65 protein-coding genes, 1 pseudogene and 1 riboswitch (2 of these 67 only partly in view) are annotated in these 56,432 nt (G+C 42.5%); of the genes and pseudogenes, 46 read left to right on the top strand and 20 right to left on the bottom strand.

All coding sequences use genetic code 11. The features are described 5' to 3' along the window. Window positions 1-166: the 3' end of a YdcF family protein gene (locus tag MHZ95_RS10390; protein ID WP_239390554.1), read on the top strand. 416 nt of this gene lie to the left of the window's left edge; the window shows 166 of its 582 coding nt (coding positions 417-582); the start codon falls outside the window, past its left edge; its stop codon occupies window positions 164-166. A 112-nt stretch (window positions 167-278) separates the two neighbouring features. Here the strand turns inward: MHZ95_RS10390 and MHZ95_RS10385 are convergent, their stop codons facing one another. Then, window positions 279-1,082, bottom strand: a complete 804-nt coding sequence (locus MHZ95_RS10385; RefSeq protein WP_239390553.1) for an EcsC family protein — start codon at window positions 1,080-1,082, stop codon at window positions 279-281. A 109-nt stretch (window positions 1,083-1,191) separates the two neighbouring features. Beyond that, entirely contained in the window at window positions 1,192-1,989 is a 798-nt protein-coding gene (locus MHZ95_RS10380) for a histidinol-phosphatase HisJ family protein (RefSeq protein WP_239390552.1), read from the bottom strand. A gap of 93 nt (window positions 1,990-2,082) precedes the next feature. On the opposite strand from MHZ95_RS10380, the gene hisZ reads away from it, so the two are divergent. From hisZ to rlmN, 11 genes are all read left to right on the top strand, one after another. Then, a complete protein-coding gene (hisZ, locus tag MHZ95_RS10375; RefSeq protein ID WP_239390551.1) occupies window positions 2,083-3,324 on the top strand; it encodes an ATP phosphoribosyltransferase regulatory subunit in 1,242 nt (413 codons plus the stop codon). Beyond that, window positions 3,325-3,951 (top strand): ATP phosphoribosyltransferase, encoded by a 627-nt coding sequence (gene hisG / locus MHZ95_RS10370; protein ID WP_239390550.1) that lies wholly within the window; start codon window positions 3,325-3,327, stop codon window positions 3,949-3,951. Between the two features lie 6 nt (window positions 3,952-3,957). Then, window positions 3,958-5,235, top strand: coding sequence for a histidinol dehydrogenase (hisD, locus tag MHZ95_RS10365; RefSeq protein WP_239390549.1), 1,278 nt, complete (start codon window positions 3,958-3,960; stop codon window positions 5,233-5,235). Window position 5,236: 1 nt separating this feature from the next. Continuing rightward, complete coding sequence (gene hisB, locus MHZ95_RS10360; RefSeq protein ID WP_239390548.1) at window positions 5,237-5,821, top strand: imidazoleglycerol-phosphate dehydratase HisB; 585 nt, start codon at window positions 5,237-5,239, stop codon at window positions 5,819-5,821. Window positions 5,822-5,937: 116 nt separating this feature from the next. Next, complete coding sequence (gene hisA, locus MHZ95_RS10355) at window positions 5,938-6,660, top strand: 1-(5-phosphoribosyl)-5-[(5-phosphoribosylamino)methylideneamino]imidazole-4-carboxamide isomerase (RefSeq protein ID WP_239390547.1); 723 nt, start codon at window positions 5,938-5,940, stop codon at window positions 6,658-6,660. Further along, the gene (gene hisF / locus MHZ95_RS10350) at window positions 6,650-7,399 is read left to right on the top strand and encodes an imidazole glycerol phosphate synthase subunit HisF (protein ID WP_239390546.1); all 750 of its coding nucleotides are present in this window, start codon (window positions 6,650-6,652) and stop codon (window positions 7,397-7,399) included. The genes hisA and hisF overlap by 11 nt, the downstream gene beginning before the upstream one ends. Window positions 7,400-7,411: 12 nt before the next feature. Then, window positions 7,412-8,053 carry a bifunctional phosphoribosyl-AMP cyclohydrolase/phosphoribosyl-ATP diphosphatase HisIE gene (hisIE, locus tag MHZ95_RS10345; protein ID WP_239390545.1) on the top strand — a complete coding sequence of 214 codons (642 nt, stop codon included), beginning with the start codon at window positions 7,412-7,414 and terminating at the stop codon, window positions 8,051-8,053. After that, entirely contained in the window at window positions 8,046-9,107 is a 1,062-nt protein-coding gene (gene hisC, locus MHZ95_RS10340) for a histidinol-phosphate transaminase (RefSeq protein WP_239390544.1), read from the top strand. Before hisIE ends, hisC begins: the two co-directional genes overlap by 8 nt. 251 nt (window positions 9,108-9,358) lie before the next feature. Next, entirely contained in the window at window positions 9,359-9,547 is a 189-nt protein-coding gene (locus MHZ95_RS10335; RefSeq protein WP_239390543.1) for a hypothetical protein, read from the top strand. Window positions 9,548-9,633: 86 nt separating this feature from the next. Beyond that, window positions 9,634-10,062, top strand: a complete 429-nt coding sequence (locus MHZ95_RS10330) for a DUF2871 family protein (protein WP_370642994.1) — start codon at window positions 9,634-9,636, stop codon at window positions 10,060-10,062. A 289-nt stretch (window positions 10,063-10,351) separates the two neighbouring features. Beyond that, entirely contained in the window at window positions 10,352-11,416 is a 1,065-nt protein-coding gene (gene rlmN, locus MHZ95_RS10325; protein ID WP_239390542.1) for a dual-specificity RNA methyltransferase RlmN, read from the top strand. A gap of 121 nt (window positions 11,417-11,537) precedes the next feature. On the opposite strand, the gene MHZ95_RS10320 is transcribed toward rlmN, so the two are convergent. From MHZ95_RS10320 to MHZ95_RS10310, 3 genes are all read right to left on the bottom strand, one after another. Continuing rightward, a complete protein-coding gene (locus tag MHZ95_RS10320) occupies window positions 11,538-11,858 on the bottom strand; it encodes a YflT domain-containing protein (protein WP_239390541.1) in 321 nt (106 codons plus the stop codon). A gap of 86 nt (window positions 11,859-11,944) precedes the next feature. Beyond that, a complete protein-coding gene (locus MHZ95_RS10315) occupies window positions 11,945-12,241 on the bottom strand; it encodes a hypothetical protein (protein ID WP_239390540.1) in 297 nt (98 codons plus the stop codon). Window positions 12,242-12,365: 124 nt separating this feature from the next. Next, the gene (locus tag MHZ95_RS10310) at window positions 12,366-13,190 is read right to left on the bottom strand and encodes an aldo/keto reductase (protein ID WP_239390539.1); all 825 of its coding nucleotides are present in this window, start codon (window positions 13,188-13,190) and stop codon (window positions 12,366-12,368) included. Window positions 13,191-13,385: 195 nt separating this feature from the next. Between MHZ95_RS10310 and MHZ95_RS10305 the strand changes: the two genes are divergently transcribed. The 5 genes from MHZ95_RS10305 to MHZ95_RS10285 are packed head-to-tail and all read left to right on the top strand — an operon-like array spanning window position 13,386 to window position 16,384. Continuing rightward, window positions 13,386-13,799 carry a BlaI/MecI/CopY family transcriptional regulator gene (locus MHZ95_RS10305; protein ID WP_239390538.1) on the top strand — a complete coding sequence of 138 codons (414 nt, stop codon included), beginning with the start codon at window positions 13,386-13,388 and terminating at the stop codon, window positions 13,797-13,799. A 3-nt stretch (window positions 13,800-13,802) separates the two neighbouring features. Continuing rightward, entirely contained in the window at window positions 13,803-14,651 is an 849-nt protein-coding gene (locus tag MHZ95_RS10300) for a M56 family metallopeptidase (RefSeq protein ID WP_239390537.1), read from the top strand. Window positions 14,652-14,704: 53 nt separating this feature from the next. Continuing rightward, window positions 14,705-15,349, top strand: coding sequence for a DsbA family protein (locus tag MHZ95_RS10295; protein WP_239390536.1), 645 nt, complete (start codon window positions 14,705-14,707; stop codon window positions 15,347-15,349). Beyond that, on the top strand, window positions 15,339-15,755 hold the full coding sequence (locus MHZ95_RS10290) for a disulfide oxidoreductase (protein WP_239390535.1): 417 nt from the start codon (window positions 15,339-15,341) through the stop codon (window positions 15,753-15,755). Before MHZ95_RS10295 ends, MHZ95_RS10290 begins: the two co-directional genes overlap by 11 nt. Window positions 15,756-15,808: 53 nt before the next feature. Next, window positions 15,809-16,384, top strand: coding sequence for a YusW family protein (locus MHZ95_RS10285; RefSeq protein WP_239390534.1), 576 nt, complete (start codon window positions 15,809-15,811; stop codon window positions 16,382-16,384). A 73-nt stretch (window positions 16,385-16,457) separates the two neighbouring features. Here MHZ95_RS10285 and MHZ95_RS10280 read toward each other — a convergent pair whose 3' ends face one another. Genes MHZ95_RS10280 through MHZ95_RS10270 form a run of 3 tightly spaced genes read right to left on the bottom strand, consistent with a single transcriptional unit; the run spans window position 16,458 to window position 19,132 of the window. Next, on the bottom strand, window positions 16,458-17,039 hold the full coding sequence (locus tag MHZ95_RS10280; RefSeq protein WP_239390533.1) for an SCO family protein: 582 nt from the start codon (window positions 17,037-17,039) through the stop codon (window positions 16,458-16,460). Window positions 17,040-17,041: 2 nt separating this feature from the next. Then, on the bottom strand, window positions 17,042-18,454 hold the full coding sequence (locus MHZ95_RS10275; RefSeq protein ID WP_239390532.1) for a sensor histidine kinase: 1,413 nt from the start codon (window positions 18,452-18,454) through the stop codon (window positions 17,042-17,044). Between the two features lie 3 nt (window positions 18,455-18,457). Beyond that, entirely contained in the window at window positions 18,458-19,132 is a 675-nt protein-coding gene (locus tag MHZ95_RS10270) for a response regulator transcription factor (RefSeq protein WP_239390531.1), read from the bottom strand. 166 nt (window positions 19,133-19,298) lie between these two features. Here MHZ95_RS10270 and MHZ95_RS10265 point away from each other — a divergent pair, with 166 nt between their 5' ends. The 3 genes from MHZ95_RS10265 (at window position 19,299) to MHZ95_RS10255 (ending at window position 21,804) form a co-directional block, all read left to right on the top strand. After that, window positions 19,299-20,054, top strand: coding sequence for a FixH family protein (locus tag MHZ95_RS10265; RefSeq protein ID WP_239390530.1), 756 nt, complete (start codon window positions 19,299-19,301; stop codon window positions 20,052-20,054). Window positions 20,055-20,150: 96 nt separating this feature from the next. Then, complete coding sequence (locus tag MHZ95_RS10260; RefSeq protein ID WP_239390529.1) at window positions 20,151-20,594, top strand: OsmC family protein; 444 nt, start codon at window positions 20,151-20,153, stop codon at window positions 20,592-20,594. A gap of 118 nt (window positions 20,595-20,712) precedes the next feature. Continuing rightward, window positions 20,713-21,804, top strand: a complete 1,092-nt coding sequence (locus MHZ95_RS10255; protein ID WP_239390528.1) for a DUF2087 domain-containing protein — start codon at window positions 20,713-20,715, stop codon at window positions 21,802-21,804. A 48-nt stretch (window positions 21,805-21,852) separates the two neighbouring features. Here MHZ95_RS10255 and MHZ95_RS10250 read toward each other — a convergent pair whose 3' ends face one another. Then, window positions 21,853-22,401, bottom strand: a complete 549-nt coding sequence (locus tag MHZ95_RS10250; protein ID WP_239390527.1) for a GbsR/MarR family transcriptional regulator — start codon at window positions 22,399-22,401, stop codon at window positions 21,853-21,855. A 326-nt stretch (window positions 22,402-22,727) separates the two neighbouring features. On the opposite strand from MHZ95_RS10250, the pseudogene MHZ95_RS10245 reads away from it, so the two are divergent. From MHZ95_RS10245 to MHZ95_RS10200, 10 genes and pseudogenes are all read left to right on the top strand, one after another. Next, window positions 22,728-23,939 (top strand): annotated as a pseudogene (locus MHZ95_RS10245) (quaternary amine ABC transporter ATP-binding protein); the annotation flags it as partial. 100 nt (window positions 23,940-24,039) lie between these two features. Next, window positions 24,040-24,891 (top strand): ABC transporter permease, encoded by an 852-nt coding sequence (locus MHZ95_RS10240; RefSeq protein WP_239390525.1) that lies wholly within the window; start codon window positions 24,040-24,042, stop codon window positions 24,889-24,891. Then, entirely contained in the window at window positions 24,888-25,802 is a 915-nt protein-coding gene (locus MHZ95_RS10235; RefSeq protein WP_239390524.1) for a glycine betaine ABC transporter substrate-binding protein, read from the top strand. The genes MHZ95_RS10240 and MHZ95_RS10235 overlap by 4 nt, the downstream gene beginning before the upstream one ends. A 166-nt stretch (window positions 25,803-25,968) precedes the next feature. After that, window positions 25,969-26,868 carry a glycine betaine ABC transporter substrate-binding protein gene (locus tag MHZ95_RS10230; RefSeq protein ID WP_239390523.1) on the top strand — a complete coding sequence of 300 codons (900 nt, stop codon included), beginning with the start codon at window positions 25,969-25,971 and terminating at the stop codon, window positions 26,866-26,868. Between the two features lie 198 nt (window positions 26,869-27,066). After that, a riboswitch (FMN riboswitch) is annotated at window positions 27,067-27,214 on the top strand. Window positions 27,215-27,777: 563 nt separating this feature from the next. Further along, window positions 27,778-28,431, top strand: a complete 654-nt coding sequence (gene ribE, locus MHZ95_RS10225; RefSeq protein WP_239390522.1) for a riboflavin synthase — start codon at window positions 27,778-27,780, stop codon at window positions 28,429-28,431. Window positions 28,432-28,446: 15 nt separating this feature from the next. Beyond that, window positions 28,447-29,079, top strand: a complete 633-nt coding sequence (gene ribB / locus MHZ95_RS10220; RefSeq protein ID WP_370642993.1) for a 3,4-dihydroxy-2-butanone-4-phosphate synthase — start codon at window positions 28,447-28,449, stop codon at window positions 29,077-29,079. A gap of 37 nt (window positions 29,080-29,116) precedes the next feature. Then, the gene (gene ribH / locus MHZ95_RS10215; protein ID WP_239390521.1) at window positions 29,117-29,581 is read left to right on the top strand and encodes a 6,7-dimethyl-8-ribityllumazine synthase; all 465 of its coding nucleotides are present in this window, start codon (window positions 29,117-29,119) and stop codon (window positions 29,579-29,581) included. A 136-nt stretch (window positions 29,582-29,717) separates the two neighbouring features. Continuing rightward, a complete protein-coding gene (locus tag MHZ95_RS10210) occupies window positions 29,718-30,899 on the top strand; it encodes an amidohydrolase (protein ID WP_239390520.1) in 1,182 nt (393 codons plus the stop codon). Window positions 30,900-31,036: 137 nt separating this feature from the next. Continuing rightward, the gene (locus MHZ95_RS10205; protein WP_239390519.1) at window positions 31,037-31,375 is read left to right on the top strand and encodes an ASCH domain-containing protein; all 339 of its coding nucleotides are present in this window, start codon (window positions 31,037-31,039) and stop codon (window positions 31,373-31,375) included. A gap of 8 nt (window positions 31,376-31,383) precedes the next feature. Further along, window positions 31,384-31,827 (top strand): DUF2269 family protein, encoded by a 444-nt coding sequence (locus tag MHZ95_RS10200; protein WP_239390518.1) that lies wholly within the window; start codon window positions 31,384-31,386, stop codon window positions 31,825-31,827. Between the two features lie 84 nt (window positions 31,828-31,911). Here the strand turns inward: MHZ95_RS10200 and MHZ95_RS10195 are convergent, their stop codons facing one another. From MHZ95_RS10195 to MHZ95_RS10185, 3 genes are read right to left on the bottom strand one after another with little or no spacing between them, the layout of a single operon-like run. Beyond that, entirely contained in the window at window positions 31,912-32,382 is a 471-nt protein-coding gene (locus MHZ95_RS10195) for a (2Fe-2S)-binding protein (protein ID WP_239390517.1), read from the bottom strand. Then, window positions 32,363-33,214 (bottom strand): FAD binding domain-containing protein, encoded by an 852-nt coding sequence (locus MHZ95_RS10190; RefSeq protein ID WP_239390516.1) that lies wholly within the window; start codon window positions 33,212-33,214, stop codon window positions 32,363-32,365. Before MHZ95_RS10190 ends, MHZ95_RS10195 begins: the two co-directional genes overlap by 20 nt. Further along, window positions 33,201-35,540, bottom strand: coding sequence for a xanthine dehydrogenase family protein molybdopterin-binding subunit (locus MHZ95_RS10185; RefSeq protein WP_239390515.1), 2,340 nt, complete (start codon window positions 35,538-35,540; stop codon window positions 33,201-33,203). Before MHZ95_RS10185 ends, MHZ95_RS10190 begins: the two co-directional genes overlap by 14 nt. 197 nt (window positions 35,541-35,737) lie before the next feature. On the opposite strand from MHZ95_RS10185, the gene MHZ95_RS10180 reads away from it, so the two are divergent. From MHZ95_RS10180 to MHZ95_RS10170, 3 genes are read left to right on the top strand one after another with little or no spacing between them, the layout of a single operon-like run. After that, entirely contained in the window at window positions 35,738-36,571 is an 834-nt protein-coding gene (locus MHZ95_RS10180; protein WP_239390514.1) for an amino acid ABC transporter substrate-binding protein, read from the top strand. Continuing rightward, a complete protein-coding gene (locus tag MHZ95_RS10175; RefSeq protein ID WP_239390513.1) occupies window positions 36,558-37,259 on the top strand; it encodes an amino acid ABC transporter permease in 702 nt (233 codons plus the stop codon). Before MHZ95_RS10180 ends, MHZ95_RS10175 begins: the two co-directional genes overlap by 14 nt. 36 nt (window positions 37,260-37,295) lie before the next feature. Next, entirely contained in the window at window positions 37,296-38,030 is a 735-nt protein-coding gene (locus tag MHZ95_RS10170; protein ID WP_239390512.1) for an amino acid ABC transporter ATP-binding protein, read from the top strand. Between the two features lie 57 nt (window positions 38,031-38,087). Here MHZ95_RS10170 and MHZ95_RS10165 read toward each other — a convergent pair whose 3' ends face one another. From MHZ95_RS10165 to MHZ95_RS10150, 4 genes are all read right to left on the bottom strand, one after another. Continuing rightward, window positions 38,088-39,026: a ring-cleaving dioxygenase gene (locus MHZ95_RS10165; RefSeq protein WP_239390511.1), complete on the bottom strand. Its 939-nt coding sequence runs from the start codon at window positions 39,024-39,026 to the stop codon at window positions 38,088-38,090. A 16-nt stretch (window positions 39,027-39,042) separates the two neighbouring features. Next, on the bottom strand, window positions 39,043-39,663 hold the full coding sequence (locus tag MHZ95_RS10160) for a nitroreductase family protein (protein ID WP_239390510.1): 621 nt from the start codon (window positions 39,661-39,663) through the stop codon (window positions 39,043-39,045). 15 nt (window positions 39,664-39,678) lie between these two features. Continuing rightward, window positions 39,679-40,620 (bottom strand): ring-cleaving dioxygenase, encoded by a 942-nt coding sequence (locus tag MHZ95_RS10155; RefSeq protein WP_239390509.1) that lies wholly within the window; start codon window positions 40,618-40,620, stop codon window positions 39,679-39,681. 112 nt (window positions 40,621-40,732) lie between these two features. Beyond that, window positions 40,733-41,326 carry an NADPH-dependent FMN reductase gene (locus MHZ95_RS10150; protein WP_239390508.1) on the bottom strand — a complete coding sequence of 198 codons (594 nt, stop codon included), beginning with the start codon at window positions 41,324-41,326 and terminating at the stop codon, window positions 40,733-40,735. Between the two features lie 237 nt (window positions 41,327-41,563). On the opposite strand from MHZ95_RS10150, the gene MHZ95_RS10145 reads away from it, so the two are divergent. From MHZ95_RS10145 to MHZ95_RS10120, 6 genes are all read left to right on the top strand, one after another. Then, window positions 41,564-42,826 carry a diguanylate cyclase domain-containing protein gene (locus MHZ95_RS10145; RefSeq protein WP_239390507.1) on the top strand — a complete coding sequence of 421 codons (1,263 nt, stop codon included), beginning with the start codon at window positions 41,564-41,566 and terminating at the stop codon, window positions 42,824-42,826. After that, a complete protein-coding gene (locus MHZ95_RS10140; RefSeq protein WP_370642992.1) occupies window positions 42,762-43,028 on the top strand; it encodes a diadenylate cyclase in 267 nt (88 codons plus the stop codon). Before MHZ95_RS10145 ends, MHZ95_RS10140 begins: the two co-directional genes overlap by 65 nt. Before the next feature lie 75 nt (window positions 43,029-43,103). After that, the gene (locus MHZ95_RS10135) at window positions 43,104-43,556 is read left to right on the top strand and encodes a MarR family winged helix-turn-helix transcriptional regulator (protein WP_239390505.1); all 453 of its coding nucleotides are present in this window, start codon (window positions 43,104-43,106) and stop codon (window positions 43,554-43,556) included. Between the two features lie 261 nt (window positions 43,557-43,817). Continuing rightward, complete coding sequence (locus MHZ95_RS10130) at window positions 43,818-44,429, top strand: nitroreductase family protein (RefSeq protein WP_239390504.1); 612 nt, start codon at window positions 43,818-43,820, stop codon at window positions 44,427-44,429. Between the two features lie 171 nt (window positions 44,430-44,600). Then, entirely contained in the window at window positions 44,601-45,002 is a 402-nt protein-coding gene (locus MHZ95_RS10125; protein WP_239390503.1) for a DoxX family protein, read from the top strand. A gap of 238 nt (window positions 45,003-45,240) precedes the next feature. Then, on the top strand, window positions 45,241-46,185 hold the full coding sequence (locus MHZ95_RS10120; RefSeq protein ID WP_239390502.1) for a ring-cleaving dioxygenase: 945 nt from the start codon (window positions 45,241-45,243) through the stop codon (window positions 46,183-46,185). A 138-nt stretch (window positions 46,186-46,323) separates the two neighbouring features. On the opposite strand, the gene MHZ95_RS10115 is transcribed toward MHZ95_RS10120, so the two are convergent. After that, the gene (locus MHZ95_RS10115) at window positions 46,324-46,659 is read right to left on the bottom strand and encodes a 2Fe-2S iron-sulfur cluster-binding protein (protein WP_239390501.1); all 336 of its coding nucleotides are present in this window, start codon (window positions 46,657-46,659) and stop codon (window positions 46,324-46,326) included. A 157-nt stretch (window positions 46,660-46,816) separates the two neighbouring features. Between MHZ95_RS10115 and cdaS the strand changes: the two genes are divergently transcribed. Then, complete coding sequence (gene cdaS / locus MHZ95_RS10110; protein ID WP_239390500.1) at window positions 46,817-47,431, top strand: sporulation-specific diadenylate cyclase CdaS; 615 nt, start codon at window positions 46,817-46,819, stop codon at window positions 47,429-47,431. 138 nt (window positions 47,432-47,569) lie between these two features. Here cdaS and MHZ95_RS10105 read toward each other — a convergent pair whose 3' ends face one another. After that, a complete protein-coding gene (locus MHZ95_RS10105) occupies window positions 47,570-47,887 on the bottom strand; it encodes a winged helix-turn-helix transcriptional regulator (RefSeq protein ID WP_239390499.1) in 318 nt (105 codons plus the stop codon). A 526-nt stretch (window positions 47,888-48,413) separates the two neighbouring features. On the opposite strand from MHZ95_RS10105, the gene allW reads away from it, so the two are divergent. The 5 genes from allW (at window position 48,414) to allD (ending at window position 54,950) form a co-directional block, all read left to right on the top strand. Continuing rightward, window positions 48,414-49,853 (top strand): allantoin permease, encoded by a 1,440-nt coding sequence (gene allW, locus MHZ95_RS10100; RefSeq protein WP_239390498.1) that lies wholly within the window; start codon window positions 48,414-48,416, stop codon window positions 49,851-49,853. Between the two features lie 50 nt (window positions 49,854-49,903). Next, window positions 49,904-51,235, top strand: a complete 1,332-nt coding sequence (locus MHZ95_RS10095; RefSeq protein ID WP_239390497.1) for an allantoinase — start codon at window positions 49,904-49,906, stop codon at window positions 51,233-51,235. A 71-nt stretch (window positions 51,236-51,306) separates the two neighbouring features. Beyond that, window positions 51,307-52,578 (top strand): MFS transporter, encoded by a 1,272-nt coding sequence (locus tag MHZ95_RS10090; RefSeq protein WP_239390496.1) that lies wholly within the window; start codon window positions 51,307-51,309, stop codon window positions 52,576-52,578. Between the two features lie 61 nt (window positions 52,579-52,639). After that, window positions 52,640-53,872: an allantoate deiminase gene (allC, locus tag MHZ95_RS10085; protein ID WP_239390495.1), complete on the top strand. Its 1,233-nt coding sequence runs from the start codon at window positions 52,640-52,642 to the stop codon at window positions 53,870-53,872. A gap of 28 nt (window positions 53,873-53,900) precedes the next feature. Beyond that, window positions 53,901-54,950 (top strand): ureidoglycolate dehydrogenase, encoded by a 1,050-nt coding sequence (allD, locus tag MHZ95_RS10080; RefSeq protein ID WP_239390494.1) that lies wholly within the window; start codon window positions 53,901-53,903, stop codon window positions 54,948-54,950. A gap of 203 nt (window positions 54,951-55,153) precedes the next feature. Here allD and MHZ95_RS10075 read toward each other — a convergent pair whose 3' ends face one another. Next, window positions 55,154-55,732, bottom strand: coding sequence for a uracil-DNA glycosylase (locus MHZ95_RS10075; RefSeq protein ID WP_239390493.1), 579 nt, complete (start codon window positions 55,730-55,732; stop codon window positions 55,154-55,156). Window positions 55,733-55,906: 174 nt separating this feature from the next. Here MHZ95_RS10075 and MHZ95_RS10070 point away from each other — a divergent pair, with 174 nt between their 5' ends. After that, window positions 55,907-56,236, top strand: a complete 330-nt coding sequence (locus MHZ95_RS10070) for an RIPOR family protein (protein ID WP_239390492.1) — start codon at window positions 55,907-55,909, stop codon at window positions 56,234-56,236. 99 nt (window positions 56,237-56,335) lie between these two features. Here the strand turns inward: MHZ95_RS10070 and MHZ95_RS10065 are convergent, their stop codons facing one another. Further along, window positions 56,336-56,432: the end of a pyridoxal phosphate-dependent aminotransferase gene (locus MHZ95_RS10065; protein WP_239390491.1), read on the bottom strand. The gene runs 1,070 nt beyond the window's last position; 97 of the gene's 1,167 nt are visible here — the last part of the coding sequence; its start codon lies off the right edge, out of view — the gene reads right to left on this strand; it ends in the stop codon at window positions 56,336-56,338.

Genomic DNA, 56,432 nt, shown 5'->3' with positions numbered 1-56,432 from the left:
CACGATCATTTCGAGTGATTTCCATCTGGCAAGAGCGAAAAAAATTGCGGAAAGCTTGCATCTCACACCCGATGTAGTGGCAGCCAAAACACCGAAAGTAGTAGAAGCAAAATCAAACGCCCGGGAGCGCATTGCCCTTGTGAAAACGTTGATTATGGGGAAATAAGAGCGCGGAATCATGAGATATAATACCAAAAGAGTACCCTTTAACTGCTGAAGGGTACTCTTTTTTAGAATGAATGCATGGCCAGTGGCTATTTTGTATGGAAAGACAAGCATTAGGCAAGTTCCTCGTATTGGATCCGCTCGATAATCCTTCTTTTCCGGTATAGCATTTTGCCGGCTTCTGCGATATCGTTCACCGCAGATCGGTTGATAAATGCACCGAATAACAGCCCTGCGATAGGTATCATTTGAAAAAGTTTTTTCCAGCCGAATTGATCCCGGAAGTTGAACACGACTTCACGCCAACCTTGAAGTTCCGATAGGACTTCCCGCTTCACGGATTCATCGTGTTGATCGAATTGAGACAATTGTGCTAGGATCGCTTGTTTTCCTACGATATCAGCGGAGACAAATTGCATGCATTTAACGATAAACAGCCGTTCTTCTTTTACACTCGGATCATAGCCATAACAAATGGCGATATCCTGCAATGTTTTTAGCTGCAGTCCGAGGAGAACAGGGATGTCGATCGTTAAAGTGAAAATGCCACCGACACCTGTACTGGCACCTTGGATCATTGCGATGTTTTTTCGATTGACGGTAATCTTTTCCGCGGCTTCGTCCATTGCTGAAATCGAAAGTTTTTTCACATCCTCTACTGTTGTCACAGCTAAATCAGAATAATAGGACGGGATTTTAGCGGTCGAGCTTAAATAATTCCCGCCCGTTTGAATGTATTGACCGAGTTCATCCAGCAGCTCGCCAATTTTCCTTTGGATAAATGCAGGGGTCCATCTATCGATGATTTTAAACGGTAAACGTCCGATTTTTTCCCAAAACCATAGATCATTTTGGTCTTTTTCCCAAGCTTCAATCGTTTTTAATTCTTCTAGTAACCATTCCTGTGATTCTGCCAATGATCCTCTCACCTCGTTCTTTGGATATAGTTCTATACGAAAGCCCCTAGTATAAAGTTTCATTTCCAATTTTCCACGAATCGGCCATTCGTATACAACCGATCAAGGGTTAGAATAGGCTGGAAATTGGATGGAATGTCGGTTTTTGATTTTCGAACGTTGCTATGTAGCGGAAACCGATCGACTGGAACAATTCAAGGGATTCGCGGAATTGGAATGCGATATCTTCGGGATTATGGGCATCCGATCCAAGTGTTATGATTTCTCCCCCACATTGTTTGTACAGTTTCAAAATATCATCGCTTGGCATGCCATTCGACAATCCGTAACGGACACCTGACGTATTCAATTCGATGCCCTTCCCTTCCGGAATGATAATGTTGAAAATGTCCGTCAGTACTGCGTGAAAATCATTGTCAACCCGTTCTTTTGCATAGCGTTTAATCAAATCGACGTGCCCCAGTATATTGTATTGCTTAAAGTTTTTTACACAATAAAGCAACTCGTCGTAATAAGCCGAAAATGCCTCTTCCGTTGTCTTGCCGATGAAAATATCGCCGTAATGCAGGCCTTTCTTTTCGACTGTGTGCATGGAGCAGATGATGAAATCGAATGTTTCCTTGTCCAACAACGCCTCATATTGACCGAGTAGATGAGGCTGTACTCCGATTTCCACTCCTTTTTTAATGCGCAAACGCCCCTCATACTTCGCTTGCAATTCTTTCACTTTACGATCGTAATCTTTTTTATCAAAATCGAAGACGATAGTATCATCAGGGTAGTCATAATCGATATGTTCCGTGAAACAAATCTCAGTGAGCCCCTTTCGAATCGCGCCTTCGATCATTTCTTCCATGGATGCGGTGCAGTCCGCAGAAAACGAACTATGCATGTGATAATCAAACAAAAAATTCATCTCCCTTGTTGACATTTGTTGTCTATACCTTTATAGTACTAAATAACTTTAGTCTAGTAAAGTGATAAAGCGAGGGTGGCAGAAATGGTCAAAAACGAAGTATATCCTGAAATGCTGTTAAGTGAAAATGAAAAGTTCGAACGCATTATTAAAACGATCCATAAGCGTTTTACAACATACGGCTATAAGCGCATTAAAACATCCGCTTTCGAACAATACGATTTATACTCCAAAGTAAATAGCTCGATCAATCAAAATGAAATGGTGAAAGTGATCGATCGAACCGGGGAAGTGCTCGTCATGCGTCCGGATGTCACGATTCCGATAACGCGGGAGCTAGCACAAAATTTCCCAATTTTAACAAGTGAACTTCGCTATTTTTACGTACAAGAAGTGTTCAGGCAGCAAATCGAACGCAATGAAAGTATCGAAAGCACACAGGCTGGGATTGAATATTTCTGTCAAAGTTCACCAGAAGCGGATGCGGAAGTCATTGCTCTTGCCTGTCATACGATGAAAGATCTTGGATTTTTAGATATCAAAATCGAATTGGGGCATGCGGCATTTTTCCAGGAAATCATCCGAAAATTATTGCTGACGGAGCAACAGATCGATCAATTGAAAGCTTTGATTCAAGCGAAGAATGTCGTTGAACTCGGCCCCTATCTAGCAAGTCTTGACGTTGATCGTGAAATGCGGGACATCATTGAACAGATTCCTTTTCTATATGGCAATCCAAAAGAGGTCTATGAACGGACAAAAGGGGTCGTCCTGTCACAGGAAATGCAAGAGACACTGAATTATTTGATGGCCGTTTACGACGTCTTGAAAATGTATGGCTTGGATCAATATATCATCATCGATTTAGGGCTGATCAATCATATGGACTACTACTCTGGTGTGATTTTCCAAGGGTTTGTGGAAAGGTTTGGCAAACCGGTTTTAATGGGCGGCCGTTATGATCGATTAGGGGATGAATTTGGGGCAACGCTGCCGGCAATCGGATTTGCATGTGAAATCGAGTCGCTCGTCAAAGCAACGGAAAGCAGGGACATCTCTTCCCGCTCGTTGATTGATGTGAAAATCATCTATGACCCAACACAATTAGCGGAAGCCATTGCCATCGCGAATGAGTTGCGGGAGCGGAATTATAGTGTCGTGTCATTGCCCGCACGAAAAGAGCAGGAGATCAGGCAAGAGAGTGTTTGCACAATCCGCTTGGAAGCGGAAAAGAACGCGCTTTTCTATAAAGAAAAAACGATCTATTTCAAAGATTTGAATGAGCTCGTCGATTTACTTGTTGGAGTGAAGGGAGCAACGATTTAAATGACACAATTGACCATTGCCATGGGAAAAGGAAGGACAGCGGATCGGGCGATGAAGCTGTTTGAACAAGTCGGCATCCGCTTTTCCGATTACCATGATAAAAGTAGAAAACTCGTGATTTATGATGATGACAACAAAGTGAAACTGATCTTCGTTAAGGCGGTTGACGTCCCGACATACGTCGAAAACGGTGCCGCGGATATCGGAATCGTCGGCAAGGATACGATTATGGAAGATCCGGTCGATGTCTATGAATTGATGGATCTTGGCATCGGCAAATGCATCGTGGCCGTAGCGGGCTTTCCTGAGAAGGAATTTACAAATGGTGCCCCGTTAACGGTCGCTTCCAAATATCCGACGATCGCCAAAGACTATTTCACCGGGCAAGGTATCCGGGTCGAGACGATCAAATTGAACGGATCGATTGAACTGGCGCCTCTTATTGGATTGGCAGATGTTATTGTAGACATCGTTGAGACGGGAACGACGTTAAAAGAGAATGGCTTAGTCGTCCTTGAAAAGATTGCGGACGTCAGTGCCCGAGTCATTGTCAACAAAGCGAGCTATGCGACGAAAACGAGTCAAATCCAGCAATTCATTGGGGATTTGAAAGCAGCATTGGAGTGAAGGCGTATGAGAATCGTAATGATGGAGCAATACAGTGTAGAACAGAAGCAAGGAACCGGGTTTCAGCAACATGATTTTGAGCTGGATAAAACTGTACTTGGAATTATCGAAACAGTACGTGAACAGGGCGATAAAGCTCTAAAAGAATATACGGAAAAATTTGATGGTGTCCGTTTGAAAGACTTGATAGTATCGCCAGAAGAATTTGAGCAAGCGCAGGAACAGGTGACGGAAGAGTTCCGCATCGGATTACAGAAAGCGAAGGAAAGGATTACCGCTTTCCATGAAGAGCAGAAAGAAAAATCTTGGTTTATCCAGCAAAAACAAGGTATTTTACTCGGTCAGCAAGTGACCCCTTTAGATAGCGTAGGGATCTACGTACCGGGTGGAAAAGCGGCTTATCCATCGACTGTTCTGATGAATGCCATCCCAGCGAAAATTGCTGGTGTTGGGCGCATTGCGATGGTGACGCCGCCTCAGAAGGACGGAACGGTGAACCCGCATGTCCTTGTCGCCGCACAAGAAGCGGGAGTGGACGTGGTGTATAAGATCGGCGGAGCTCAAGCGATTGCAGCACTTGCCTATGGGACGGAAACCGTGCAAAAGGTGATGAAAATCACAGGACCAGGTAATGCATTTGTCGCCCGTGCGAAAAAATGGGTATTCGGAGACGTTGCCATCGATATGATCGCGGGGCCAAGTGAAATTTGCGTCGTGGCGGATGACAGTGCAGTACCGGAATTTGTTGCGGCGGATCTCTTGTCGCAAGCGGAGCATGATGAGCGTGCGACGGCGATTTGTGTGACGACGAGTAAAGCTTTTGCGGAAGCGCTCCAACAAGAGGTAGTAGCACAAATTGAACAAGCGGATCGTAAGGCGATCATTGAACAATCGATTACGGATAACGGAAGAATCATTTTGGTTAATTCTTTAGAGGAAGCATTCCAGTTTGTCAACGAGCTGGCTCCGGAACATTTACAGCTGATGGTGGACAATCCGATGGAACAGTTGTCGTTCATTCGCAATGCGGGAGCCATTTTCCTCGGCAACTATTCCCCTGAAGCATTGGGCGATTATATGGCAGGACCGAATCATACGCTGCCAACAAGTGGGACTGCGGCATTTTCTTCGCCACTTGGCGTCTATGACTTTATGAAAAAATCAAGTATTATTCATTACAATGAACGAGCGCTGCAAGAAGTGGCAAATGATATTATTACCATTGCGAATGCGGAAGGCTTAACGGCTCACGCTCATTCGATTCAAGTGAGAAAGGCGGATTAACATGCGGAGTAAATCGATTTCAAGACAGACGGCGGAGACGAAGATCAACTTGGACTTCGCCATTGATGGTAGTGGAGAAACAAATATCTCAACAGGTGTTGGCTTTTTCGATCATATGCTGACGTTGTTCACGAAACACGGTAGATTTGATTTGACGGTTGATTGTGATGGGGATATCGAAGTGGATCAACACCATTCCGTCGAAGATATCGGCATCGTGCTCGGTCAAGCATTTTATGACAGCATCGGGACGAAAGAAGGGATCGAGCGCTATGCGACGGTCTCCACGCCGATGGATGAAGCCTTATCGACGGTATCGATCGATATTAGCGGCCGCCCGTTTTTCGTCTATAACGTGGAAGGCTTGAAAGATAAAGTCGGGGAGTTCGACACAGAACTGGTCGAGGAGTTTTTCCACGCGTTTACGAGCCACGCCAAAGTGACGTTGCACATCAATCTGCAATATGGCAAAAATAGTCACCATATTATCGAATCGATCTTCAAAGGATTTGGCCGCGCATTGCGGGTGGCGAGTGCGATTAACCCAGAAGTAAAAGGCGTGCCGTCTACAAAAGGGACATTATAAGGGAAAATAATGTTCGGAGTGGGGATATCGGCGGTGGAAGATCGTTTATCGGCGTTCCGTGCGAAGATATCGGCGAATCAGGACTTTACTACTAACTTTTAACAGGAGGCTGTATCATGATTTTATTTCCAGCAATTGATATAAGGGGTGGAAAATGTGTACGCCTGATCCAAGGTGATTACGATCAGGAAATCATTTACAATGATTCACCGACAGCAATGGCAAAAGAATGGGAAACGCAAGGTGCGGCGTACATACATGTCGTCGATTTGGACGGGGCGAAAACGGGCGATTCCTTGAATAAAGAAGCGATCCAAGCGATTGCGGGAAGCGTCTCGATTCCTGTACAAGTCGGGGGCGGCATTCGTTCCATGGATATCATCGACGCACATATCGAGGCGGGGGTTAGCCGCGTTATTATTGGAACGGCAGCTATTCAGGATCAGCAATTCCTAAAAGAGGCCGTTGCGAAATATGGCGATAAAATAGCGGTATCCATTGATGCACGTAACGGCTTTGTTGCGACAGATGGCTGGACAAAAACAAGTGATGTCAAAGCGGTTGATCTGCTCCAAGAGTTAGCGGAAATCGGTGTCCGGACTGTCGTCTATACGGATATTTTAAAAGATGGCATGCTTCAAGGACCTAATTTCGCGGAGTTAGAAATGATGGATCGCGCATCCAGTATTGACATCATTGCCTCTGGAGGCGTATCCACAGAAGAGGATATCGTGCAACTGCGGGAACTGAATCTATACGGCGCTATTATCGGAAAAGCATTGTATGAAGGGAAACTATCTTTAACTAAATTATTGGGGGACGACAACGATGGCAAGTAATCGAATTATTCCATGTTTAGATTTCGATAACGGGAAAGTTGTAAAAGGCAAAAAGTTTTTGGATGTTAAAGAGGTAGCAGATCCCCTTACATTGGCGAAGAAATATGTAGCGGACGGTGCAGATGAACTGGTGTTTTATGATATTGCTGCTTCTACAAAGAACCGGGCTATCTTCTTAGATTTGATTGCTGAAATTGCCAAAGAAGTGCCGATTCCGTTCATTGTCGGTGGAGGTATCCGGACCATTGAAGATATTGAAAAGATTTTTGCAGCGGGTGGGGATAAAGTGTCCATTAACAGTGCCGCGCTCAATAATCCTTCTTTAATAGAAGAAGCTGCTCAACGATTCGGTTCTGAACGCGTCATTTTGTCCATGGATGTTAACGAAGTCTCTCCTGGCAAATGGTCGGTCTTTGCGAAGGGCGGACAAGAAGATACGGGAATCGACGCAATTGAGTGGGCACAAAAAGCGGAAAAGCTAGGTGCTGGTGAACTGGTCGTCAATAGCATCGGGGAAGATGGCGTGAAAGATGGCTATAATCTTACTTTGACAAAAACCATTGCAGAAGCCGTCAATATTCCTATCATCGCAAGCGGTGGGGCGGGGACACCTGAACATTTCTACACCGTATTGACGGAAGGGAAAGCTGACGCGGCGCTAGCGGCATCTGTGTTCCATTTCGAAGATATTAACATCGGCGAATTGAAGAGTTATTTGGACGAAAAATTTAACGGTTAGGAATGACGGACGATGACTTTACAAATAGATAATTTGGCATTTGATGAAAAAGGGTTGATTCCCGCCATTGTGCAAGATGACCGGACTGGAAAGGTCTTGATGCTTGCTTATATGAATAAAGAAGCGTTGCAAAAGACGATCGATACGAAAGAAACATGGTTTTTCAGCCGATCCAGGCAGGAATTATGGAATAAAGGTGCAACGTCGGGCAATCGCCAAACGGTCAAACGCTTGTTATTCGACTGTGATCAAGATGCACTTCTGGTACAAGTCGATCCACAAGGACCTGCATGTCACACGGGAGAAGAAACTTGTTTTTATGAAACGGCATTCGAAGAGGAAACGTCTAATCGAGAAGTTGTCCAAGAAGTGGTCGCTGAAATTAAAGACCGTCGCAATAATCCAGTGGAAGGCTCCTATACGACTTATCTTTTCCGCGAAGGATTGGATAAAATCCTGAAAAAAGTCGGGGAAGAAACAACGGAAGTCGTCATCGGCGCAAAAAATCGGGATAAGGCGGAAGTGGCAAGTGAACTGGCGGATTTGACCTATCACTCCCTCGTATTGATGGAAGAACTCGGTGTGACAGTGGAAGACGTCAAAAACGTATTGCGGAAAAGGCGTCCAAAGAAAGAAGTGTTGCGCGATGAGTAAATTTTGGAGCACTATGGTGAAACGGACGGAGCCGTATGTGCCAGGAGAGCAGGACAATCGGGAAGATATTGTGAAATTGAATACGAACGAAAATCCTTATCCACCAAGCCCGAAAGTGCAAGAAGCGATGCTTGGAGAGATGAAGCGCAGTCTTCAACTGTATCCATCCCCGACTGCGGATGAATTGCGGACAACGATCGGCAGACGGTACGGGCTTACGAAAGAAGAAGTGTTTGTCGGGAACGGATCGGATGAAGTATTAGCATTTTCTTTTATGGCGTTTTTCGAACCCGGGCAACCGATTCGCTTTCCGGACGTGTCGTATAGCTTCTACCCGGTGTATGCCAAGTTATTCGATATTCCTTATGAAGAAGTTCCGTTGTATGAGGATTTTACTTTGCAAGTAGAACAGTTCTTTCAGTCCAAAGGTGGCGTCATTTTGCCGAATCCGAATGCGCCGACTAGCCTTTACGCTGAATTGGAGCATATCGAGGCCATTGTGAAAAATAATCCAAATCAAGTCGTCATCATTGACGAAGCCTATGTCGATTTCGCGACAGAATCTGCGGCATCACTCATCCGGAAATATGACAATCTGCTTGTCGTCCAGACGACATCCAAATCACGTTCGTTGGCAGGTTTACGTGTCGGCTTTGCGATGGGTAACCCTACGTTAATAGAGGCATTAATTCGCATTAAGGACTCTTTTAACTCTTATACATTGGACCGGCTTGCGCTTGTTGGGGCCAAAGCGGCATTTGAAGATGAAGCGTATTTTAAGGAGTCGACAGCGGAAATCATCTCCACAAGGGAAAAAGTAAGTGCGACATTGGAGCAACTTGGATTCCATGTACTCCCTTCCCAAGCGAATTTCGTATTTGCCACCCATGAAACGGCAACCGCAGAATCTCTTTATAAGAAATTAAAAAAGGAAGGCGTGCTAGTTAGATATTTCAACAAGCCTGGAATTGATAACTATTTACGCATTACCATCGGAACAGACGATCAGATGGAGCGGTTTGTTGGGAAACTGAAAGGGATTCTCCAGCAATAGGAAGTTTTCTGCCAATCGCGCCTCGGCGTGATTGCGTCCAGATTTTGAATTGAGCAAAGCTCAATTAACTCCTTTCAAAATCTGTGAAATCCGCTGAATGAAGATAAATGTTCATATCAACAACTAGCAGTCTTTGAATTTGAAAGACTGCTAGTTGTTTTTTACGCAAATCCTACATTCTGTGGAATCTTGGAGATAGAAGTGAAAGAAACTGGTATACTTAATCTATATTTAGCAGGGAGGTTGGTTTGTTGTTACGTTCTAAATACATTGATATTGCGCTGACGCTGTTCATGGCTTATTTCGCCTTTCGCCGTTTTTCAGATGGACAAGTCGGTTTTGGAATCTTTTTCACCGTATTATGTGTGCTGAATATTTTGGCGCTTGTTATGAAAATCAAGGCAGGAAAAGACACAAACAATACAGTTCAATCGAAGTGAGATACTCTATAAATAGGGTATCTTTTTTCATTTCCAAGGAAGATTTCCTCAATAATTGGGCGGTCAAATCATAGAATGGAGTACAAATGATTATTTTACAGGAAGTGATGAAAGAACCGATAGGAGGTGAGGAAACGATGGCAAAAACATTGTTGAAGATTTCTGTCGTCTACTTTATGATCGGGGTTTCATTCGGATTATATATGTCGTTTACACATATTTTTAATATGACGACTGTGCATGTGCATGTCAGTTTGTTAGGATGGATGTCGCTCGCTTTGATTGGGTTATTTTATCATCATTATCCGAACTTGGAGAAAACTAGTTTAGCAAAAGTACATTTTTGGCTTCATAATATTGGATTGCCTGTAATGATGATTGCAATTGCATTGGCGATTTCTGGTATGGGCGATGTATTTTTTCCTATCGCTACAACTGGTGGGGTATTGACCTTGATTGGGATTTTCTGCTTTGGCTTTAATATTTTGATGAATTTGGATAGACGTGTAGCTTAGCATTCACAACGTCCGTTCTCCCGTCATGCATTTTGCGGAGAGGGACGTTTTGCATTCAAGAATAGAAAAAAGTTGTTCCAATCACCGAATTCCTGTAGTATAATGTGTGGATTGCAATTTATCTTCATTCAGCAAATGTTTTGTACTGAAAGTGAAGTGCCAGTTGCTGAAAGAAGATAAAGCCTCCGGCGGATGTCACAGATTTTGAAAGGAGTTAATTGAGCTATGCTCAATTCAAAATCTGGACGCAATTACGCCGAGGCGTAATTGATTGAAAAGAGGCTACCTAATGAAAAAATCAATATATGGACTAACGATCGATCAACTGACTGAGTGGTTACTTGGACAAGGACAGAAAAAATTCCGTGCAGCGCAAATTTGGGACTGGCTTTACAAAAAGCGTGTAACGAGCTTCGCTGACATGAAAAATATAAATAAAGATCTAATTGAGCTGTTGGATGCAAACTTTGCGATCCAGACATTGGAGCAATCCATTAAGCAAGAATCAGCGGATGGAACCATCAAGTTCCTATTCAAAATGCAGGACGGCAACCTGATTGAGACGGTATTGATGAAATTCCATTACGGTTACTCGGTTTGCGTGACTACACAAGTCGGCTGTAATATTGGCTGCAGTTTTTGTGCGAGCGGACTATTGAAGAAAAACCGTGACTTGGATGCAGGAGAGATCGTCGAACAAATTATGAAAGTGCAATTCCATCTGGATGCAAAAGGGCTGGACGAGCGTGTCAGCCATATTGTCGTCATGGGAATTGGTGAACCGTTTGACAACTACAATAACTTGATGAGCTTCCTTCGCGTCATCAATGACCAAAAAGGGCTTTCCATTGGAGCACGTCATATTACTGTTTCAACGAGTGGGTTAACACATAAAATCAGAGAATTTGCCGAAGAAGATTTCCAAATCAATTTAGCGGTATCTTTGCATGCACCGAATAACGAACTTCGTTCACGCATTATGAAAATCAACAAAGCATTCCCAATCGAGAAGTTGATGGATGCCATCGATTACTATCTCGAATCCAAAAACCGAAGAATCACATTCGAATACATCATGTTACATGACGTCAATGACCACGTGGAAGAAGCACAGCAATTGGCAAAATTGCTTGCCGACAAACGTCACTTATCCTATGTGAACTTGATTCCATACAATCCGGTAGACGAACACGACCAATATCGACGCAGTACACCGGAAGCGATCAAAGCATTTTACGAAACACTGAAGAAAAAAGGCATCAACTGTGGTGTTCGTCATGAACAAGGAACAGACATCGATGCGGCTTGCGGACAGTTGAGAAGTAAACAGATTAAGAAAGAAAAAGTGAAGTAAAAAAACGCATCCGAAAGCTGGATGCGTTTTTTCGTTACATACTCTTGTCCGTAAGACAATGTTAAACGGTAAACAAAATAGGGACAATCCATACCAACCAGATGGATTGTCCCGTCCTACCTTATTTTTGGGCGATGAGTACAAGTTTGCCCTCATCCAGTTCGCTTTCAGCGCGGGCGGCTTCTTCCTTCGATAGGCCCGCTGCCTCCATTTTGCTGCGCAATTCGTCACCGCGTGAAGAAAACATATTCTTCATGCTATCCAGGAAACCTTGTTCTTTCATACTGACTTCTTCTGTGTCGAGTGCATCCGTGATGTCTTTCCCTCTTTTTTTATCATGCGCAAAAATGTAAATGTCATCGTGAGTATAGCCTTGCGTCACCAAATCTTCAATTTCTTTTTTAGCTTGTACGGCATTTTCTACTGTCAGTTTAACTGTCATTTAAAATCCCTCCAAATTTGTTGGTGCCTTCTTTATATACCTCAGAAGAAGAGATTTTAAACAATTTGATAACGGAAAACAGTAGATTAGCTGCGCAAATTCTTATAGGCGGAGATGAAATCTGCGGGGTCGCTTTCAATTTCAAATGTAAATACGCCTTGATGCGTATGCAAATAAAAGAGGCCGGTTCCACCGGAAAATGGCTTATAGGATAGATCGTGTACATGCTCTAAATTGAATTTGTTTTTGGCGGTTGCAATTCGATTCGGATATAAGAGGATTGTATGTTCAGTACGATTTGTCGTTTGCTCATACCAGCCCATTATCCGTTCCACGACGATATAGGTCAGGGCGGCAATTGCCTCATTATTAGAATGGATCATGTGATTTCCCTCCAAGCAAGGTTTGATCAACTTAAGCTTATCCTAACCGTTTTATCATGGAAAGAGCAATAGAAAATGCCGGATATTGAAACAAATTTACTTCGTTTCAATATCCGGCATTTGTTCACCGTTTATGCATTTCATTCGGATCTGAATTATTGCGCTCATTGCGATCTAAGGCAGCAATCTGATCCATATCCGATGCGCTCAATTCAAAATCAAACACATTTAGATTTTCCTGCATTCTGGATGGGGTGACTGTTTTAGGAATGACGATGACATCTGTTTGAAGATGCCAACGAAGAATGACCTGAGCAGGGGTTTTCCTGTGTAGTTCTGCGATTTCTTTAATCACAGGGTCCTCGATCACTTTTGTACCATTCATGAGTGGGCTATAGGCTTCCAGAAGAATACCGTGTTCTTGACAAAATTGTTTCAGCTCTTTTTGCTGTAAATAAGGGTGGCATTCCACTTGGTTGACTGCTGGTTTTACTTCGCACTCATCCAGGATCCGCTGTAAATGTTCAATTTCGAAATTACAAACACCGATTGCCTTAGCGCGGCCATCATAATAGATTTTTTCAAGTGCTTTGTACGTTTCCACGTATGTATCGTATTTCGGGGTTGGCCAATGGATCAAATAAAGGTCCACATAGTCGAGCCCCAGTTTTTCAAGGCTTTCGTCAAATGCCTTTAATGTATTTTCATATCCGTGATCACTGTTCCACACTTTTGTTGTGATGAAGAGATCTTCGCGCGGCATATCGCTAGCGGCTAACGCTTCACCGACGCCCACTTCGTTGCCATAAATTTTAGCCGTATCAATCAATCGGTAACCGGCTTCCAATGCCTGACCTACAGCGGTTGCGGCTCCCTCATTCGGTACTTTCCAAACTCCATAGCCCAGTTGAGGTATACGAATTCCATTGTTCAGTGTTAGGTATTGCATACAATCTCATCCTTTCCCTAATCTTCTATTCAGTCTAGCACAATTATTTTTGAAAATGAATGGACAAGGCTAACGTTTCATAAGCAAATATAGAGCTGAAATGTTACAAAATGATTAATCAATCAAAAAGTCCAATTCCTATCTTGACTCGCTAAAATGATTGCACTACACTGAGTAGGGTGAGGTGAAAATCAGTTGAAAATCCGCAAGTTCAAAATGAATGAGAGTGGGTTGAACCGCTTTTTCGGACCGCTTGAAGCGAAGATCATGGACATTCTATGGAATGATGTGGAAATGACGATCAAAGAGGTTCAACAAGTGCTGGACCGGGAAAAATTGACGAATTTTAATACGGTGATGACGGTTATGAATCGATTAGTGGAAAAAGGGATTTTGCAGAAAAGGGCAGAAGGCAGATCGTCTTTGTATAAGCCAGTTCTGTCAAGAGCCGAATTTTTACATACTCAATCGAAAGAAATGACAAACGAATTGATGGACGAGTTTGGGAACGTCGTCGTCAGTCATATGCTGGATGCACTTGAAGAGGTCGATGAAGATCTTGTTGCCAAGCTGGAACAGAAAATCCAAGAATTGAAAAAAGGTCGATAACGTATGCACAAACGTCATTCTACTACGATGTTCATCGTTACGCTTATGATTTCGGGAACGATTTTGTTTCAAATGGGCTACTATCTTCTATCGATGCTGGCTGGATGGAATGTCCGTTTCAATCTTGTAGCGGTCTGTCATAGCTGGTTAAAAATGATCGGCCTAAGCTCGCTTGAATATGTACTCAATGCGCTTGTCATTTATACGTTCCTATTTTCGATCTATAAAATCATTTCACAATGGGTTCAAGCGTCACATATGAAAAAACGCTTTGAGCAATATAAAGAGAACAAGCTCACCAGTGAAATGAACGAAAATTACAGTGGAGGACAAGAGGATTTCCTCATTTTTTCTCATCCAGTTCCGCTGGCGATTACAATGGGGTTCAAGCGACCTAAAATTGTGCTCTCAACAGGATTGATTAACTTGTTGAATGAAGAAGAGCTAAAAGCTGTCATTACCCATGAAATGGCTCATAAAACCAATCGGGATCCGTTGGCTATTTTTTTAATGACCCTATGTGCGGCAACGATGTGGTATATTCCGATTTTAAAATGGTTCAGTCAGCAATATGGCATTATAAAAGAATTACAAGCGGATGAATATGCGATTGAACAACAAGGGACTTCTGTCCATTTAGGCAGCGCATTGTTGAAAATGTTAAAAGCAGGACAACCTGAGAACATGGGCTTCACTTATGCATCATTTGCTGATACATCGGTCAATTATCGGATGAATTATTTGCTGAATCCATTAAACGGGTTCAAGCCGAAGCTTCCGATGCAGATGACAATTCTTTCTCTAGCAGTCTTTAGTTTAATCAGTGCTCTATTTATTTACGCGCTTGCGTAAATTTTTTACCATATTACACTACGTGTTGTAGTTTGAATTAGGAGTGTTCGAAGATGAACAAGAAAATATTTTGGCTCGTTGGGATTATTGCTGTTTGTTTAATCGGCATCATTGTGTTAACGAACGTGAGTAATAAGTCGGTCGATATCGACTTTGCAGGTCAACCATTTATAGGGGAGGCGTCGGCGCCTGTTGAGATTGTTGAATTTGGCGATTACAAATGCCCAAGTTGTAAAAATTTTAATGATCGAAATTTCCCGGTCATCTATGAAGAAGTCATTCAAACAGGAAAAGCGAAATTTTACTTTATGAATTACTCATTTCTTGCTGCGGATTCAACGACAGCGGCACAGTTCGCGGAAACCGTCTATGAGGAATTGGGGAATGACCCGTTTTGGGAATTCCACAACTTGCTGTTTGCTAATCAAACTTCAGAAACAGGACAATCGACACTCTTTACGGAAGATACTTTAGAAGCGCTGTTAGCGAGCGTGGTTACTGAGGAAGACACTGCAAAAGTGATGACGGCTTATCGTGAAGGAAAAGGGAAAGAACCTTGGAATCAGGATATGAATATCGCAAAAGGTCTCGGGGTTTCCTCTACGCCCACAATCTATATCGATGGCAAGGAATTCAAAGGACAAACGATGGATGATTTCACGAAAATGGTGGAAGAGGCGGCTGCGAATGGTCAATAAACCACTCCTGTTCGCCTGGATAACTGCGATTATTGCGATGGCAGGCAGTTTGTTTTTCAGCGAGCGCATGGGCTTCGTGCCCTGCACGCTCTGCTGGTATCAACGCATTGTGATGTATCCGCTCGTCCTAATTCTAGGCATTGCATTTTATAGCAATGACCGGAAGATTTACCTGTATGGGCTTCCGATATCAATTATCGGCCTATTTGTTTCCGGTTATCATTATGCATTGCAAAAAATGCCTGGCTTGCAAGAATTCAGTGTCTGTTCAAGCGGTGTTCCATGTTCTGGACAGTATATCAACTGGCTCGGGTTTATCACCATTCCATTTTTGGCACTCGTTGCATTTATCATCATCACGATCATGATGTGTCTGTTGTTAAAAGAAAATCAAAAAAATCAATGATACATGTGTAAGATTCAGCAAATGGGGAAAACAGTGTGCAGGAGGTAGATAAAATGAAGAAAATGCCCATTACTATTTCTGCAATGGCGCTGGCGCTCGTACTGGGTGCTTGCGGAACAACGACAAATGATCCGGATCCTGCAGTCAACGAACCGGCTACGGGGGAGAGTGGTCAAGAAACAACAAATGGAACGACTGGATCGACCGAATCGACTGATTCATCCGTGACGAATACACCGGATACCAATGCGGGCACTACGACCGGGCAAAACACGGCGAGCCAGGATGAAATGCAACAAAAAATGGATGACATCGAGTATGCGGATTTCAGCTTAAGTGTGGACTATGCCGATCATCAGGAGTACGAAGCGGAGCTCGAGAAACATAGTAATAATTCTGTTGAAGCCGAAATCGATGATTCGCTTAATCAGGTGAAGAAGAAAGGGACAGATGCTTTCAGTGAACTATACCCGCTTGTGGCGCAGCTGACGATTACACAACAGACAAGCAAAGCGGATGCTATTCAAGAAGTGATGGATGTGTTTAAATTACCAGCGGATTATAAAGAACTAGAGTTGGAAATCAAATTCAAGGACGGAACAAAAATCGAGTTTGAAGATCGAAAATAAAGTCCCCGAAAAATTAAATATTCTCTTTATTGGAAAACACCTTTCAGATTCAATCTGAAAGGTGTTTTCCTTTTCAAAAAGGAGTGCCATTCACTAATTTGCGAATATCTTTCATGAGATCATCCGCATAAGAAGGCTCTACGTAGTTCACTTCTTTGACGACATGACCTTGCTGATTAACGAGATAGAAGTTGGTACCGTGGATGACTTGGTCGGACGAATCAGGTTTATGGATGATCGTCTGGAATTGTTCTCTTGCAAACGATTCAATTTCATCTTGGGGATAACCCGTTAACAAATGCCAATTTGAAACATCATCTGTGAACTGACGGATGTATGTTTGGAGCACTTCAGGTGAATCGACTTGCGGGTCCACAGTAAATGAAACGAATTCAACTTCAATGGATTTTTCAGCCAATTTCTTCTGCAAAGCTGCCATTTCCATCGTCATCGGTGGACAGACCGTTTCACAGTTCGTGAAGATGAAATTGGCGATCCATACTTTTCCGGCCAATTGCTCGGAGCCGAAAGTTTGTCCGTGTTGATCGGTAAAGGAAAAAGATTCAATTTGCCGTCCCTGCTGGGAGGTTGTGCTACAAGCGGATAATACCGTCAACAACAGAACAGAACTCAGGATATAGATTTTTTTATTCACGTTCAATCATTCCCTTCAGTCATTGAAAAGCTTGGTAATTGAATCGTAACCGTCGTTCCGGTCTGGGTATCACTCGCAATCCTAAATTGTCCGCTGTGCAAGCGAATGATTTCTTTTACAATGGATAGTCCTAAACCGGTCCCTCCGGTAGTCCGATTCCTTGCCTTATCCGTTCTGAAAAAACGTTCCCCGATCCGTTCTAAATCTTCTTTGTCGATAGGTAAGCCTTCATTTGTCACTTGGAATTCGACGAAATCCCCTTCTTCTCTCAGAGAAACTTTGAGAGTCCCTTTCAAAGCGGAATACTTCACAGCATTGTCAATCGTATTGTAAAAAATCTGCTGAACACGTTGCGGATCTCCGCTAATGATTACGTCTTCTTGGATGGCGGTTTCGATCTTGAGTTCTTTTTCCTGTATATGGATTGCGAACAAGGCCAGCGTATCATGTACCAATTGAGCAATGGCAATTGGTTGTCTATCGATAATGTAAAGATCTTCTTGCAGGTGATTCAATTGAATAAGATCATTGATCAACTTGCTCAACCGTTCCGTCTCTTTTTCAATGGTAGCCAAATAGTTTTCGGCTTCTTCCGGGGAAGAATAGATTTTTTCCTTCAAGACATGCGTGTAGCCTCCGATGTACGTCAGAGGTGTCCTCAGCTCATGGACAATACTCGATGTGAATTCTTTTTTCCGTATTTCCTGCTGTTCCAATGAACGGCTCATTGTATTGAATGCTTTTGTCAATTGTCCGATTTCATCAGCCCGATCCGTTTCGATCCGAGTGGAATAATTTCCTTTCGATACTTCATAGGAAAGTTGCTGCAAATCTTGCAACGGTTTGAACAATGAACGCCACGATTGATTAATCACTAGAAAGAGGAGAAAGAAAAATGTCGTACCGACAGCGACGAGGAGTGGAATGCTTCCTCGGAAGACGTCTTGGACTGCGGCAAGCGGCACGTAAATATAAATGAAGCCCAGCAGTTCATTCTCTCCTTTGATCGGGAAAATGGCTCCGAGGATTTCGCGATCCAATTCTTTCACGAATCCTTCTTTAAAGATATAGGCGCCATTTTCCAAGGCGGCTCGATCGTTTGCGTCGATCAGTGTTTCATAATTGACCTGGTAAGGGAAATAGGATGAAAGATCGTCCAAATTGTTGACCACAATAATTTCATATTCCGAGATGATGTTGTACCATCTGATTTTTTCAATGATCTCATCATTCAATTCGCCGTAATGGTAGTGGGAAGTCGTTCGTTTACCTTGATAGACAATCGATTCTTCAATGCTTTTTATATATAATTCTGAATATAAATAATGGATGAAGAAAAACGAGAACAGGACAGTGAAACCGATGCTGGCACCGAGGATGAGCAGGATTTTTCTACTTAGCGTTAGTTTTTTCATCCCTTATACCTCGAATTTGTAGCCAATTCCCCACACAGTTTCAATGAGCTCTCCATCTTTCCCCATTTTTATGCGTAATGTCTTAATATGGGTATCGACTGTTCGCTCACTGCTTTGATGTTCTTCCCCCCAGACGAGATGTAGTAATTGTCCTCTTGAATAGACCCGTCCTTTGTTTTTTGCGAGAAGATGGAGTAGCCCGAACTCTTTTCGTGTAAGACTTAGGGGCTTGTCATGAAGCTGAACCGTATGGGAAACATTATCAATGACAAGCGGTCCGATTGTTAGGACATCTTCTTCGGTCTTATGTTGGTAGGATCGTCTAAGGACAGATTCAATCCTTGCAACTAGTTCGCCCGGGAGAAACGGTTTGACGATGTAGTCATCCCCGCCTAGTTTCAAACCTTGGATTTTATCCCACTCTTCTCCTTTCGCAGATAGAAAAATGAGAGGGACCGCAGAAGTACGCTTGATTTCCTTGGCAAATGTAAAACCATCCATATAGGGCATCATCACATCTACGATGATCAAATGTGGCTGGCATTCCGCTATCAAAGATAGGGCGTCGAGGCCGTCTGTTGCTTCTATAACGTCATATCCTTCTTTTTCAAGGAAAGTACGGATCAACTTTCTCATCTGTGGTTCGTCGTCTATAATCATAATCGTTACTGGATTCATGAGAATACCTCTTTTCAAATATAGGTCACACGTATGCATAGCATCTCAAATAGATGTGAAAAAGGAGTGAAGTCAGGACCACTTCACAGTAAGTTCTAAATTGTCCTATATAATCATATCGAACTTATCGACGTACGTTAAGCGATACGATGTGGGAGGGGTTTGAATGAAAAAACTGTTCGGATCGGTTTGGTTGGTTGTCGTATTGGGTATATTGGTTGCTTGTGCGGAGGACGCACCAACGAATGACGCCGCCGATGACATGCCTGTTCCGATTGCTGTCGATCTGACGGTAACGGAAGAAGCGGAGGTCAATGCACCAGTTAAGATGGCTGCTGTTGTGACGCAAGGCGATGACAAAGTGGAAGACGCCGATGAAGTTGAATTTGAAGTGTGGGAAGAAGGCAAAAAAGACGATAGTGTGAGAATTGAAGCGACCGATGAAAAAGAAGGATTGTACACAGCAGAAACTTCATTCGCTTATGATGGACGATTTCACATTCAAGTTCACGTGACTGCAAGGGGCATGCATTCGATGCCGGTCAAAGAAGTGATCGTTGGTGATGGCGGCCATTATGAAGAGCATGCTGAAGAGGGGCATGAGCACGGACATGGGCATGCAGACGGATTTTCTATGCATTTCGTCCAACCTGAAAATGTCGCAGGGAATGAAGCGACGGATTTAGTCGTGCATTTGGAGCTGGACGAAAAGCCGCTCGAGCAGGCTCGAGTCCGCTATGAAATTTGGAGCGAAGCGGATGCCGATCAACGTGCCTGGGTAGAAGCTGAAGAAACGAAAGCTGGTGAATATGCTGCAGCGCACACGTTTACAGAGCCAGGAGCATACCAAGTCCAGATCCATGTAGAAGATGAACACGATTTGCATGAGCATGAGACGTATACGATTGAAGTAAATGAATAAATGGACCAAACCTTCCCGGAGAGCTTTACTGGGAAGGTTTTTTTAGGAAAGAAGCTTGTGAAATTGTATAATAAGTGTTTGGAAGGGGCGATTGACATGGCGGAGCATTTATTTCATTTGAAAGCGGAATGGCCTGGTTTACGGAATGATGTCGGAACAATTGATGCGGGGAATTTGAAAACAAAAGTGTCCATACCACCTGAAATGGACGGTCCCGGTGTCGGAACAAATCCAGACGAAATGTTGCTTGGGGCTGCGGCAACGTGCTATATCATTACGCTAGCAGCAATGATGGAGCGCAGTAAATTGGGCAAGGAAGCCTTGACGATGGAATCAATCGGCGTTGTCGATGTGACGAAGGGCGTCATTACGTATAAGAAAATCATTCATAAACCGCAAATCGTTTTGAAGTCGGATGCAACGGCAAAAGACGAGGCCCTTGCTTTAAGGCTTGCAGAAAAAGCGGAAACATCCTGTATGATCAGCCGTGCAATTCAAGGCAATGTGGTGGTGGGGTTGGAAGCGACGATAACGAAATAGGAAACAAAAACCGTATCTGATAAGGATGCGGTTTTTTTGAGGTTTTTCTTGTTAATAAAATAGACGTAATGTATAATTGTCTATGTATTTATAAACGAAGTTGAAAGGTGTTTATATAATGATGAATCTGCTTGAAGATTATCCTATTGATGTATTGGAAAAGGGTTATGTAGAAGAGCGACAAGCTTATCGTTGCCTGTTTTGTGCGGAAAAGGTTGCGAAAGGGGTTATTTATCCCGTTGAAAATGTCCTGTATGAAGATTGGCGCTATATGGAACATCATATCGAGAGTGTACATGGGTCTATTTTTGATGTGCTACTTGCTGGCGGCCGTGATCATACGGGGTTATCTGATCAGCAATCGAAATTGCTTGCTTTGATTTACGAAGGAAAAACAGATAAAGAAATCCAACAGGCTTTAAAAATCGGTAGCATGTCGACAATCCGGAATCATCGATTTGCACTACGTAAAAAGGAAAAACAAGCAAAAACGCTGTTAGCTTTGATGAATTTATTGAAACGGCAACAAGCAGAAGAAACAATTGAACCGGATCCACATGCTGAAATCCAAAAGACATTCGAACCGCCAGCAGACTTGAAGCGCTATTTCTCCGAGGAGGATGGACGTTTGATAGCCTATCGTCTGAAAGAGTATGAAAAAGAGCAATTGCTGGCAGAAGTTGCAACGCTGTTCAAACCGAAAAAAGTCTATCAGGAAAAAGAAGTCAATGTCTTATTGGAAGAGATTTATGAAGATTATATGCTGTTGCGGCGGGAGCTGGTTGACCGGGGTTTCCTGTCTCGAAATGATGAGGGAAGCGAGTATCGCTTAGTCTCAATGACTGAAGAGGAAGAGGATGAAAAGATGGATTTTAAAAAAGAGATGAAACTGCAAGCAAAAGAAGAAAAAGTGAGTTACGGGATTTTTCAAATTAAAAATCTACAGAACGGAAAGATTTTCGTCGGTTCTACGCCGAACTTTAAAACATTGAACGGTTTGAAATTCATGTTGAACAATGATACCCATACAAATAAAGAACTACAGAAGGATTGGAATGAGCAGGGAAAAGATCAGTTTGAGTTCAGCATATTGGAAACCGTTGACGAAAAGGAATGGAAGGGGAAAAACACAAAGAAAATCCTTGAAGAACTACTCGGGAAATGGGTTGAGCGTCTCCAGCCTTATGGCGAAAATGGCTATAATAAATAAAAAAGAAACAAGTTGGCGGTCAGATTTCTCGATCACCAACTTGTTTTTTTATTTATCATCAGATTTTTCTTTTATTGGTACAAGGTTAAAGATTTCATGATCTTCAAATGCATCGACAAGCCGATCGAGCCATTCGTAATAGTCACGCATGTAAAGCAATTTTTCCATATCGGTATTCGCTTCCATTTTTACTTCATCTGGAATGTCCGGATCTTTCACAATATCTTCCAGTTCCTTCAGTGATCTTCGCACTGCAATTGTGTGCAATGATACGGCTCGTCTCCACTTGATTGAAAAAAGATCGATGAAGCTTTGATACCAATCGTCGGACACTTGATACAGATCTTTTCGAACGCCTCTTTTCCAAGCACGCTCTACTAGTTTCAAATCGGATAATGCCCTGACAGAAGTGCTCATGCTCGTTTTGCTCATTCCGAGTTTTTCGGTCATGTCATCCAATGTCAATGGTTCGTCATGAAAATACATCGTGCCATATTGTCTGCCGGCAGAAGGCGTGAGACCGTATAAATGTATGTTCTGTGCAATTGTTTCGATAATCCGCTCACGGGCTTTTTCAAGTCTTTCTTTACCATCCATTGAACTTTACTCCTTCACTATTTAGAACGTCTGCAGTCTAAACAGTTATTCTCCATGATAGCGTAATATATCCCTTCTCAAAAAGCAATTTATAATTATTTTAGTTCGTACAGTTTTTTCCGTACAAACGATTTATTTTGTCGAAACGGTTGTATTACGAAAATATTACAGCTATACTAGTAAACATTCATAAGTTCAGCCTCCGGCGGAGTCAGAGATTTTGAAAGGCATCAATTGCCAATCGAACCCTTAGTTGTTCGATTCTCACTTCAAAATCCGGACGCAATTATGCCGAGGCGTAATTGATTAAATTGAGGAGTGGAACGATGAGTGAACAGATTGCCAGTAAAAAAATCGAAGTGAAGAACACGACGAAGATTTTTGGCAAAAACAGTAAGAGGGCGGCGCAGCTGCTCAATGAAGGTAAGACGAAGCAAGAGATTTTGAAGGCGACCGGCGCGACAGTTGGTGTCAAAAGCGCGAACTTCGAAGTGTATGAAGGTGAAATATTTGTCATTATGGGTTTGTCCGGCAGTGGGAAATCGACACTGGTTCGAATGCTGAACCGCTTGATCGACCCGACGATGGGCAACATCCTATTGGACGGAGAAGATATTGTCAGTATGAACAAAGAACAGCTCCGCCAAGTGAGACGAAAAAAAATCGGAATGGTCTTCCAAAACTTTGCGCTCTTTCCGCATAAGACCATTCTTGAAAATACGGAGTACGGCCTGGAAATCCAAGGGGTTGCCAAAGCCGAACGCCAAGCGAAGGCTAAAGAATCGTTAAGATTGGTCGGTCTTGCAGGATATGAAGACCAATATCCGAACCAATTGAGTGGCGGGATGCAACAGCGGGTCGGTCTTGCGAGAGCCCTTGCAAACGGTCCGGATATTCTGCTAATGGACGAAGCATTCAGTGCACTTGACCCATTGATCCGGAAAGATATGCAAGATGAATTGCTGCAGTTGCATAATGATATGGGGAAAACGATCATTTTCATCACCCATGATTTAGACGAGGCTCTTCGAATAGGAGATCGCATCGCTCTGATGAAGGATGGAGAAATCGTTCAAATCGGGACACCTGAAGAGATATTGATGAGCCCATCCAATGAGTATGTTGAACGGTTTGTCGAAGATGTCGATTTATCCAAAGTATTGACGGCAGGCCATATTATGAAAAAGGCGGATACGGTTCAAGTGGACCGCGGACCGCGTGTAGCCTTGCGCCTTATGAAACGGCTCCGTATCTCTTCGATTTACGTTGTGGATAAAGGGAATCGGCTACTTGGTGCGGTGACGGCGCAAGATGCTGCGGAGGCAGCTGATGCAGGTAAAACGCTTAATGAAGTCCTCAATTCAGATGTGCCGATGTTTTCGGCAGATACCATCTTAACGGAATTATTTGATGCCGTTTCAACGGCTACCGTTCCTGTAGCGGTTGTAGATGAGGCGAAGAAATTACAAGGCATCATTATTCGGGGTGCACTGATCGGCGCATTGTCTGGCGACGAACAGTTTATCAATAACAATGGAGAAGTTGCGTCCATTGAAACTGACGAGACGATTGATTCTCGCTCACAAAGTGAAAGTGCAGTCGATCTCAACGAAGAATCGGATTCGGAGGTGAAGTCAATTGGATAACTTACTTCCTCGCCTTCCATTCGCAAATTGGATCGATGATGGTGTCGATTGGCTTGTAGATACATTTGGGACTGTTTTTGATGGAATATCAGGTTTTCTTGCGGGGATTGTCGAAGGGTCAGTGGAGTGGCTAAATATGGTGCCATCAATTCTGCTTGCTGTTCTATTCTCCTTGCTGGCGTGGTTTATTTCTACGCGTCGTATTGCTTTATTTTCATTGATCGGGCTGTTGTTCATTGATTATTTGGGCTATTGGTATCCGATGTTGCAAATGCTCGCGCTTGTGCTGACATCCGTATTGTTCGCACTTCTCATCGGTATTCCGATCGGGGTATGGGGCTCCCAACAAGCAACGGTTAGGAAAATCATCAATCCCATTTTGGATCTGATGCAAACAATGCCGGCATTCGTGTACTTGTTACCAGCGATCTTTTTCTTCAATATCGGAGTTGTACCGGGGGTTGTTGCGTCCGTCATCTTCTCGATGCCGCCGACAATCCGTTTGACAATGCTCGGAATCGAGCAAGTGCCGAAAGATTTGATTGAAGCGACGGAAGCTTTCGGATCGACGACATGGCAAAGATTATGGAAAACGCAAATTCCGCTCGCTAAACCGACAATTATGGCAGGAGTCAACCAAAGTATCATGCTGTCATTATCGATGGTTGTCATCGCGTCAATGGTCGGTGCACCCGGGCTCGGTGAAGAAGTGTACCGGGCAGTCACACAATTAAAAACAGGCGTCGGTTTCGAAACCGGTCTGGCAATCGTCATTGTGGCGATTATCTTGGATCGGATCACCCAGCACGCCGGTAAGAAAAAACAAGGGGGAACTACAGCATGACACTTACAAAAAAACTAGTAGGTTTTGGAGCAACAGCTTTACTTGCACTTGGTCTTGCAGCATGTGGCAACGATGACGGAAAGACAGAAGATGAAGGGGCAGCAACAGGAACGTCAACATCTGTCGGCGAATCAGTGAACTATAAAATTACTGGCATCGATCCGGGAGCTGGCCTTATGGAAACGACTGAAAAAGCGATTGAAGAATATGAACTGACGGATTGGGATCTTGTATCCGGTTCAGGTGCAGCGATGACGGCTGCTTTGAAAAAAGCATATGACAAAGAAGATCCGATCATTGTGACAGGCTGGACACCGCATTGGAAATTCGCTGAATTTGATCTGAAATTTCTAGAGGATCCTAAAGGCGTTTATGGTGGGGAAGAGCAAATCCGCTCCATCGGGAGACTCGGACTTGCGGAAGACATGCCGGAAGCACACCAAATCCTTTCAAACTTCCACTGGTCCCAAGATGATATGGGCTCAGTCATGATTGCCATCCAGAATGGTGAAAAAGAAGAGGTAGCTGCACAAAATTGGATCGATGCCAACGAAGAGAAAGTAGCAGAATGGACAGCAGGCGTAGAAAAAGTGGATGGCGATAAAATCAAACTTGCCTACGTTGCATGGGATAGTGAAATCGCAAGCCATAATGTCATGAAACTTGTCTTGGAAGACATGGGATATGATGTTACTTTAACACAAGTGGAAGCAGGCCCTATGTGGACAGCGGTCGCAGATGGCAGTGTGGACGCAACACTTGCGGGATGGTTACCGCTCACGCATAAAACATATGCTGATAAATTCGAAGGTAAATACGAAGAGCTCGGCACCCATACGGAAGGGGTTAAAATCGGTCTCGTCGTTCCAAGTTATATGGACATTGACTCGATTGAAGACTTGAAGGAATAAGCAGAGGGGTTCCGGCTCCATTTGTAGATGGGAAATTAGAATCATAAACCCGGAAGAACGCTAGAAGTAGTGGCGTTTTTCCGGGTTTTATTGTTTGTTTTACATACCGTTTGAATGGCAAAAGCAAATAAGCTTGAAGTGGGAAGGTAATGGGGGAGATGACATTATGGAATTAACGAAAAAATTAGTAGGACTTGGAGCGACGGCTTTGCTGGCGATAGGCCTTGCAGCATGTGGCAACAATGATGAGAAAGCAAAGACGGGGACGGAAAAATCGGTCGGAGTATCACTTGATCATCAAATTATAGGTATCGATCCAGGTGCGGCCATTATGACCACCACAGAAAAAGCGATTGAAGAATATGGATTGACAGATTGGAATCTTGTTTCCGGTTCAGGTGCGACAATGACTGCGGCATTGAAAAAGGCTTATGATAAAGAACAGCCGATCATCGTCATCGGATGGACACCGCATTGGAAGTTTGCAGAATTCGATTTGAAATTTCTTGAAGACCCACTAGGATTGTATGGGGGAGAAGAGCAAATCCGTACTCTCGGAAGACTTGGGTTAGCGGATGATTTACCGGAAGCGCACCAAATTCTTTCCCGGTTCAAGTGGACGGAAGAAGACATGAGTGAAGTGATGAGGGCTATCCAGGAAGGCGAAAGAGAGGAAGTGGCTGCGCAAAACTGGATCGATGCCAATGAAGAGAAAGTGGCGGAATGGACAGCAGGCGTAGACAAAGTGGATGGTGATAAGATCAAGCTAGTGTATGTGGCGTGGGATAGTGAAATCGCAAGCCATAATGTCATAAAACTCGTATTGGAGGATATGGGCCATAACGTCACCTTAATGCAAGTGGAGGCTGGTCCGTTATGGACGGCAATAGCGGATGGTAGTGCAGATGCATCGCTTGCAGCTTGGTTACCCCTGACGGCTAAAGTATACGCCGATAAATTCGAAGGACAATTTGAAGAACTAGGTGTCAATATGGAAGGTGTCAAAGTGGGTCTCGTTGTGCCGCAATATATGGACATTGATTCCATCGAGGATTTAAGGGAATAATTAACAAAAAAAATTCTTCCGTCCCCTTAACATGAGAGTAACCCCAGAAAAGCGCTGCATTTAGGCAGTGCTTTTCTGGGGTTTTACTTCCTTTATCGGTCTTTTTTTCTTAGAATCCGTTAGCGTTCAGCCAGGTCTTAGCTAATTTTTTTTGCTTAAATTAAAGGAGTATGTTAACTTAAAATCAGTACGTCATAGAAAACGCTTCGGGGCAAGGTGAAATTCCTTACCGACGGTGATCGAGCAAGCGCTCGTCAGTCCGTGACCCGTCCTTCCTTCTTGGAAGACGGTGGAGCTGGTGAAATTCCGGCACCGACAGTGATAGTCTGGATGGGAGAAGCTGTTTGGATATGCGTGCAATGCTTGAAAATTCTGCTCTTTCAACTTGGATCAGCAATGGGCACAGTTATGCCTGGCTGTTACTGATTGTAAAAAAAGCGGGCTTCTTGGAGTTGCCTTAAAATGAGGAATTTCTGGCCTTTTATAAAGTATAACGAACAGTCGAATCAAGCATTTTGTCAATTTATCATCTACGGAAAGAAAGTGTACGTCATTTTGAAAGTCGCCGCAAATCTCGCCGGTTGTCTTTCGCTTCTTTGAGTTGGCATTGGACATGACTATACATAATGAACGAATGTCCACACCTCCGCCATACGAAGAATTTGTTTTACGTACAATCCGTGTTATCAACCCTTTCCCTACCACCCGTTTGCCCCACGGTGGAAAGAATCCAATTCACTTTTTGAATAGCGGCATCCATGTATGCCATGCGTGCTTGTCTGAAAAGACACCAGTGCGTTATCAATGGAACCCCCATGACAGAGCGGACATTCTCCATATATTTAATTACGCGAAAATTAAGTATATCTTTGCCTGTGTCTTCGGTTCTAGAAAGGAGATTAAACTACTTTGTTTACTGGAATTGTAGAAGAAATCGGGAGCATTGCCTCGGTGAAACGTGGAAAAAATGCCATGCAATTAGCAATCAGCTGTAAGACTGTACTGTCGGATGTCCATATTGGCGATAGCATTTCGGTAAACGGTGTTTGCTTGACAGTTGCGCAATTCACGGACCAGCAATTTACGGCTGATGTCATGCCTGAAACGTATAAGGCGACCAATCTCCACCGATTACGGACGGGGAGCCCTGTCAATTTGGAACGCGCAATGGCTGCCAATGGTCGTTTTGGTGGACATTTTGTCAGTGGACATGTCGATGGGACAGGTGAAATCATAGCGGTGAAGCCGATGGAAAATGCCATTTACTTCGATATCAATATCGCACCGGCATTTTTAAAATATTTGATGCCGAAAGGGTCGGTTACGGTCGATGGCACTTCGCTGACCGTCTTTGACGTGACGGATAGCGGATTTACCATCTCGCTCATCCCCGTGACACAAGATGACTCGATCATTGGACGGAAACATGTAGGTGATTTTGTGAATATTGAATGTGACATGCTTGCAAAATATATTGAACGACTATTTACAACGGATAAAGGAAATACGGCTAGCGGCGGACTCACAATGGATACGCTTGCTGCAAGTGGCTTTTTGGATTAAGGAGGCGATTGACAAATGTTTGCTACTGTTGAACAAGCAATTGAAGAATTGAAAAAAGGGAAACCGATTATCGTTGTGGACGATGAAGATCGGGAAAATGAAGGGGACTTTGTTGCACTAGGACAATATGCAACCCCTGAAATTATCAATTTCATGGCGACTGAAGGTAGAGGGTTGATTTGTGTGCCGATAGAGGAAGCGAAGGCAAAGCAGCTCGACCTTCCACTGATGACGGAAAATAATAGTGATGCACATGGGACTGCTTTTACCATTAGCATCGACCATAAAGACTGCCATACAGGAATATCCGCATTCGAACGATCGGATACCATTTTGAAGATGCTCGGAAAAGAGGCACAACCTGAGGACTTTAGAAGACCGGGTCATATTTTCCCGCTGATTGCTAAAGCTGGCGGCGTATTGAAACGGACAGGTCATACGGAAGCGGCTGTCGATCTTGCGAAGCTAGCGGGTGTCGAGCCGGTTGGTGTCATTTGCGAAATCATGAATGAGGATGGAACAATGGCAAGAGTTCCGCAATTAAAAGAGGTCGCAGAACGTTTGGGCCTTGCGTTGTTAACGATTCAGGATCTCGTTACCTATCGTCTGGAACTTGAAGGCGTAAAAGTTGCAGAAATCGGACAATGACTTTTTTAAGAAAAAAATACATTGAGGGGGATTTATAATGGGAAACATTTTTGAAGGACATTTAGTTGGCACAGGGCTTAAAGTAGGAATCGTTGTTGGAAGGTTCAATGAGTTTATTACCAGTAAATTATTAAGCGGTGCAGAGGATGCATTGCGACGCCATGGTGTTGCAGATAGCGATGTTGCAGTTGCGTGGGTGCCGGGAGCTTATGAAATTCCGCTCGTGGCGAAAAAAATGGCCGCTTCCGGAAAGTATGACGCAGTCATCACGCTCGGCACAGTCATTCGCGGTTCTACACCGCACTTCGATTTTGTCTGCAATGAAGTGGCGAAAGGAGTCGCTGCTATCAATTTCCAGGAAGGGCTTCCAGTCATCTTCGGTGTCTTGACGACGGATACGATCGAACAAGCCATCGAGCGTGCCGGAACAAAAGCTGGAAATAAAGGCTGGGATGCGGCAAACTCTGCCATTGAAATGGCGAATTTATTGAAACAGATCTAAATAGCAAAGCCCGATCCCAAGTTTAAATGGGACCGGGCTTTTTAGATAGTGGAATAGCAGATATGTTATTGGAAAAATGTTAAAATTAGTTGGACAACTATCGTTAGTACATCAAATGTTAAAGGAATGATTGATGATGAAAAAACAGCTGATGAAAATGCTTGAAGAGCGCGAAGAGGAAATCATTCAAATTAGACGTTATTTGCATGAGCATCCGGAGTTATCTTTCAAAGAAGAAAAAACAGCACAGTACATTGCTGATTTTTACAAAGGGAAAGATGTGGATATCCAGACGAATGTCGGGAACGGTTATGGCATTATCGTGACGATCAAAGGTGGAAAACCGGGGAAAACGATCGGTTTGCGAGCTGACTTTGATGCGTTGCCGATCCATGAAGAAACGGAAGTACCGTTCAAATCGAAAAATGAAGGGGTCATGCATGCTTGTGGACATGATGGACATACTGCTTATTTGCTAGTATTGGCAGATTGCCTGATCCAATTAAAGTCGGAAGTGGCCGGTACAATTAAAATCATTCACCAGCACGCAGAGGAAGTGCCGCCAGGTGGAGCAAAAAGCATTGTGGAGTCCGGATTGCTGGATGACGTGGATGCGGTCTATGGCATCCATCTATTTCCGACCAATTCTGCCGGGGATGTCGGCTATCGAAGTGGCTTTGCAATGGCGGGCCGAAGTTATTTCAAGTTGAAGATCCAAGGCATCGGTGGTCATGGCTCATCTCCACATTTGGCGAATGATACGATTGTAGCGGGAGCCCATTTTGTTACATCCATACAAACAATTGTGAGCCGTCGATTAAATCCGTTTGACATGGGTGTCATCACGATAGGGTCGTTTGATGGGAAAGGTCAATTCAATGTCATCAAAGATAGCGTCGAATTGGAAGGTGATGTGCGCTATATGACATCGGAGATCCAGCAATTGATGGAAAAAGAAATCCATCGAATCGTCAGAGGGATTGAAGAGGAATTCGATGTCACTTGCGAACTGGATTACGTTCCGGATTATCCGCCGCTCTACAACGATCCGGAGATTACGGCAGGTGTGGTCGAAGCCATTGAAAATTCAACGGAGTCGGAAATTAAAGCGATGACCGAGTTTCCAATGTTCTCCGGATCAGAGGACTTTGCCTATTATGCACTAAGATTCCCTTCTTGCTTTTTCTATATCGGCTGTAAACCAAAAGGGGTGGAGAAGCCATATTTCAATCATCATCCGAGATGGGATATTGACGAAGACGCACTTCTCGTTGCCGCAAAAGCAGTGGCGGAAGTCGTTTGCAGCAACCAGCAATGAAAAATTGTGACCGATGCGTGACGAACGGCACTTTTCGATTTTCGAAAAAGAGAGAACCTGTTTGGCGCCTCTCGCAAAAATGGACTTAAATCGGTATGATAGAAGTTAGAGTACGAATATGAAATGAGGAGATTTACATGAAAGAATTACCAGAAAAAACATGCTCGATCGAACGGTTGGTCACCATACCGGAAGATGTAGAAAAAGTATTGAACGGACAAAAAACGGCTACACGCCGGAATGGTGTTTATGCTTATCCAGGTGAAATCATGGTGTTGGACGGTAAAGAATTTGTCATCGATGCACTTTACAGACAGACACTTGGTGAACTGACAGATGAACATGCACAGCAGGAAGGCTATACAAATGTGGAAGAATATAAGCAATCGATGATGTCGATGCATGCTCATGCACAAATGCCATGGCTTCCGACAATGAAGGTTTGGGTACACGAATTCAGTCCGGTTGAGAAATGATGTTCTGAATGATGCCCCATGTCTATGGAATATTCGTCTTTCTCCATGTCGTCAGTGCCGTGATTGCCATAGGTCCATTATTTCTTTTACTACCCATTATTAGACGATTGCGTGGCGCGAATTCACAATTCGAAGAAGCCTACTTAACTGTGATCCGTGTCACCATCCGCGTCGTCATGCATGCGGGACACGCGCTGGTCGTCACGGGAGTACTCTTGCTCATATTTGGACCTTGGCCATGGCATGCGTCATGGGTGATACTGACAATGGTTGTTTTGCTGTTATCTGCAGTTTATTTATCGAGAGGATTTACACAAGTTCTCCGCAAATTCCATGAACCTGGGACCAATAAGAATGACATTATCCATCGCTTAAGCCGTACAACATGGACATACATTGGTCTTATGCTTATCATTCTTTGGTTGATGGTTCAAAAACCGATGGTTTGGTGAAGGGACATTCACCGTACATAGAAACAGATATGCACCGTTTCAGATGCATATCTGTTTTTTTAAGTCTTTATTCAATAAACGAAACTATACATGTTTATAATATGGCAAGGCTGCTTTGATCGCATCCTCGATCTCTTTGTAGCCTGTACAGCGGCAAATGTTGGATTCTAACCACTCTTTGATTACGATATCGGTTGCATCTGGATGCTTTTGGATCAAAGAGTGGCAGTTCATAATGAAGCCGGGCGTGCAATAGCCACATTGGAATGCAAATCTCTCCATGAATTGTTTTTGAATCGGTGCATTTTTTAGGCCTTCCACGGTTGTCACTTTTTTATTCGCTGCCTCGATCGCCAACATTAAACAAGATTTCATTGGCTCCCCGTCTACATCAATTGTACAAGCTCCACAGTCACCGTTCAGACATCCGGGCTTTGCGCCTGTTAAGCCAAGCTTTTCACGTAGGACGAATAGTAACGTGTCGGTATGGCGGGCCTGGAATGAAAGTATTTCCCCATTGATTTGCAAAGTTGTTTCATGATTTCTTAAGATCATCCACTCCTTTGAAGACGTCTAGCACATCCGATAATGTGTTTTTCAAGACGAATAGACGATATTCCGCAGAACCGTGTACATCATCTAGTACGGGGCTGGGAATCAGTCTCAGTGTTTGCTCGATTCGTTCTTCTTTTGACAGTTGAAAATCATTCAAACTTTCTTCCATTTGTGGATTGTAAAAGGGGAATGCGCATAGTCCACTGAAAGCGACTTTGATCCGACCGTTCTTTTTCAGGGCTGCTGTTGTCACCAAGGGATACCCATTATCCCATTGTCTCCGTTTTTTTACACTTAGAAATGGTAATTTGGTTTTACTTTGTTTCGTTATGATTTGAACGAGGAATTCTCCTTTTTCTAATTGGAGTGTCTTGTCAAAGAGTTTGGTTAAGGGGCGCTCTTTGATCCCTGTTTGACCCGCAATGACGACTTGGCTATCCGTTAAAAGAAGCGGTAATACCGTTTCCCTGTAAATGATGTTGGCACAAATATTGCCGCCTAACGTAATTTTATTGCGGGCGGTATTGTCCGCAATCTCAGCAATGGTCTTACTTAAAAAAGGGAATAGTTGAGATTCCCGTATTCTTGTCAATGATAAACCGGCTCCTAAAATAAGCCGTTTCTGTTCTTTTTTTAACACTGTACACTCTGGGATAGCTTTGATGTCTATAACAGCATCTGTCAGGATCCGATTGAGTCTACCGAGCGTAATCACTTCTGTTCCACCTGAAAAATAGATCGGATTTTTCCCTTGTGCGTCCAAACTGTGGAAGAGTTCTATCGCTTCCTCGATCGTAGCGGGTTGGTAATAGTCAAAGTCATACGAGATCATTTTGCATCACCGCTTTCTTTTCCTTCCAAATGTATTCGGGTGTAAGCGGCAATTTTGTGAGTTCCACTCCAGCGGCCACTGACAAGCTATTCGCCAGTGCTGCCGGCATGCCAATGAGGCCGTGTTCACCAACCCCGCGTGCGCCATACGGCCCATCAATATGGGGTGTTTCAAGAAAATGTACGACGTATTCTGGGTGATCGCCAAAGCGAAAGGAGTTATATGTGCGCAGCCTTGGGTTTTGAATGATTCCTTCCCTACCGATTTCGAACGTTTCGCTGCTGGCATGATTTAATCCCATACTCATAGCACCCATCACTTGTCCGCGTGCCGCTTTCCTATTAAGCACTTTTCCAACATCGATTACTGAATAAGCTTTGCGTATTTTATAGGTGAAATCTCTTGTGTCGAATTCCACTTCTACTCCTTGTGCGCCGACCGTAAATTCGGGACCTGTTTTTCCAGCGCCCGTTTCACGGTTGAGGTGGGTTAACTGCCTTAATGTATAATTGCCTCGTCCAATCACTTGACCTCCTATCGCATAGCCATTCGGATACTTATAGCCGTAGCAAACATCCTTCACGTGGACATATATTTCGGGCTCATCCCGGACATATACCCTTTCATGACCGACCTCTAAATCATCCGGTGAACAGATAAGTACACGGGAAGCGATGCTCTTCAATTGTTGAATGGCGTCTTCAGCCGCTTTTAGTAAAGCACGTCCTGCCATCAACGTACTTCTACTCGCCGCCGTTATCCAATGTTCGGGGGTGTATCTTGTATTGACGTCCATTTGTACATGGATTTTATGGATATCCATCTTCAACTTTTCAGCAAGCAACTGCGCCAGGATTGTTTTTGTCCCGGTTCCAATTTCAACAACCCCTGACAGGATGTTCACACTTCCGTCTGCGTTAAACAGCAAAAGGACTCCTGAACTAGCACCGGAATCGATTGTCGAGGTTTTCCACACACAACTGACGCCTTTAGCGATCACCTTATGTTCACTCACTTTGATAATGGCTCCATCTTGCCAGTTCATCGCTTCCTGTAACTTTTCAATACACTTCGGCAAATTACCGACTGTGCTTCGGTTCAATGGTATTTGTGTAGGCGTTGTATGGCCTGGTAAAAATGCGTTTTTTAATCGGAACTCAAGCGGATCTATTTGAAGTTTGCACGCCAAAATATCCATTGCCCGCTCGAAAACAAATAACAGCTCAGAGTGGCTGAAGCCTCTATAGGCGGTTGCATAAGGATGATTCGTATACACACAAAGCGAGTCACACCAGACATGCTCAATCTGATAAGGTCCTGTACAAGTCGCAGCGGCGGCATTGCTAATGGTTGCCCCTTTGTCTGAATAGCCGCCGCTGTCAAACAAATACAGAACTTCTGCTCCGGTTAATTTACCATCTTTCGTGGCGCCTAGCTTTATGGTTGCGTCGAGTCCTATGCGAACAGGAGCTGTCAGCATATCCTCTTCACGCGTATAGAAGAGTTTGACAGGTCTGCCTCCGACAGCGACACTTGCCAAATAGGCAATGGGTTCCAGCTGAATCGCAACTTTTCCGCCATAACCTCCACCGACTAACGGGGCATTGACGATAATGCTTCCTTCATCAAGATGAAAAGCATCGCTCAGTTCTTTTTTAATCCGATAGGGCGCCTGTGTGGTTGATGTGATATGAACAGATCCATCAGGCTTGATCTCTGCCATGGCACATCTCGTTTCCATTGCAATAGGGTCAGAAGGGGAAAATGAAAAACTTTCCTCAATAATGACATCGCTATCGAGCCATGCTTGTTCGAGATTCCCTTTTCGAGTCTTTGTCCGATTCGCAATGTTTGAACCCGGTTCAGGGTAAACATATGGATTTTTTTCGTAAAGCGCCAAGTCTTCATGTAATAAGGGGGCATCCGGCAATAATGCTTCTTTGGGGGCATTTATCACTGTCAACGGTTCATATGTAACTTCGATCAATTCTGCCGCTTGTTTTGCTTGAACTGGATGGTCGGCGACAACAGCGGCAATCGGTTCTGCGTGGTATCGGACCTTGTCAAATGCAATAATGGGCCTGTCTTTTACTTCACTTCCCATCAGTGGAAACTGTTGACCGAGAACGATCGCACGAACACCGGGCACTTGCCATGCTTTCGTGACATCGACTTTTTTTAGTTTTGCATGGGCATAGGAACTGACGACCAATTTGACATGAAGCATATTGGGCGCTGAGTAATCTGCCGTATATTTCGCCGCGCCCGTAACTTTTTCAAGCGATTCTTTGCGCAGCACACTTTTTCCGATAGACCAACTTGTCAATATAGGACACCTCGAACTCTTCTTAGTACTTATACCATTTCTCTTTTAAGGGCTAACTATGCGTATTTGAAGGAAATAATTGAAAAGGAATATTCATAATGTCTACTTTTTCGAATTTATTGTTTTGACCGATTTTGTAGAATGTTGTATACTACATAAAACCAAGTCGGTAGATATGAATTTAGGAGAGTGGAATCATGAGGAAGAGTCTTTTGTCGTTCTTACTACTTATCAGTGCAGTTGTGTTATTGGCTGCTTGTGGAACTGCGAAAAAAGAAGGAAATACAGCAAGCGGAGGAGACACAGAAAAAACAAGCAATGCCTCGACGGATCTACTGGCTAATATCCAAGAAAAAGGCGAACTGGTCATCGGTACGGAAGGAGTATATCCACCGTTTACATTTCACGATGACTCCGGGCAATTGACAGGATTTGATGTGGATATCGCAACAGAAGTCGCGAAACGCCTTGGTGTGAAACCGGTATTCTTAGAAACACAATGGGACGCAATGTTTGCTGGATTGGATGCGAAGCGTTTTGATATGGTTGCCAACCAAGTCGGTATTAGTGACGAGCGTCTTGAAAAGTATGATTTTTCGACACCTTATAATATATCGGTTGGTGTTGTCGTCGCCGGTAAAGACAAAAATGACATTTCGAAATATGAAGACATTAAAGGGTTGAAAGCTGCACAGACGATGACGAGTAACCATAGAAAAATTGCAGAATCCTATGGCGCTGAAATCGTAAGTGTGGAAGGATTTGTTCAGTCGGTCGATTTAATCAGTTCAAATCGGGTGGATGTCACGGTTAATGACAAGCTATCGGTGCTGGACTATTTAAAACAGAGACCGGATGCCCCGGTTAAAATCGTGGCACAATACGATGAAGCGATCAATATTGGATTGCTGTTCAGAAAAAACAATGAAACGTTGGTTGAAGCGGTGAATCAAGCACTCCAGGATATGATTGATGATGGCACACACCTAGAGATTTCCGAGAAGTGGTTTGGCGAAGATGTACTACAATAATGTGTTGATCGATCCGGAAAGATTACAAAGACTGACGGATATTGCTCAAAGTTCTTTACGGCCATTGTTGGAGGGGGCGATCACCTATACGATCCCCTTAACATTGTTCGCTTTCTTTTTTGGATTGATCATTGCCATCTTCACTGCCTTGGCCCGGATCTCAACGAGCAAACCATTGCAGATCATCGCAAGGATCTATGTGTCCGCGATTCGGGGAACACCGCTCCTTGTCCAGTTGTTTATCCTATTTTATGGGCTTCCTACTATTGGAATTGTGATTGATCCATTCCCGGCGGCTGTTTTAGGATTTTCATTGAACGTAGGTGCGTATGCTTCTGAAATCCTCCGTGCTGCCATATTATCGATACCGAAAGGACAATGGGAAGCGGCGCAGACGATTGGGATGGGTTATGCACAGTCGTTAAGAAGAATCATTTTACCGCAAGCGGCAAGAGTTTCAATCCCGCCGCTTTCCAATTCATTTATTGGTCTTGTAAAAGACACATCCTTGGCATCCATGATTTTAGTGACGGAAATGTTCAGAAGAGCGCAGGAAATTGCCGCGTCGAATTATGAGTTTCTACTGCTTTATGTTGAGGTTGCGGTCATTTACTGGGTCATTTGTTTCATCCTTTCCGTAATTCAAGGCCGCATTGAACATAGATTGGATCGATTTGTGAAGAGGTAATGCGGATAGAAAACAGAGATGATGAAGGAGTACACGATGATTTCAATTCAAGGGTTACATAAAAGTTTTGGAGAACTTGAAGTACTAAAAGGGATCGATTTGGAACTGGAGAAGGGCGAAGTGGTCGTCATCATCGGTCCGTCAGGTTCCGGCAAGACGACGTTACTTAGATGTTTGAATATATTGGAAACCCCGTCAGCGGGAACGATCAGTCTGAATGGACAAAAAGCGGATTTTTCAAAAAAGGTATCCAAAAAAGAAATCGATGCAGTTAGAAGACAATCGGGCATGGTTTTCCAGCAATATAATTTGTTTCCCCATAAAACCGCGATCGAGAATGTGATGGAAGGTCCGGTGATTGTTCAGAAAGTACCGAAGGAAACGGCGCGGAAAAAAGCCGAGCAATTGCTACGGAAAGTCGGTTTGGGCGATAAGCTCGATTTCTATCCATTTCAACTGTCTGGAGGGCAACAGCAACGGGTCGGGATTGCAAGGGCATTGGCATTGGAGCCCGAAGTGATGTTGTTCGACGAACCGACATCTGCCTTGGACCCGGAACTTGTCGGGGAAGTGTTGCAAGTGATGAAAGACCTTGCCAATGAAGGCATGACGATGGTCGTTGTGACCCACGAAATGCGTTTTGCACAAGACGCGGCGGACGTCGTCATCTTTATGGACCAAGGAAAAGTCGTCGAACGTAGCGGCCCGAGTGAAATTTTTACAAATCCGAAAGAAGAACGGACCCGGCAATTTTTGAATTTGATTTCATAATGAAAAAAGAGAGACGACCAATCACTTTGCAAGTGATGGCGTCTCTCTTTTACTTTTTTAGTCTAACGAACGTACTTCAATCGGAATAAGGGAGTGTTCCAGTTTTTCACGGAACTGTTCATATTGTGCAGGGAGTTTCAATTCTTTCCCCATTGTTTCTTCCGTTTCATCATGTGCAAAGCCTGGAGGATCTGTTGCGATTTCAAATAAGATTTCACCGGATTCACGGAAGTAAATCGCATTGAAGTAATTGCGGTCTTTTATTTCTGTTACATATTGCCCGTTTTCTTGGGCATGACGTTGCCATTCCAAGTGATCTTGGTCATCATTTGCACGCCATGCGATATGGTGTACGGTCCCAACACCCATTGCGCCACGAGTGCCAGTCACCATTTTCAAATCGATTGTGTTGCCGATATCTGCACTTGCTTTAAAGCGGGTATAATCGCCTTCTGTTGCAATTTCTTCTAAGCCCATGACGTTCACCAAAGTGGTTTTAGTTTGTTCAGGATTGCTCGAATACAGTGTTGCTCCCGCAAATCCTTTAACCGCTACATCAGGCGTTACATCGCCGAACGTCCAATGGTTGGTCGGGCCTTCTGCACGTTCTACCAATTCAAGATGCAGACCATGTGGATCATCGAATTGTACAACCTTTTCACCGAAGCGTTCCGCTTTAGTGAAAGCAATGTCGAATTTTTCGAGGCGGTTGACCCAGTAGTCCATTGAGCCTTCAGGAATCGCGTAAGTTGTGACACCGACTTGTCCGTCTCCGATGCGCCCTTGATAAGCGTTAGCCCAAGGGAAGAATGTGATGATTGTTCCAGGGCGACCGCCCGCATCCCCGAAATATAAATGATACGTTCCTGGATCATCAAAGTTCACTGTTTGTTTGACGAGACGTAAGCCGAGCACGCCTGCATAGAAGTCGATATTTTCTTGTGGATGTCCGACAATCGCTGTAATATGGTGGATACCGGTAGTTTGTTTTTTCATTATATTCCCACTCCTTTTAATTAATAAATGTAACGAATTCCCCGACAGGTTTGCGATAGCCCCGTAAACGCCGGCTGCTTTCTTTCTCTTTGCCAACTGTCATCATTAGAACGATCTCCTGGTTGTGAGGGATATTTAAAATTTTCTTTACTTGATCTTGGTCAAAACCGATCATTGGACAACTATCGATTCCTCTGTTTTTGGCAGCAAGCATAAAGAGCATAGCAGAAAGAGAACCATTGCGAATTGCCTCTTCTTTCATAAAGTCTTCCCCACGGGATTCATAGAACTTTGTATTATCATCAATTATTTCCTGTAATTCAAATTCCGTTAACATCCCTAAATCCAGCATCCCTTTGTTTAATCTTTCTGTTTGACGATAGGCGTAGCGGTCAGCTGTCACGATAATGACAGCGGAAGCATTGTGCACCTTGTATTGTCCGAAAGCTGCCTCGCGAATTTTCTCCTTCAATTCCGGATTGAAAATGGTGATATACTCCGTATGCTGTAGGTTGAAAGCGGAAGGAGCCAACTTCACATCTTCAAAAATCGGAACTAAATCTTCTTCAGTTAATGTAACGCCTTCGATAAAATTATTCGCAGATCGCCGTTTTTCGATTAACTTTAAAAAGTCCATTGCTCACCCATCCCTTTAATCTATTTGTTTTAAATTGCGTTCGATCTCTTCACGTTTTGGTTCTAAAAATGGAGGCAAATCAAGTTTTGTCCCTAAGCTTTCAATAGATGCATCTACTATGAAGCCAGGACCATCTGTCGCCAACTCGAACAGTATGCCGTTTTCCTCTTTGAAATATAAACTTTCAAAGTAAAAGCGATCTTTCATAAAGAGGATGTCATAACCATAATCTTTGATTTTTTCTTCCCAGTAACGAAGGTCCTCTCCGTCTTTTACGCGGATAGCGAGATGGTGGACGCTGCCTTTTCCTGGTTTTTCTACAGGTCCATCTTGTTCGACAATTAAAATTTCCCCAAAAGCATGACCTTCAGTAGATTGATAAAGTAAATCTTCTTCTGTTTGCTTCACTTGCATATAGCCGAAAATATTCTCTAACGTAGCACTTAAGCTTTTCGCATTTTGAACCGTTATTTCCACCGGGCCCATCCCTAAAATGCGAGACTCTTCCGGAACAGGTGAATCAGGCCAAGTCGTCCAGAAATCAGGGAGTGTGTCATTTTCGCCATTGAGCAATACTAAACGTAGTCCGTCGGGATCTTCAAAATGAATCGCTTCACGACCGGCGTATGAAGTGATGCCACTATGTGAAATATGATGTTCATCTAAACGGTATAACCAGTCATGTAAGGCTTGTTGTGACGGGACAAATAAACCGATTTTGGTTATTGCATTTGTCTCGCGATGCGTCCGTCCGGCATTTGAGATTTCAAAAAACGTCAATTCGGTTCCTGGGCTTCCTATTAAATCGCCATAAAAGAGATGATACATTTTCGGATTTTCTTGGTTGACGGTCTTTTTTACACGACGTAAGCCTAAAATATCTCGATAAAAATGATGATTTTCACCAGCGGTTTTTGTAATCATCGAAATATGATGGTGACCTGCAATTTGACTCATTTTGTTTACCTCCATCTTGTTTAAATACATAGGAGAATGGCCAAGTCGATTGACCACTTTCCTTTATATTTAAGGAGTCATGGTTGAGTGAGCAACCATGACTCTTTCGCCATTAGCGAATTGTGTAAAGTGCTTTAGACCAAGGGATGACTTGATCAAGCATTTGATTGACGGAATCTTCTTGAACTGCTTGCGGTTTGAAATCTGTCCCATTTTCAAAGTCAGTGAATAAAGACAGAGCTGGATGTACCCGTACGTCAGCGACCAATAACTCGCCTAAAATGCCGCGTAAATGTTCTGCAGCACGTGCACCGCCGACTGAACCATACGATACGATACCCGCTGCTTTGTTATTCCACTCTTCACGTAAGTAATCCAAAGCGTTTTTCAACGCACCTGTAATGGAGTGGTTATATTCTTGGACAATAAATACAAAACCGTCTTGTTTTGCAATTGCTTCAGACCAAGCTGTAGCACCTGATGCATCAGTACCTGCTTCACCTAGTAGGGGTAATTTGTAATCTGCAATATCGATAATTGTATAGTTTGCGTCACCGCGTTTGTCTGCAATTTCTTTTACCCATTGTGCGACTTGTGGAGATACACGACCTTCACGAGTCGATCCGATAATAATCCCAATATTTAAAGTTGCCATTTGATTTTCATCCTCCTGTTTTGAACCGAATAATTTATTGAAAAAGCCCATGATGTTTTATGTCACCTCCAAGTGATTGTTATTCATATTCGGAATTCGTTTATCTTGAATTCGAGATAAATATACCATGAAGCCATTTAGGTTGTCAACAACAAGACTCGAAAATTAGTGCAATCATAAGAAATTCTTCATTGTTCAAATCTTGACAAATCAGAAAAGAATCGATATGTTTGGCTTGAATTAAAGATAAAAAGTTGCGATTTATTTCCTATTAGGGAGTGATTGGGATTGAATAATTCAGCTAACGAATTAGAACCAACAATAGATGAATACCAATTGATTTGGGAGAATACGCATGACGCGATTTTTATTTTGCGGAATGATGGTGCAATCATTCAAGCAAACCCTGCTTTAACGGATATTCTCGGGTGGCAGTTGGGAGAGGTTGAAGGGGAGGCCAGACCTCCTTTTTTCATGGAAGATTTCACGGTGGAGGATCATCAAAAGCAACTAGATATATTGAGAAGCGGAAGAAGCATTGCTAATTATGAAACGCAACGAAAGCATAAAAATGGCACAGTAAAAGATGTGTTGGCATCCTACCGTGCGATTAATAAAGGCGATCTATTAGCTGTGGCGATGTATAAGGATATCACTGATGAAAAGTTAGCGAAACATAAACTTGGCGTTGCTGAATTTTGCTATCGGGCCTTGGTGGAACATTCGCCAGATGCGATTTTAGTTCAAAATGAGGAGAAATTGTCCTTTGCCAATCCAGCAGCCATTCAATTGTTAGGTGCTGAAAGCCTTCATCAAGTGATCGGCAAGTCAATCCATGATTTTATCGAACCGGATGATAAGCGTCAGTTTATGGAGGTTTTTCATGATTTCGAAATGGTGAAAACAGAACCGATGATTGAGCAACTTGTACGTTTTGATGGAGTGAAAATATGGGTGGAAATCATTGCAATTCCTATTACGTATGATGGGGAAGTAGTTATTCAGGCGATCATTCGGGACATTACCGTCAGAAAATATTACGAAGAGCAGCTAACGTATATGGCAACACATGATCCTATGACAGGGGTTGTCAACAGAAGTTCGTTTATAGTAGCACTAGATAAAGCCATTGAACAAGCGAATGAATCAGAGGAAACATTTGCTGTATTATATATTGATTTGGACAAGTTTAAAAATATTAATGATACACTTGGCCATGGTGTCGGCGACGAGCTGTTGATTCAATTTGCGAAGAGAATAGGCAACAAAATTCGAGATAGGGATATTGTTGGTAGAGTCGGCGGCGATGAGTTCCTTCTATTATTAAGAAATATTGAAAAAGGAAAAATAAAAGTGATTGTAAATCGAATGCTAGAAAATAGTAACGAGCCTTATCTAATTCGAGGAAATAAAATCCATTCAACGTCAAGCATCGGGATTGCGATGTATCCTATTGATGGAAAGGACTCCGCGAAGCTAATTCACAATGCGGATCAAGCACTTTATCGGGCAAAAGAAAAACGGAATCATTTTGAGTTTTACAGTGAATAATTTACAGGTGAAAAAAATGATTACTCGACATCGCGCCGCTTTAGTCTTATCCGAACAAAGTGATGGCTTTGTACTCGTATTATCTGAAGAGACGGAGTGGGTTTCCTTCGCTTTTAAGGGGAATATTGCCCCCATTACTACTCACGGCTCTCATCTTTTAAGTCCCAATCCGTGTGACATTAAAGAGATTATCGATAATTGAATAGCGATTGACAGATGCAAATTTGTGATATACAATTACCCTGAATTCGAGATAATTAAGAAAGGAGTGATTATCATGGATCATCAAATGAATGGGTATGAAGAAGATTTGTCTTTGAAGGTGTTTATTGTCCTGTCTAGGGCGTTGCAAGCCATTAAAAAACGTGTAGAAGAGGATATCAAATGTTTGAGACTAAATCCAACTGAGTTTTCTGTTTTAGAATTAATCTATAGCAAAGGCGATCAACCTATACAAAAAATCGGCGAGAAAGTATTGATAGCGAGTAGTAGCATTACCTATGTAGTCGATAAGCTTGAGAAGAAAAAATTAATCGAGAGAAAACCATGTTTGAAAGATCGTCGTATCACATACGCAGCCATCACAAAGGAAGGAACTCAATTGATGAATGAAGTCTTCCCGAAACATAGAGCTGCCATGAAAGAAATTTGCGGGGGATTAGACTCGAAAGAAAAAGAAGTCCTGATAGAACACCTGAAAAAATTAGGGTACCATGCACAAAGTATCTAAATTTTTTAATCCATTACCCTTAATTCGTGATATTTTAATTCGGTCTATATTAATGGGAACCATACGATAACCGTTTTATAGAAACTGCACTTGTTTGGTTCCCAATTGTTATTTTGACAGTACTTAATTTTTTTTGAAAGTTGAAATTAAAGCGAGTGCATTGACAACAAGTTGTTAATGATTTAATATCATTATTAATTCGAGATATCTTAATTCAAGATATAGTAATTTAAAATTATATAAGATGGGGGAATCCTTATTATGACAACAACTCTAAAAACAGATTTTTACACAGCGCTTCAAGAAAGACGTTCAATTTATGGAATCAATAAAGACGTACAGGTATCTGACGAAAGAATTAAAGAAATTGTTGAATTTGCTGTAAAATATACGCCTTCAGCTTTCAATTCTCAAACTGCTCGTCTAGTTGTCTTGTCAGGTGAAGCACATAATGTATTATGGGACATTACAACTGAAACATTAAGAAAAGTGGTTGGTGATGGAGATTTTACAGCTACTCAAGAAAAAATGGATTCCTTTAAAGCGGGATATGGTACTGTATTATTCTTTGAGGACGAAGCAATTGTTAAAGCTCTTCAAGAACAATTTGCCGCTTACGCCGATAACTTTCCAATTTGGTCAAACCAAGCATCAGGTATGCACCAACTAGTTGCATGGACAGCGTTACAAGCAGAGGGACTAGGAGCGTCTTTACAACATTATAATCCGCTAATTGATGATGAAGTGAAAAAAGAATGGAATATCCCTGCTAATTGGAAACTGATTGCACAAATGCCATTTGGTAATCCGATAGCTCAAGCAGGAGAAAAAGAATTCCAACCACTTGAAGATCGCGTAAGATTCCATAAGTAATCTAACGTATTAAAAAGATGAAAGTGTGTGTCTAGTTCCTAGGAAAATTAGGATATGATCTCCGAGATATCTAAATTTTTTTTGAATAAATACCCTGAAATGATGATGTATCAATTCAGGGTAAATGATTAAATAATTTAATTTGATGGTGAAAACAGGAGGAAATATTTGATGTCGAACAAAAATGAAGTTGGAAAATTATTACTACGTATTGTGCTAGGGCTTGTCTTTTTAGCAAACGGATTTACTAAGTTTCAAGGTGGTATAGGAAATACAGCAGGTTGGTTTGAAAGCATTGGGATTCCAGGCTTTCTTGCTTATGCAGTAGGTACGATTGAATTAGTAGGGGGGATTGCTATTATCCTCGGTTTAGGGACACGGATTGTATCTTTGCTATTCGGTATTATCATGGTTGGTGCAATCTTTACGGTGAATTTGCCGGCTGGTTTTCTAAATGGCTATGTTTTCGATTTGGTATTATTAGTCCTTGCAGTGCACATTGTCTTAAACGGTAGTAAATTATTTTCACTTGACCAACTGTTATTTAAGGGGAGAGAAGCTAAGAATATCTAACCTTAATAAGGTGAAAAACGCTTCGGCGTTTGTGGATGCGTACCGCCATAAGTCAGGGAGAGAAAACAATTGCTAGTCTTATGGCTCCAGCTATGGCTCCAGCTATGGCGTGTAAGGCGCCTACGCTTTAATCGTTATTATCATAAGTGCGTTAAAAAATAGATACTAAGCGAGCTGTTTCTAGGTTAAATAAGAAATAGCTCGCTTTCATTTATTATTTAAAGAGGAGGAATTATTGATGTATAAAATTCCAGGACATCACCACATTTCGATGATTACAAAAAACGCGAGTCAAAATAATTACTTTTATAAGAAAGTCCTTGGTTTACGTCGTGTGAAAATGACAGTGAACCAAGATGATCCGTCGATGTATCATTTGTTTTATGGAGATAAAACAGGAAGTCCGGGTACTGAACTCACTTTTTTTGAGATACCTTTAGCAGGGAACACATATCCCGGGACAAATGCCATAACTAGAATCGGATTGCTCGTTCCTTCAGAGGACAGTCTGCATTATTGGAAAGCTAGATTTGAGGAGCTTGGCGTAACCCATAGTGGAGTTACAACGTATGCAAATCGTCCTGCCTTAAAATTTGAGGATCCCGATCGGCTTCGTTTAGTGTTGCTCGTTTCAAACGGGGAAAAGGTGAAGCATTGGGAGACATGGGAAAAGTCTGACGTTCCAGAAGAGCATCAGGTTCAGGGAATGGGTTCCGTGGAAATGACAGTACGTAAACTTGATAAAATGACGAGCACTCTGACAGACATGTTTGGTTATACAGAAGTTAGCCGAAGTGAAAGAGAAGTGGTTTTCCAGTCAGTCGAAGGAGAAGTCTTTGGAGAAATCGTCGTGAAGTCTATGGATGGTCCATCAGAAATGCCGGGTCGTGGCAGTATTCATCATTTAGCAATTCGTGTAAAAAATGATGCAGAGCTCGAGTTTTGGGATGAACAAGTGAAAAAAAGAGGCTTCCATTCTTCAGGAATTGTTGACCGTTACTATTTTAAGAGTTTGTATTTCCGTGAATCGAATGGGATTCTCTTTGAAATTGCAACGGATGGTCCAGGATTTACCGTTGATGGAGATGTGGAACATTTAGGAGAGAAACTGGACCTACCGCCATTTTTGCAGGAAAGACGGTCAGAAATTGAAGCAAAGCTCTCTCCTATTGAAGAGAAGTAATCCCGGAAAGCAGTAACGATTTAAATGATACACGTAGCATCTGGCGTCCTGTTGAATGGGCAACTTAGTCACTCAAAATGGAGAGTGGCTGAGCTGCTCATTGATGCTTTACTTTGTGAATGAAAACTGAAAAGATATTTAGTCGGCTGGCCTTGGACCAACAGTCTTACCTGTATTTTCTACTGTCAAGATTGGACGGACGGTAATATCGCCATTCACAAGAATTTGACAAGATAAACGCAAGCAATCGTCAAATAATTGATCATCAATTCCTTTATTTTCAAAAGCCTTCTTTTCTTTATTGGTGATGTCTAAATAATCACCCGCTAAAACCTCGACCCTGCAAGTTGTGCATATAGCATTCCCTCCGCAGCGATGCAGAATGTTAACACCATTATCTTCCAACGCTAATACTAGCTTTGTTCCCATATCCACTTCAAAAGTCTCTCCGCCACATACAGTTATGTAAGGCATTTTCCATCACCTCATAAAAGCGTTAATTATCTATAGTTATTCTCATACATCAACACTTTCAGTCATGAAGTGAATAATAAAATCTCATATGTACAAACTTTAAATGATTGAGAAAGCAAACAGTAACGATGAAGGAATAAAGGGGAGGTGTGTCTCCGTGGATCATGTGAACTGTGATTTTTCACCGATGCATAAAATATTAACAGAGGATATTCACCAAGTCATCATAGCATTGCAACATAATGTAAAATTAATGGATAATGAAAACTATTGTCTCCTTGGGGATTTTGAGAAAATTAAAGAAGACTTTTTGAAGATTGAAATGAAAGCCGCTAATTTTTATTTGAACTGTTATTTATCTCCATTTACAGACAAATATCTAGAAATCTCGAATAGCTTACAAAATATGTCCAAGCTGAAACATGGAGGATTAATCGTAATTCAGCGGAAAGATTCTCTTGAATCTTTGGTGAGACGAGGAATTTCGATAGGAGCAGAATTGACCCAACCGTTATTGGAGTCAATTTTTTTCCCAGGAAATCCACTTCATGATGGAGCTGTCATGGTCAATAAAAATCAAATCGTTTCAGCAGCAAATGTCCTTCCGCTATCAGACAGATTTACAGGTGATAAAAAACTGGGTACACGACATCGCGCGGCTTTAGGGTTATCTGAGCGATGTGATGCCCTGGTGCTTGTGGTATCTGAGGAAACGGGAAGAGTTTCATTTGCCGTAAAAGGGGATCTCCACCCTATAAATACTCATGGGTAAGGGACTTCTTAGAGTTGAACATAATGAATTATTAACCACGCAAGGCAACCGAAAATCGGGCTGCTTTGCGTGGTTTCGTTTCTAATCAGGTCTTTTACGAACATTTAGAAATCCACCACGTATCAAACTTTTCATGACTTATAACCATTTATCAGCCCATGCTTCTACAGCTTTAAGGGCTTTCCCTAACTCATTTCCTTTTCTCGTTAAGGAATATTCGATTCGGACAGGACGACCTGTAGTCACATTACGAAGAATAATCCCGTATTCCTCTAGTTCTTTTATGCGCTCATTAAGCACGCGCTTACTCAAATCTGGTATATAAGCGTGAATCTCACTAAACCGTTTCGGTTCCTCTAGAAGTGTATGAATAATAAGTCCTGTCCATTTCTTGCCGATTAATTGATAAGAATGTTCTACTTTATCGCATAGTTGTGGTTCTTGTATTTCTTCCATCAACTTTTCACCCCTTTTCTTTATATAGATTGATAGTTACCTTCCAATTTTTAATGAAAAATTGAAGTGTTTAAAATGAATTTTATTTATATTGGCTTAATTATATCAAGAAAACCACCTATAGTAACTAACTAATTTTTAGTGTGAATTTTATTTATTGCACTTATATTGATGGATTACACTATTATACTAGTGCAAATTGATTGCTGTATATGGGTTTATATGATTTTAACAAAATCGACACATTTGTGTTGACTAATAGTAACCAAGGGTATAATATGTGTATATAAAGTTTAGTTGTTACTAAAAGTAACCTAATTCTTTTAAAGGGAAGGAGAAGGAGTGTGAACGCTTGTACAAATAAAGAGGAGCGGAGATTGATAAGAGAATATCGTTTGGACAAACTTTAATGTCAAGGTTCGGACAGCGGTAATAATTAAAAGCGGATCATTTAAATATACAAGTGCTAATTGTGCTTGGGTTGGTGATCGTTATGCTAATTCGACATAATCAAGGAGGGTTTCGATTGGAGAAGATCAATCGAGAACAATTAAAAAAAGAAGGTTTTAACGAAGATATTTTGCCGACGAAGCCGGAAGATAGAAGTTGGAACGTTGGAAATTTTGCATCAGTATGGATGGGGTCTGTACATAATATTCCTAACTATATTGCCGTCGGTGGACTGTTTGCTTTAGGGATGTCTGTTGGACAAGTTTTCAGCGTCATCATGAGTGCATCCATTTTAATAGCAGCCATAATGGTTTTAAATGGTCATGCAGGATCTAAATATGGCTTACCTTTTTCAATGCTAATTCGTTCCTCTTTCGGGATGAAAGGTGCAATGATTCCAGGTGTATTAAGAGGGGTTATTGCAGCAATCATGTGGTTTGGTTTTCAAACCTTTGCAGGAAGCCAAGCGTTATATATTCTCATCGCAAAGCTTTGGCCGGCGTTTTCAACATTAGGTGGAGACTGGAACTTTTTCGGATTATCATTACCCGGGTTAATTTCATTTCTACTGTTCTGGTTATTTAATGTTGCTTTAATTTATGGAGGAATGGGATTCTTAGGGAAGTTTACAAATATCCTATCTCCGCTTGTGTATATTGTTTTTGGCGGTATGGCGATTTGGGCCATTCAATTAGCTGGAGGGATTGGACCGATCTTAGCTTACACAGGTGCAGGAGCTAGCGGAAATCCAGTGATCGTCTTTTTAGCAGGTATCACTGCATTAGTTGCTGCTTGGGCAGCTCCAATTGTCAATGTATCTGATTTCACAAGATTGGCACGCTCCACGAAGGCTCAGGCAATTGGCCAAACAGTAGGTTTAGTTGTGACGTATGTATTGTTTGCCATCGCAAGTATTTCGATTATTGTTGGCTCTGAAATTGCTTTTGGTACACCTATTTGGAATGTACTGGATGTTGTCGCTCGATTTGATAGTGCTTTTGCAATTGGGATATCGGTGCTAACACTATGTTTAACAACCTTATCGGTGAATGTAACGGGGAATATTGTTCCGGCCGGTTACCAACTAGCATCATTTTTCCCGAAAAAACTTACATTTAAATCTGGCGCAATGATTGCTGCTGTCATTGGAATTCTGGTCATGCCTTGGAAACTGATGGAGAATGCGACAAGTATCTTTACATTCTTAAATATCGTTGGCGGCTTATTAGCTCCGATAACAGGTGTTATGCTCGCTCATTATTTTGTAGTGTCAAAAACAGAGCTTGACTTAGGAGAATTGTATTCCAAAAACGGAAAATACAATTATAGGAATGGTTTTAATGGAAATGCCCTCATTACATCAACGGTAGCAGGTGTGTTGAGCTTAATCGGCAATTTTATCCCATTCTTTAAACCGCTTTATGATATGTCATGGATTGTGGGCATTGTTTCAGCGTTTATTCTTTATAGTGTGCTGGAGTTGCGTAGGGCTAAAAGTGTTCAGTTAAAAAAATAGACGAATAATGGCAAGGGACAAAGAGTAAATCGAAACTGGAGGAATAAAACATGACTATTTACGATTTAATTATAAAAAATGGGGCAATCGTTACGGCAGATTCAATTGTTCAAGGTGATATTGCCATCAAGGATGGGAAGATTAAGGAAGTATCGGTTGGTAAACCTCTCGATGCAACAGCGGATCAAGAAATAAATGCGGATGGACTTCATATCCTCCCAGGGTTAATCGACACACATGTTCATTTTAACGAACCAGGCAGAACAGAGTGGGAAGGATTGGAGACTGGAAGTAGAAGCTTAGCAGCTGGTGGGGTCACGACATTTTTCGATATGCCGTTGAATAGTACGCCTCCGACCATCAATAAAGCCAATTTAGCGCTTAAGAGCTCAGCTGCTGATGAAAAGTCTATCGTGAATCCACGTTTCTGGGGTGGGCTTGTACCGGAAAATATCGGCGATTTGAAGGACCTTCACGAAAATGGCGTCATCGGATTCAAGGCGTTCATGTCGCCAAGTGGAATTGCAGATTTCAATAATGTAGATGATGAAACAATTTATAAGGGGATGAAGGAGATTGCATCCTTAGGTTCACTTTTAGCCGTTCATGCTGAAAGTACGGTTATTACAGATCAGCTCGCCCAAGAAAAACAACGTCAAGGCAAAACAACTGCAAGAGATTTTGTTGAGTCAAGGCCGATTATTTCTGAAATTGAAGCGGTTAGAAGAGTGATCTCTTATGCAGAGGCAACTGGATGTAAACTACATATTGTCCATGCAAGTAGCCGAAAAGTGGTTCGAGTGATCAATGATGCAAAACAAAGGGGCGTAGATGTAACAGTCGAAACTTGCCCACATTATTTATCATTGACCGTAAAAGATTTAGCAGAACAAGGAGCAATCGCGAAATGTGCTCCTCCATTGAGAGATCAAGAAGAAGTTGAAGATTTATGGACAGCCGTTTCGAACGGAGAAATTAACGTCATAGCATCTGATCATTCACCGGCACCAGCATCTATGAAAACAATAAAAGACAACTATTTTGAAGGTTGGGGAGGGATTTCGGGAGCTCAGTCTACTTTGAACATCCTATTGACGGAAGGACATTATAAACGAAATCTTCCATTAGAAAAAATTGTGGAATTAACTGCGACAAACCCAGCAAAATTATTCGGGCTATCAACGAAAGGTGAAATTGCAGTAGATTATGATGCTGATTTGGCACTTGTTGACCTAAATGAAAGCTTTAAATTGAAGAAGGAAGATTTGTTTTACCGTCATCAACACTCCCCTTATGTCGGTATGACATTTAAAGGGAAAGTGAAGACGACAATTGTCGGTGGTCAAGTAGTGTTTGACAATGGTCAGCCGATTGAGAAGTAAAAATGTGGTGGGATGTTTTTTAGAACTGTGTATCCCTGCAGTAATTACGAAAGAATAGGTGGGTTATTTTTATGACATCAAGGGAAACACAATCTCAAATGCAACAGAATAAGAAATTTATCATTCCATATTGGTGGAAAGTGGTTTTTGCATTCACTTTAGGCTGGATGTTTATCAATGCCAATAAATATTTTTTGAATCCTATTTTAGGGGAGATTGGCTTAGAGTATAACCTGAATAATACCCAGCTTGGATTGGTCAATAGTATCTTCTTTCTGACGTACACGATCGCACAAATTCCGGCGGGAGCCTTCAGTGATAAATTTGGCAGGAAAAAGTTGCTTGTCATCGGGTTTATTTTATACGGGATTTTGACGGGCGTCAGTGGCCTTATGGCCGGTTTTACAGGCTTTTTGGTAGCTCGTGCGATTGCGGGACTTTCATCAGCAACCTATTACGGTCCCCAATTTGCCTTATCATCTGAAGCGATTCCAGAAAAACGCAGAACGATAGGCAGTGCCATTATTAACAGCGGATCAGGGATAGGGATTGCTTTAGGTTTTGTGTTGTCGAGTACATTGGTTTTAGATAAAGGAATGAGTTGGAGCGTTCCATTTTATATCTTCGGTGCGCTTACGGTTCTTGTTGGAATCTTGATTTCGATATTAGTAAAAGAGAAAAATCCGGATAAGGCATCGATAGAAAGTAATCGACTAGAGGAATCGGCGAATAAAGGAGAGAAAGTTTCGGTTTTGTCTTTACTGAAAAACCGTAATCTCTTGATTACCTTTCTAGTCCTGTTTTGTTCCATTTACGGCTTTACTGTTGTTGTCACATGGTTGCCGAAGTTTTTGGAGACCGAAAGAGGTTTTCACGGCAGTCAAGTCGGTTTGATAGCAGCTTTGGTTCCGTTGGCTTCAATACCGGGAGCGCTCGTCGCAAGTGCTATTTCGGATCGATTAGGCCGGAAGAAGCCTTTCGCTTTTGTGCTCATTCCTATTGCAGCGTTTGCATTATGGGCAACTGTCTATGTGCATAGCACTGCATTATTGATCACAGCCCTATTGGTTTATGGACTATTTGGCAAGATTGCGCTAGATCCGCTTCTGATTGCATCCGTTTCTGAAAATGTTGATAAATCAGCGTATGGGGTTGCCTTTAGTCTCTATAATTTTATGGGGATGATTTCGTCGGTGATTGCCCCTTGGTTTGTTGGCTTTCTGGCTGATAAAACAGGAAGTATGGCGACAGGGTTTTACTCAGCGGTGATTGTTCTAGCTCTAGGGCTCGTTCTTATGATGTTCTTTAAAGAGGGTCCGAAAGTAAAAGCAACGGAAGCATAAATAAAAGAAAGTAAAAAATAACATTACGAATTCGTAAAGAAAATAGAAAGGGTCGATGAATATGAATGACTTAACACGTGAAGTTGCACACCTTGTAGATTGGCTAGGTGAATTCGGTAAGGATTCCGAAGGCGGTGTTACGCGCTTACTTTATACAAAAGAGTGGGTTGAAGCGCAAAAAGCGTTAGAAAAACAGATGCAAGAAGATGGATTGACGACTCGATTTGATGAAATCGGCAACTTATTCGGACGTTTAGAAGGAAGTAAGTATAATGATGAAACCATTTTAACGGGCTCTCATGTCGATACCGTTAAAAACGGTGGAAAATTAGACGGAGCATTCGGGATTTTAGCTGGAATTTTAGCGCTTCGGCATTTACAAGTAAAATATGGACAGCCTCTCCGAAACCTTGAAGTTGTATCATTTGCTGAAGAAGAAGGAAGCCGTTTTCCATATGCTTTTTGGGGCTCTAAAAACCTTGTTGGAATCGCGGAAAAAGAAGACGTTGAAAACATTGAGGATTTCGATGGCGTTCCCTTCGTCGACGCGATGAGAAAAGCTGGTTTTAATTTTAGGGATGAGTCGAAACCGATGCGTAATGATGTAAAAGGCTTCGTTGAAATTCATATTGAACAAGGGAATGTTTTGGAAAACGAAGGGAAGAGCATTGGGGTTGTCCATAGCATTGTCGGGCAAAGACGTTTTACAATTGAGGTGACAGGTGTAGCAAACCATGCGGGCACAACGCCGATGGGATATCGTAAGGATGCTGTATATGCAGCAAGCCAAATGATTCAAGGTGTGATCGACAAGGCAATCGAATATGGCGATCCACTTGTTGCGACAGTAGGAAAAATCGAAGTCAAGCCGAACATTGTCAACGTTGTTCCAGGACATGCCTTATTCACATTGGATGTACGGCATACAGAAAAAGAAATACTTGTAAAGTTTACTGATGAACTCACTGCGATCATCAATCGTATTTCCACTGCCTCCGGTGTAGAGACGACGATCGATATGTGGATGGACGAGGATCCGATTCCAATGGATCGACAAATTGTCGAAGCCATTGAGAAACAAACGAAAGAAAAAGGATTGAATTACAAAATGATGCATAGCGGCGCGGGCCATGATTCCCAAATTATCGCGCCGATTGTGCCGACAGCGATGATTTTTGTTCCAAGCCGTGACGGTATTAGCCATAATCCTTTAGAGTATACAAGCCCCGAAGAATTAGCAACAGGTGTTCAAGCATTGATTGAATCACTATATGTTTTAGCTTACAAAGAATGAAAAACGACAATAACAGGAGATGTTGAATATGAAAACTACAGAACAAGAGTTAAAAAAATTAATAACAGTGAAGTTGAATAAAGCCGGTCTTTCGGAAGACCATGCAGAGGGAGTAGCAGATGTCTTAGTACATGCTGACCTCCGAGGCGTTCATTCTCACGGGGCTATGCGAGTGGATTATTACGCTGAAAGAATTGCGAAAGGGGGGATCACCACAAACCCAAATTTCACTTTTGAAAAAACAGGCCCCAGTTCAGCAATATTTGATGGTGATAATGGTGTTGGACATGTGGCTGCGAAAAAAGCGATGGATCACGCAATCGAAATGGCGAAAGAGTCTGGGATTGCAGTGGTAGGCGTGAGACGGATCGGTCACAGTGGAGCTCTTTCCTACTATGTCCAACAAGCGGCTAAAGAAGGTTTAATTGGTCTTTCCGTTGTTCAATCAGATCCGATGGTCGTCCCTTTTGGTGGGGTTGAACCATACTATGGGACAAATCCAATTGCATTTGCAGCTCCTGGTAAAGATGACGATATGATCGTCTTTGACATGGCGACGACCGTCCAAGCATGGGGAAAAATTCTTCATGCACGCTCGAAGAATGAACCAATACCTGACACATGGGCGGTGGATAAAAACGGTGAACCGACAACAGATCCGTTTCAAGTCAATGCATTACTTCCGATTGCAGGACCGAAAGGCTATGGGTTAATGATGATGGTGGACGTGTTAACGGGTGTTTTACTCGGATTGCCATTTGGTAACAAAGTCTCGTCCATGTATCATGATTTAAGTGAAGGGCGTAATTTGGGGCAACTTCATATTGTGATCAATCCAGCCTATTTTACAGATATGGAAACGTTCAAAGAAAATATCTCCAAAACAATGAACGATTTAAATAATATCAAACCAGCGCCAGGATTTGATCAGGTATTTTATCCAGGTCAAAATACGGCGATCGTTGAACAACAATCCAAGGTAGAAGGAATCGAAATTGTCGATGACGTGTATCGCTATCTCGAGTCGGATGTCGTACACTTCAATAAGTATGACGATAAAGATCCATTTGCAAAATAAGGTGTATCTACAAATGTGAAGGGGCCAGATTGTTAGTAAATAAGTGTAACAAAGATAAAATTAGCTGGAGAGACAAACAGATTTGAATCCCGGACTGTAGACAAAACTGGTAAAACAGATTTGTCTACAGTCTTTTTTGTGTTGGTATCGGTGATAACTGGATAATAAGAAGTCGTGATATTTTGTTTTTGAGGGAGTACCTGTCAGGAATTCAACTGATGATAACGCTCGGCAACCAATGCTAAGTCCTGCAGGAATAATGAGCGAAAGTTCGGGCGGCGTCTTATAGCGAGCGGATGGTACGCGACTGCTGTCGGGTAGCCTTGAATGTCATGCCAACTACCGCGCAATGATTTTACTTCGGCTTCGGGATCTTGGAAAAAAGATTGAACCGCTACATTACCCAAACAAAGAATGAGAGATGGTTTTTTTTCTTGTAGCTGTTGTTCCAAATGCTGCATACAAATTTGACGAGTCTGCACTTTATCATACCCGCGTACAGGTTTTCTTTTTAGAATAAACGTAATGTATAAGTCATCCATCTGCAAACCTGCATCAGCCGCGGCTTGTTGAAAAGTTTGGCGCGTTCCGCAAACAAAAGGATTACCTTCGCGATCCTCACGGGCGCCAGGATTATCTAAAAGAACGAGCACACGGGCTTCTGGATTTCCTTCTCCCCATACCATACGTGTCCCGTGTTGATATAGACCGCAATCCTCGCAATTTTTAAGCTGTTCAGGTGTCGGTTCTTCAGGTAATGCAATTGGGCAAAATTCGGTCATGGTTTCCAACTCCTAATCGAACTTCATCCCTTTAGCTTACCTTATACATAAATTTTCTATACGGCAGATTTGATTCTACTAAACAAGCAAGTGCCCTAAACGTTCCTCATGCACATATACTAGCGTATAAGCTTAAAATAATCATTTAACGACATGGTTAGAGGAGCGATGGCTTTGTGGCAAAATAACCAGTTTTTTAACGATGATGAGAAACCAAATAATGATATACCTCTGAATAGGGGAGCGAAAATATCTCTTTGGGGTTCGGCGATATCGACATTGGGGGATGCGCTACAAACGCTTGGTGGGGCAATTTCGATTGAGGAAGATCGGATTTCAGATGCTCAGCAGCAACAGGCGATGGATAAATTGCAAAGTCAGATAGATGAGCTGAAAAAACAACAATCGCAAAATTCCACAGACGGTTCAGATGTTGAAAAGCTTGGAAAACTGTTGGAGAGACTGATTGAGCGATTGGAAAAAATCGATGAACAGAAAAAATGAAGTGCAGACTTGTCGCTTGTTTCCTAATCTTCAACTTGGCGAAACTGTCGTATATCAAAACGATCCCAACGCCTTTTCTTGTTGGGATCATTTTGATGTTCATGAAAATAGCTTCAACTTTTCAATTCTTCTTACGGCTTCTCTTAAGCGTTCCTCCTCATCCAGTAGACCGACGCGGACATATCCTTCGCCGTAT

This window comes from Sporosarcina sp. ACRSM, assembly GCF_022346545.1.
Lineage (GTDB): Bacteria > Bacillota > Bacilli > Bacillales_A > Planococcaceae > Sporosarcina.
The sequence above is the reverse complement of the archived record's forward strand: the minus strand, read 5'-3'. Positions and strand labels throughout refer to the sequence as shown.

Coding starts and splice junctions, on each gene's coding strand:
- hisZ (WP_239390551.1), top strand. CDS start 2,083: ATGGTCAAAAACGAAGTATATCCTGAAATGCTGTTAAGTGAAAATGAA.
- hisG (WP_239390550.1), top strand. CDS start 3,325: ATGACACAATTGACCATTGCCATGGGAAAAGGAAGGACAGCGGATCGG.
- hisD (WP_239390549.1), top strand. CDS start 3,958: ATGAGAATCGTAATGATGGAGCAATACAGTGTAGAACAGAAGCAAGGA.
- hisB (WP_239390548.1), top strand. CDS start 5,237: ATGCGGAGTAAATCGATTTCAAGACAGACGGCGGAGACGAAGATCAAC.
- hisA (WP_239390547.1), top strand. CDS start 5,938: ATGATTTTATTTCCAGCAATTGATATAAGGGGTGGAAAATGTGTACGC.
- hisF (WP_239390546.1), top strand. CDS start 6,650: ATGGCAAGTAATCGAATTATTCCATGTTTAGATTTCGATAACGGGAAA.
- hisIE (WP_239390545.1), top strand. CDS start 7,412: ATGACTTTACAAATAGATAATTTGGCATTTGATGAAAAAGGGTTGATT.
- hisC (WP_239390544.1), top strand. CDS start 8,046: ATGAGTAAATTTTGGAGCACTATGGTGAAACGGACGGAGCCGTATGTG.
- MHZ95_RS10330 (WP_370642994.1), top strand. CDS start 9,634: ATGATTATTTTACAGGAAGTGATGAAAGAACCGATAGGAGGTGAGGAA.
- rlmN (WP_239390542.1), top strand. CDS start 10,352: ATGAAAAAATCAATATATGGACTAACGATCGATCAACTGACTGAGTGG.
- MHZ95_RS10320 (WP_239390541.1), bottom strand. CDS start 11,858: ATGACAGTTAAACTGACAGTAGAAAATGCCGTACAAGCTAAAAAAGAA.
- MHZ95_RS10315 (WP_239390540.1), bottom strand. CDS start 12,241: ATGATCCATTCTAATAATGAGGCAATTGCCGCCCTGACCTATATCGTC.
- MHZ95_RS10310 (WP_239390539.1), bottom strand. CDS start 13,190: ATGCAATACCTAACACTGAACAATGGAATTCGTATACCTCAACTGGGC.
- MHZ95_RS10300 (WP_239390537.1), top strand. CDS start 13,803: ATGCACAAACGTCATTCTACTACGATGTTCATCGTTACGCTTATGATT.
- MHZ95_RS10295 (WP_239390536.1), top strand. CDS start 14,705: ATGAACAAGAAAATATTTTGGCTCGTTGGGATTATTGCTGTTTGTTTA.
- MHZ95_RS10290 (WP_239390535.1), top strand. CDS start 15,339: ATGGTCAATAAACCACTCCTGTTCGCCTGGATAACTGCGATTATTGCG.
- MHZ95_RS10285 (WP_239390534.1), top strand. CDS start 15,809: ATGAAGAAAATGCCCATTACTATTTCTGCAATGGCGCTGGCGCTCGTA.
- MHZ95_RS10275 (WP_239390532.1), bottom strand. CDS start 18,454: ATGAAAAAACTAACGCTAAGTAGAAAAATCCTGCTCATCCTCGGTGCC.
- MHZ95_RS10270 (WP_239390531.1), bottom strand. CDS start 19,132: ATGAATCCAGTAACGATTATGATTATAGACGACGAACCACAGATGAGA.
- MHZ95_RS10265 (WP_239390530.1), top strand. CDS start 19,299: ATGAAAAAACTGTTCGGATCGGTTTGGTTGGTTGTCGTATTGGGTATA.
- MHZ95_RS10260 (WP_239390529.1), top strand. CDS start 20,151: ATGGCGGAGCATTTATTTCATTTGAAAGCGGAATGGCCTGGTTTACGG.
- MHZ95_RS10255 (WP_239390528.1), top strand. CDS start 20,713: ATGATGAATCTGCTTGAAGATTATCCTATTGATGTATTGGAAAAGGGT.
- MHZ95_RS10250 (WP_239390527.1), bottom strand. CDS start 22,401: ATGGATGGTAAAGAAAGACTTGAAAAAGCCCGTGAGCGGATTATCGAA.
- MHZ95_RS10235 (WP_239390524.1), top strand. CDS start 24,888: ATGACACTTACAAAAAAACTAGTAGGTTTTGGAGCAACAGCTTTACTT.
- MHZ95_RS10230 (WP_239390523.1), top strand. CDS start 25,969: ATGGAATTAACGAAAAAATTAGTAGGACTTGGAGCGACGGCTTTGCTG.
- ribB (WP_370642993.1), top strand. CDS start 28,447: ATGTTTGCTACTGTTGAACAAGCAATTGAAGAATTGAAAAAAGGGAAA.
- ribH (WP_239390521.1), top strand. CDS start 29,117: ATGGGAAACATTTTTGAAGGACATTTAGTTGGCACAGGGCTTAAAGTA.
- MHZ95_RS10210 (WP_239390520.1), top strand. CDS start 29,718: ATGAAAAAACAGCTGATGAAAATGCTTGAAGAGCGCGAAGAGGAAATC.
- MHZ95_RS10205 (WP_239390519.1), top strand. CDS start 31,037: ATGAAAGAATTACCAGAAAAAACATGCTCGATCGAACGGTTGGTCACC.
- MHZ95_RS10200 (WP_239390518.1), top strand. CDS start 31,384: ATGATGCCCCATGTCTATGGAATATTCGTCTTTCTCCATGTCGTCAGT.
- MHZ95_RS10195 (WP_239390517.1), bottom strand. CDS start 32,382: ATGATCTTAAGAAATCATGAAACAACTTTGCAAATCAATGGGGAAATA.
- MHZ95_RS10190 (WP_239390516.1), bottom strand. CDS start 33,214: ATGATCTCGTATGACTTTGACTATTACCAACCCGCTACGATCGAGGAA.
- MHZ95_RS10180 (WP_239390514.1), top strand. CDS start 35,738: ATGAGGAAGAGTCTTTTGTCGTTCTTACTACTTATCAGTGCAGTTGTG.
- MHZ95_RS10175 (WP_239390513.1), top strand. CDS start 36,558: ATGTACTACAATAATGTGTTGATCGATCCGGAAAGATTACAAAGACTG.
- MHZ95_RS10170 (WP_239390512.1), top strand. CDS start 37,296: ATGATTTCAATTCAAGGGTTACATAAAAGTTTTGGAGAACTTGAAGTA.
- MHZ95_RS10165 (WP_239390511.1), bottom strand. CDS start 39,026: ATGAAAAAACAAACTACCGGTATCCACCATATTACAGCGATTGTCGGA.
- MHZ95_RS10160 (WP_239390510.1), bottom strand. CDS start 39,663: ATGGACTTTTTAAAGTTAATCGAAAAACGGCGATCTGCGAATAATTTT.
- MHZ95_RS10155 (WP_239390509.1), bottom strand. CDS start 40,620: ATGAGTCAAATTGCAGGTCACCATCATATTTCGATGATTACAAAAACC.
- MHZ95_RS10150 (WP_239390508.1), bottom strand. CDS start 41,326: ATGGGCTTTTTCAATAAATTATTCGGTTCAAAACAGGAGGATGAAAAT.
- MHZ95_RS10140 (WP_370642992.1), top strand. CDS start 42,762: ATGCGGATCAAGCACTTTATCGGGCAAAAGAAAAACGGAATCATTTTG.
- MHZ95_RS10135 (WP_239390505.1), top strand. CDS start 43,104: ATGGATCATCAAATGAATGGGTATGAAGAAGATTTGTCTTTGAAGGTG.
- MHZ95_RS10130 (WP_239390504.1), top strand. CDS start 43,818: ATGACAACAACTCTAAAAACAGATTTTTACACAGCGCTTCAAGAAAGA.
- MHZ95_RS10125 (WP_239390503.1), top strand. CDS start 44,601: ATGTCGAACAAAAATGAAGTTGGAAAATTATTACTACGTATTGTGCTA.
- MHZ95_RS10120 (WP_239390502.1), top strand. CDS start 45,241: ATGTATAAAATTCCAGGACATCACCACATTTCGATGATTACAAAAAAC.
- MHZ95_RS10115 (WP_239390501.1), bottom strand. CDS start 46,659: ATGCCTTACATAACTGTATGTGGCGGAGAGACTTTTGAAGTGGATATG.
- MHZ95_RS10105 (WP_239390499.1), bottom strand. CDS start 47,887: ATGGAAGAAATACAAGAACCACAACTATGCGATAAAGTAGAACATTCT.
- MHZ95_RS10095 (WP_239390497.1), top strand. CDS start 49,904: ATGACTATTTACGATTTAATTATAAAAAATGGGGCAATCGTTACGGCA.
- MHZ95_RS10090 (WP_239390496.1), top strand. CDS start 51,307: ATGACATCAAGGGAAACACAATCTCAAATGCAACAGAATAAGAAATTT.
- allC (WP_239390495.1), top strand. CDS start 52,640: ATGAATGACTTAACACGTGAAGTTGCACACCTTGTAGATTGGCTAGGT.
- allD (WP_239390494.1), top strand. CDS start 53,901: ATGAAAACTACAGAACAAGAGTTAAAAAAATTAATAACAGTGAAGTTG.
- MHZ95_RS10075 (WP_239390493.1), bottom strand. CDS start 55,732: ATGACCGAATTTTGCCCAATTGCATTACCTGAAGAACCGACACCTGAA.